65 protein-coding genes (2 of these 65 cut by a window edge) are annotated in these 54,888 nt (G+C 45.4%); 40 read left to right on the forward strand and 25 right to left on the reverse strand.

What is annotated here, in order from left to right; genetic code table 11:
* The 3 genes in view from ACI49J_RS03815 to ACI49J_RS03825 are tightly spaced (at most 35 nt apart) and all read left to right on the forward strand, a layout consistent with a single transcriptional unit that may run on beyond the window.
* On the forward strand, positions 1-106 hold the end of the coding sequence (locus tag ACI49J_RS03815; RefSeq protein WP_240252682.1) for a DUF763 domain-containing protein. Its footprint begins 1,037 nt before the window's first position; only the last 106 of its 1,143 coding nucleotides appear in the window; the start codon falls outside the window, past its left edge; its stop codon occupies positions 104-106.
* Complete coding sequence (locus ACI49J_RS03820; protein ID WP_240252684.1) at positions 84-1,196, forward strand: citrate synthase/methylcitrate synthase; 1,113 nt, start codon at positions 84-86, stop codon at positions 1,194-1,196. The genes ACI49J_RS03815 and ACI49J_RS03820 overlap by 23 nt, the downstream gene beginning before the upstream one ends.
* A 35-nt stretch (positions 1,197-1,231) precedes the next feature.
* On the forward strand, positions 1,232-1,891 hold the full coding sequence (locus tag ACI49J_RS03825) for a DUF47 domain-containing protein (protein ID WP_012021464.1): 660 nt from the start codon (positions 1,232-1,234) through the stop codon (positions 1,889-1,891).
* Between the two features lie 46 nt (positions 1,892-1,937).
* Here ACI49J_RS03825 and ACI49J_RS03830 read toward each other — a convergent pair whose 3' ends face one another.
* Entirely contained in the window at positions 1,938-2,432 is a 495-nt protein-coding gene (locus tag ACI49J_RS03830) for a ribbon-helix-helix domain-containing protein (protein ID WP_240252686.1), read from the reverse strand.
* 1,091 nt (positions 2,433-3,523) lie between these two features.
* On the opposite strand from ACI49J_RS03830, the gene ACI49J_RS03835 reads away from it, so the two are divergent.
* Positions 3,524-3,778 carry a ribbon-helix-helix domain-containing protein gene (locus tag ACI49J_RS03835; RefSeq protein ID WP_240252690.1) on the forward strand — a complete coding sequence of 85 codons (255 nt, stop codon included), beginning with the start codon at positions 3,524-3,526 and terminating at the stop codon, positions 3,776-3,778.
* Entirely contained in the window at positions 3,775-4,734 is a 960-nt protein-coding gene (locus tag ACI49J_RS03840; protein ID WP_240252692.1) for an inorganic phosphate transporter, read from the forward strand. Before ACI49J_RS03835 ends, ACI49J_RS03840 begins: the two co-directional genes overlap by 4 nt.
* Here ACI49J_RS03840 and ACI49J_RS03845 read toward each other — a convergent pair.
* From ACI49J_RS03845 to ACI49J_RS03855, 3 genes are read right to left on the reverse strand one after another with little or no spacing between them, the layout of a single operon-like run.
* Positions 4,682-5,656: a hypothetical protein gene (locus ACI49J_RS03845; protein ID WP_240252694.1), complete on the reverse strand. Its 975-nt coding sequence runs from the start codon at positions 5,654-5,656 to the stop codon at positions 4,682-4,684. The two genes, ACI49J_RS03840 and ACI49J_RS03845, sit on opposite strands and share 53 nt — an antisense overlap.
* Before the next feature lie 51 nt (positions 5,657-5,707).
* Positions 5,708-6,529, reverse strand: a complete 822-nt coding sequence (locus ACI49J_RS03850; protein ID WP_240252696.1) for a DMT family transporter — start codon at positions 6,527-6,529, stop codon at positions 5,708-5,710.
* Between the two features lie 55 nt (positions 6,530-6,584).
* Entirely contained in the window at positions 6,585-7,205 is a 621-nt protein-coding gene (locus ACI49J_RS03855; protein WP_240252698.1) for a hypothetical protein, read from the reverse strand.
* 141 nt (positions 7,206-7,346) lie between these two features.
* On the opposite strand from ACI49J_RS03855, the gene ACI49J_RS03860 reads away from it, so the two are divergent.
* The 3 genes from ACI49J_RS03860 to ACI49J_RS03870 all read left to right on the forward strand — a co-directional run bounded on the left by ACI49J_RS03860 (position 7,347) and on the right by ACI49J_RS03870 (position 9,725).
* Entirely contained in the window at positions 7,347-8,750 is a 1,404-nt protein-coding gene (locus ACI49J_RS03860; protein ID WP_409366464.1) for an MFS transporter, read from the forward strand.
* A 63-nt stretch (positions 8,751-8,813) separates the two neighbouring features.
* Positions 8,814-9,482 (forward strand): HAD family hydrolase, encoded by a 669-nt coding sequence (locus tag ACI49J_RS03865; protein WP_240252701.1) that lies wholly within the window; start codon positions 8,814-8,816, stop codon positions 9,480-9,482.
* Between the two features lie 24 nt (positions 9,483-9,506).
* Positions 9,507-9,725: a sulfurtransferase TusA family protein gene (locus ACI49J_RS03870; protein ID WP_240252702.1), complete on the forward strand. Its 219-nt coding sequence runs from the start codon at positions 9,507-9,509 to the stop codon at positions 9,723-9,725.
* On the opposite strand, the gene ACI49J_RS03875 is transcribed toward ACI49J_RS03870, so the two are convergent.
* A complete protein-coding gene (locus tag ACI49J_RS03875) occupies positions 9,722-10,705 on the reverse strand; it encodes an NAD(P)/FAD-dependent oxidoreductase (RefSeq protein ID WP_240252703.1) in 984 nt (327 codons plus the stop codon). The genes ACI49J_RS03870 and ACI49J_RS03875 overlap by 4 nt on opposite strands.
* A gap of 180 nt (positions 10,706-10,885) precedes the next feature.
* On the opposite strand from ACI49J_RS03875, the gene ACI49J_RS03880 reads away from it, so the two are divergent.
* The 4 genes from ACI49J_RS03880 to ACI49J_RS03895 are packed head-to-tail and all read left to right on the forward strand — an operon-like array spanning position 10,886 to position 13,467.
* The gene (locus ACI49J_RS03880; protein ID WP_240252707.1) at positions 10,886-11,686 is read left to right on the forward strand and encodes a radical SAM protein; all 801 of its coding nucleotides are present in this window, start codon (positions 10,886-10,888) and stop codon (positions 11,684-11,686) included.
* Positions 11,683-12,525 carry a radical SAM protein gene (locus tag ACI49J_RS03885; RefSeq protein ID WP_240252711.1) on the forward strand — a complete coding sequence of 281 codons (843 nt, stop codon included), beginning with the start codon at positions 11,683-11,685 and terminating at the stop codon, positions 12,523-12,525. The genes ACI49J_RS03880 and ACI49J_RS03885 overlap by 4 nt, the downstream gene beginning before the upstream one ends.
* Positions 12,522-13,244 (forward strand): biotin/lipoate A/B protein ligase family protein, encoded by a 723-nt coding sequence (locus ACI49J_RS03890; RefSeq protein ID WP_012021450.1) that lies wholly within the window; start codon positions 12,522-12,524, stop codon positions 13,242-13,244. The genes ACI49J_RS03885 and ACI49J_RS03890 overlap by 4 nt, the downstream gene beginning before the upstream one ends.
* Position 13,245: 1 nt before the next feature.
* Entirely contained in the window at positions 13,246-13,467 is a 222-nt protein-coding gene (locus tag ACI49J_RS03895; RefSeq protein WP_048060106.1) for a hypothetical protein, read from the forward strand.
* Here the strand turns inward: ACI49J_RS03895 and ACI49J_RS03900 are convergent.
* On the reverse strand, positions 13,454-13,900 hold the full coding sequence (locus tag ACI49J_RS03900) for an EVE domain-containing protein (RefSeq protein WP_240252720.1): 447 nt from the start codon (positions 13,898-13,900) through the stop codon (positions 13,454-13,456). The two genes, ACI49J_RS03895 and ACI49J_RS03900, sit on opposite strands and share 14 nt — an antisense overlap.
* A gap of 196 nt (positions 13,901-14,096) precedes the next feature.
* On the opposite strand from ACI49J_RS03900, the gene ACI49J_RS03905 reads away from it, so the two are divergent.
* From ACI49J_RS03905 to ACI49J_RS03915, 3 genes are all read left to right on the forward strand, one after another.
* Positions 14,097-14,597 carry a DUF1286 domain-containing protein gene (locus ACI49J_RS03905; RefSeq protein WP_240252721.1) on the forward strand — a complete coding sequence of 167 codons (501 nt, stop codon included), beginning with the start codon at positions 14,097-14,099 and terminating at the stop codon, positions 14,595-14,597.
* Positions 14,598-14,661: 64 nt separating this feature from the next.
* Positions 14,662-16,227, forward strand: a complete 1,566-nt coding sequence (locus ACI49J_RS03910; protein WP_240252722.1) for an APC family permease — start codon at positions 14,662-14,664, stop codon at positions 16,225-16,227.
* Positions 16,228-16,258: 31 nt separating this feature from the next.
* Positions 16,259-16,813: a DUF1404 domain-containing protein gene (locus tag ACI49J_RS03915; protein WP_240252723.1), complete on the forward strand. Its 555-nt coding sequence runs from the start codon at positions 16,259-16,261 to the stop codon at positions 16,811-16,813.
* A 3-nt stretch (positions 16,814-16,816) separates the two neighbouring features.
* On the opposite strand, the gene ACI49J_RS03920 is transcribed toward ACI49J_RS03915, so the two are convergent.
* Positions 16,817-18,010, reverse strand: coding sequence for a cation:proton antiporter (locus ACI49J_RS03920; protein ID WP_240252726.1), 1,194 nt, complete (start codon positions 18,008-18,010; stop codon positions 16,817-16,819).
* 43 nt (positions 18,011-18,053) lie between these two features.
* On the opposite strand from ACI49J_RS03920, the gene ACI49J_RS03925 reads away from it, so the two are divergent.
* On the forward strand, positions 18,054-19,085 hold the full coding sequence (locus tag ACI49J_RS03925; RefSeq protein ID WP_240252728.1) for a hypothetical protein: 1,032 nt from the start codon (positions 18,054-18,056) through the stop codon (positions 19,083-19,085).
* Here ACI49J_RS03925 and ACI49J_RS03930 read toward each other — a convergent pair.
* Positions 19,060-19,863, reverse strand: a complete 804-nt coding sequence (locus tag ACI49J_RS03930; RefSeq protein ID WP_240252730.1) for a DUF929 domain-containing protein — start codon at positions 19,861-19,863, stop codon at positions 19,060-19,062. The genes ACI49J_RS03925 and ACI49J_RS03930 overlap by 26 nt on opposite strands.
* Before the next feature lie 85 nt (positions 19,864-19,948).
* A complete protein-coding gene (locus ACI49J_RS03935) occupies positions 19,949-20,548 on the reverse strand; it encodes a hypothetical protein (protein ID WP_012021442.1) in 600 nt (199 codons plus the stop codon).
* Positions 20,549-20,673: 125 nt separating this feature from the next.
* Between ACI49J_RS03935 and ACI49J_RS03940 the strand changes: the two genes are divergently transcribed.
* A complete protein-coding gene (locus ACI49J_RS03940) occupies positions 20,674-20,907 on the forward strand; it encodes a hypothetical protein (RefSeq protein WP_240252734.1) in 234 nt (77 codons plus the stop codon).
* Positions 20,908-20,909: 2 nt separating this feature from the next.
* Here ACI49J_RS03940 and ACI49J_RS03945 read toward each other — a convergent pair whose 3' ends face one another.
* Both ACI49J_RS03945 and ACI49J_RS03950 read right to left on the reverse strand, forming a co-directional pair.
* A complete protein-coding gene (locus ACI49J_RS03945; RefSeq protein ID WP_404809757.1) occupies positions 20,910-22,478 on the reverse strand; it encodes a sodium:solute symporter in 1,569 nt (522 codons plus the stop codon).
* Positions 22,479-22,902: 424 nt separating this feature from the next.
* Positions 22,903-23,949 carry a DEAD/DEAH box helicase gene (locus tag ACI49J_RS03950; RefSeq protein WP_240252735.1) on the reverse strand — a complete coding sequence of 349 codons (1,047 nt, stop codon included), beginning with the start codon at positions 23,947-23,949 and terminating at the stop codon, positions 22,903-22,905.
* Between the two features lie 298 nt (positions 23,950-24,247).
* Between ACI49J_RS03950 and ACI49J_RS03955 the strand changes: the two genes are divergently transcribed.
* Positions 24,248-24,787, forward strand: coding sequence for a hypothetical protein (locus tag ACI49J_RS03955; RefSeq protein ID WP_240252736.1), 540 nt, complete (start codon positions 24,248-24,250; stop codon positions 24,785-24,787).
* On the opposite strand, the gene ACI49J_RS03960 is transcribed toward ACI49J_RS03955, so the two are convergent.
* Genes ACI49J_RS03960 through ACI49J_RS03970 form a run of 3 tightly spaced genes read right to left on the reverse strand, consistent with a single transcriptional unit; the run spans position 24,771 to position 27,411 of the window.
* Entirely contained in the window at positions 24,771-25,922 is a 1,152-nt protein-coding gene (locus tag ACI49J_RS03960) for a VWA domain-containing protein (protein WP_240252744.1), read from the reverse strand. The two genes, ACI49J_RS03955 and ACI49J_RS03960, sit on opposite strands and share 17 nt — an antisense overlap.
* On the reverse strand, positions 25,919-26,755 hold the full coding sequence (locus ACI49J_RS03965; protein ID WP_240252746.1) for a metallophosphoesterase: 837 nt from the start codon (positions 26,753-26,755) through the stop codon (positions 25,919-25,921). Before ACI49J_RS03965 ends, ACI49J_RS03960 begins: the two co-directional genes overlap by 4 nt.
* Positions 26,752-27,411, reverse strand: a complete 660-nt coding sequence (locus ACI49J_RS03970) for an FHA domain-containing protein (protein ID WP_240252750.1) — start codon at positions 27,409-27,411, stop codon at positions 26,752-26,754. The genes ACI49J_RS03965 and ACI49J_RS03970 overlap by 4 nt, the downstream gene beginning before the upstream one ends.
* Before the next feature lie 143 nt (positions 27,412-27,554).
* On the opposite strand from ACI49J_RS03970, the gene ACI49J_RS03975 reads away from it, so the two are divergent.
* Positions 27,555-28,163, forward strand: a complete 609-nt coding sequence (locus ACI49J_RS03975) for a zinc ribbon domain-containing protein (protein WP_240252751.1) — start codon at positions 27,555-27,557, stop codon at positions 28,161-28,163.
* Position 28,164: 1 nt separating this feature from the next.
* Here the strand turns inward: ACI49J_RS03975 and ACI49J_RS03980 are convergent, their stop codons facing one another.
* Entirely contained in the window at positions 28,165-28,839 is a 675-nt protein-coding gene (locus tag ACI49J_RS03980; protein ID WP_240252752.1) for a hypothetical protein, read from the reverse strand.
* Positions 28,840-28,881: 42 nt separating this feature from the next.
* Between ACI49J_RS03980 and ACI49J_RS03985 the strand changes: the two genes are divergently transcribed.
* Genes ACI49J_RS03985 through ACI49J_RS03995 form a run of 3 tightly spaced genes read left to right on the forward strand, consistent with a single transcriptional unit; the run spans position 28,882 to position 30,525 of the window.
* The gene (locus ACI49J_RS03985; RefSeq protein ID WP_240252753.1) at positions 28,882-29,838 is read left to right on the forward strand and encodes an adenine nucleotide alpha hydrolase family protein; all 957 of its coding nucleotides are present in this window, start codon (positions 28,882-28,884) and stop codon (positions 29,836-29,838) included.
* Positions 29,822-30,277 carry a DNA primase noncatalytic subunit PriX gene (priX, locus tag ACI49J_RS03990; protein ID WP_240252756.1) on the forward strand — a complete coding sequence of 152 codons (456 nt, stop codon included), beginning with the start codon at positions 29,822-29,824 and terminating at the stop codon, positions 30,275-30,277. The genes ACI49J_RS03985 and priX overlap by 17 nt, the downstream gene beginning before the upstream one ends.
* 38 nt (positions 30,278-30,315) lie before the next feature.
* Positions 30,316-30,525, forward strand: a complete 210-nt coding sequence (locus ACI49J_RS03995) for a dolichyl-diphosphooligosaccharide--protein glycosyltransferase subunit 2 (protein WP_240252758.1) — start codon at positions 30,316-30,318, stop codon at positions 30,523-30,525.
* Here ACI49J_RS03995 and ACI49J_RS04000 read toward each other — a convergent pair.
* On the reverse strand, positions 30,522-30,836 hold the full coding sequence (locus tag ACI49J_RS04000; RefSeq protein ID WP_240252760.1) for a hypothetical protein: 315 nt from the start codon (positions 30,834-30,836) through the stop codon (positions 30,522-30,524). The genes ACI49J_RS03995 and ACI49J_RS04000 overlap by 4 nt on opposite strands.
* Before the next feature lie 32 nt (positions 30,837-30,868).
* Here ACI49J_RS04000 and ACI49J_RS04005 point away from each other — a divergent pair, with 32 nt between their 5' ends.
* Positions 30,869-32,125 carry a M20/M25/M40 family metallo-hydrolase gene (locus tag ACI49J_RS04005; protein WP_240252762.1) on the forward strand — a complete coding sequence of 419 codons (1,257 nt, stop codon included), beginning with the start codon at positions 30,869-30,871 and terminating at the stop codon, positions 32,123-32,125.
* A 65-nt stretch (positions 32,126-32,190) separates the two neighbouring features.
* Positions 32,191-32,838 (forward strand): DNA/RNA nuclease SfsA, encoded by a 648-nt coding sequence (gene sfsA, locus ACI49J_RS04010; RefSeq protein WP_240252763.1) that lies wholly within the window; start codon positions 32,191-32,193, stop codon positions 32,836-32,838.
* Here the strand turns inward: sfsA and ACI49J_RS04015 are convergent.
* Positions 32,806-33,180, reverse strand: coding sequence for a DUF123 domain-containing protein (locus ACI49J_RS04015; RefSeq protein WP_240252765.1), 375 nt, complete (start codon positions 33,178-33,180; stop codon positions 32,806-32,808). The two genes, sfsA and ACI49J_RS04015, sit on opposite strands and share 33 nt — an antisense overlap.
* A 67-nt stretch (positions 33,181-33,247) precedes the next feature.
* Between ACI49J_RS04015 and ACI49J_RS04020 the strand changes: the two genes are divergently transcribed.
* Together ACI49J_RS04020 and ACI49J_RS04025 are read left to right on the forward strand one after the other, a co-directional pair.
* On the forward strand, positions 33,248-33,694 hold the full coding sequence (locus tag ACI49J_RS04020; protein WP_240252766.1) for a glycine cleavage system protein H: 447 nt from the start codon (positions 33,248-33,250) through the stop codon (positions 33,692-33,694).
* A 1-nt stretch (position 33,695) separates the two neighbouring features.
* A complete protein-coding gene (locus ACI49J_RS04025; protein ID WP_240252767.1) occupies positions 33,696-34,790 on the forward strand; it encodes a biotin/lipoate A/B protein ligase family protein in 1,095 nt (364 codons plus the stop codon).
* Between the two features lie 15 nt (positions 34,791-34,805).
* Here the strand turns inward: ACI49J_RS04025 and ACI49J_RS04030 are convergent, their stop codons facing one another.
* Complete coding sequence (locus ACI49J_RS04030) at positions 34,806-35,522, reverse strand: cyclic nucleotide-binding/CBS domain-containing protein (protein ID WP_240252771.1); 717 nt, start codon at positions 35,520-35,522, stop codon at positions 34,806-34,808.
* 204 nt (positions 35,523-35,726) lie between these two features.
* On the opposite strand from ACI49J_RS04030, the gene ACI49J_RS04035 reads away from it, so the two are divergent.
* The 7 genes from ACI49J_RS04035 to ACI49J_RS04065 all read left to right on the forward strand — a co-directional run bounded on the left by ACI49J_RS04035 (position 35,727) and on the right by ACI49J_RS04065 (position 39,686).
* Positions 35,727-36,173: a hypothetical protein gene (locus tag ACI49J_RS04035; protein WP_048060103.1), complete on the forward strand. Its 447-nt coding sequence runs from the start codon at positions 35,727-35,729 to the stop codon at positions 36,171-36,173.
* An 8-nt stretch (positions 36,174-36,181) separates the two neighbouring features.
* A complete protein-coding gene (locus ACI49J_RS04040; RefSeq protein ID WP_240252772.1) occupies positions 36,182-36,595 on the forward strand; it encodes an OsmC family protein in 414 nt (137 codons plus the stop codon).
* Between the two features lie 32 nt (positions 36,596-36,627).
* Positions 36,628-36,960, forward strand: a complete 333-nt coding sequence (locus tag ACI49J_RS04045) for a hypothetical protein (protein ID WP_240252773.1) — start codon at positions 36,628-36,630, stop codon at positions 36,958-36,960.
* Positions 36,961-37,039: 79 nt separating this feature from the next.
* Positions 37,040-37,702 (forward strand): DsbA family protein, encoded by a 663-nt coding sequence (locus tag ACI49J_RS04050; protein ID WP_240252776.1) that lies wholly within the window; start codon positions 37,040-37,042, stop codon positions 37,700-37,702.
* 79 nt (positions 37,703-37,781) lie between these two features.
* The gene (locus tag ACI49J_RS04055) at positions 37,782-38,168 is read left to right on the forward strand and encodes a CBS domain-containing protein (protein ID WP_240252778.1); all 387 of its coding nucleotides are present in this window, start codon (positions 37,782-37,784) and stop codon (positions 38,166-38,168) included.
* Between the two features lie 100 nt (positions 38,169-38,268).
* The gene (locus ACI49J_RS04060) at positions 38,269-38,871 is read left to right on the forward strand and encodes a class I SAM-dependent methyltransferase (protein WP_240252780.1); all 603 of its coding nucleotides are present in this window, start codon (positions 38,269-38,271) and stop codon (positions 38,869-38,871) included.
* 59 nt (positions 38,872-38,930) lie between these two features.
* Positions 38,931-39,686: a CoA transferase subunit A gene (locus tag ACI49J_RS04065; RefSeq protein ID WP_012021416.1), complete on the forward strand. Its 756-nt coding sequence runs from the start codon at positions 38,931-38,933 to the stop codon at positions 39,684-39,686.
* Between the two features lie 5 nt (positions 39,687-39,691).
* On the opposite strand, the gene ACI49J_RS04070 is transcribed toward ACI49J_RS04065, so the two are convergent.
* Positions 39,692-40,420: a CoA-transferase subunit beta gene (locus tag ACI49J_RS04070; protein ID WP_404809756.1), complete on the reverse strand. Its 729-nt coding sequence runs from the start codon at positions 40,418-40,420 to the stop codon at positions 39,692-39,694.
* Positions 40,421-40,449: 29 nt separating this feature from the next.
* On the opposite strand from ACI49J_RS04070, the gene ACI49J_RS04075 reads away from it, so the two are divergent.
* On the forward strand, positions 40,450-40,767 hold the full coding sequence (locus tag ACI49J_RS04075; RefSeq protein ID WP_240252784.1) for a hypothetical protein: 318 nt from the start codon (positions 40,450-40,452) through the stop codon (positions 40,765-40,767).
* Here ACI49J_RS04075 and trm10 read toward each other — a convergent pair.
* Positions 40,727-41,635 (reverse strand): tRNA (adenine(9)-N1)-methyltransferase Trm10, encoded by a 909-nt coding sequence (gene trm10 / locus ACI49J_RS04080; RefSeq protein ID WP_240252786.1) that lies wholly within the window; start codon positions 41,633-41,635, stop codon positions 40,727-40,729. The two genes, ACI49J_RS04075 and trm10, sit on opposite strands and share 41 nt — an antisense overlap.
* Positions 41,636-41,856: 221 nt before the next feature.
* Here trm10 and ACI49J_RS04085 point away from each other — a divergent pair, with 221 nt between their 5' ends.
* Entirely contained in the window at positions 41,857-42,012 is a 156-nt protein-coding gene (locus ACI49J_RS04085) for an AbrB/MazE/SpoVT family DNA-binding domain-containing protein (protein WP_012021412.1), read from the forward strand.
* Positions 42,013-42,151: 139 nt separating this feature from the next.
* Here ACI49J_RS04085 and acnA read toward each other — a convergent pair whose 3' ends face one another.
* From acnA to ACI49J_RS04105, 4 genes are all read right to left on the reverse strand, one after another.
* On the reverse strand, positions 42,152-44,674 hold the full coding sequence (gene acnA / locus ACI49J_RS04090; RefSeq protein WP_240252791.1) for an aconitate hydratase AcnA: 2,523 nt from the start codon (positions 44,672-44,674) through the stop codon (positions 42,152-42,154).
* A 68-nt stretch (positions 44,675-44,742) separates the two neighbouring features.
* Positions 44,743-45,870: an LUD domain-containing protein gene (locus tag ACI49J_RS04095; protein WP_240252792.1), complete on the reverse strand. Its 1,128-nt coding sequence runs from the start codon at positions 45,868-45,870 to the stop codon at positions 44,743-44,745.
* Entirely contained in the window at positions 45,867-46,745 is an 879-nt protein-coding gene (locus ACI49J_RS04100; protein WP_240252793.1) for a (Fe-S)-binding protein, read from the reverse strand. The genes ACI49J_RS04095 and ACI49J_RS04100 overlap by 4 nt, the downstream gene beginning before the upstream one ends.
* A gap of 29 nt (positions 46,746-46,774) precedes the next feature.
* Positions 46,775-47,680 carry a hypothetical protein gene (locus tag ACI49J_RS04105; protein ID WP_240252794.1) on the reverse strand — a complete coding sequence of 302 codons (906 nt, stop codon included), beginning with the start codon at positions 47,678-47,680 and terminating at the stop codon, positions 46,775-46,777.
* A 273-nt stretch (positions 47,681-47,953) separates the two neighbouring features.
* On the opposite strand from ACI49J_RS04105, the gene ACI49J_RS04110 reads away from it, so the two are divergent.
* From ACI49J_RS04110 to ACI49J_RS04130, 5 genes are all read left to right on the forward strand, one after another.
* Positions 47,954-48,811: an FAD-binding protein gene (locus tag ACI49J_RS04110; protein ID WP_240252800.1), complete on the forward strand. Its 858-nt coding sequence runs from the start codon at positions 47,954-47,956 to the stop codon at positions 48,809-48,811.
* 104 nt (positions 48,812-48,915) lie between these two features.
* Positions 48,916-50,232, forward strand: coding sequence for a class II fumarate hydratase (locus ACI49J_RS04115; RefSeq protein ID WP_240252802.1), 1,317 nt, complete (start codon positions 48,916-48,918; stop codon positions 50,230-50,232).
* Positions 50,233-50,394: 162 nt separating this feature from the next.
* On the forward strand, positions 50,395-52,032 hold the full coding sequence (locus ACI49J_RS04120) for a hypothetical protein (RefSeq protein WP_240252804.1): 1,638 nt from the start codon (positions 50,395-50,397) through the stop codon (positions 52,030-52,032).
* A gap of 50 nt (positions 52,033-52,082) precedes the next feature.
* On the forward strand, positions 52,083-53,891 hold the full coding sequence (locus ACI49J_RS04125; RefSeq protein WP_318551984.1) for a thermopsin: 1,809 nt from the start codon (positions 52,083-52,085) through the stop codon (positions 53,889-53,891).
* A gap of 96 nt (positions 53,892-53,987) precedes the next feature.
* Positions 53,988-54,266, forward strand: coding sequence for an ArsR family transcriptional regulator (locus tag ACI49J_RS04130; RefSeq protein WP_240252808.1), 279 nt, complete (start codon positions 53,988-53,990; stop codon positions 54,264-54,266).
* 25 nt (positions 54,267-54,291) lie between these two features.
* Here the strand turns inward: ACI49J_RS04130 and ACI49J_RS04135 are convergent, their stop codons facing one another.
* Positions 54,292-54,888: the 3' portion of an aldose 1-epimerase gene (locus tag ACI49J_RS04135; protein WP_240252810.1), read on the reverse strand. 195 nt of this gene lie beyond the right edge of the window; the window shows 597 of its 792 coding nt (coding positions 196-792); its start codon lies beyond the right edge, outside the window — the gene reads right to left on this strand; it ends in the stop codon at positions 54,292-54,294.

The raw sequence follows: 54,888 nt of genomic DNA on the forward strand, positions 1-54,888 counted from the left end.
TACCCTTGAAGAGTTTGCTATGAAAGCCAAGCTAGAGAAAAAAGATAAAGCCGTTGCATTAAATAAGCTGAGGGAAATGAAACTTGGAGTTAAGGAAGGGACTTGAAGACATTGCAATAAAGGAGACTTCAATAACCTATATCGACGGTGAACTGGGCAGACTTTACTACAGGGGTTACTCCATCTTTGATCTGGCCAGCTTCTCCAATTTCGAGGAAGTCGCATATCTCCTGTGGTATGGTAAATTACCCACTAGACACGAGTTAGACGATTTCAGGTCAAGGTTAGCTGAGGAAAGATCCATCTCTGAGGACATCTCTACCTTCGTTAAAAGAACCGCAAAATTTGGCAACCCCATGGATATACTTAGAACTACCGTTAGCATGATGGGTCTAGAGGACAGAGGTGAGGGTGACCTTATAGGAAAGTCAATAAAAATGACTGCAAAGATTCCAACCATAATTTCTCTCATCCAGAGGACAAAAAGGAACCAAGAGTTCATTGAGCCGGATCCCTCACTTTCCCACTCTGAAAATTTCCTTTACATGATAAGGGGGGAGAGGCCATCCCCCTCAGACACTAGGGTTATGGACGTTTCGTTAATGCTACATATGGACCATGAAATGAACGCCTCAACAATGGCATGCCTGGTTGTAGCCTCTACCCTTTCCGATATCTACTCCTCAGTCGTTGCTGGAATTTCTGCGTTAAAGGGTCCCCTTCACGGTGGAGCTAACTCGGAGGCCTTGAAGCAATTCATGGAGATAGGAACTCCAGATAACGTGGAGAAATACGTGATGAACAAGCTCAGTTCTGGGCAGAGGTTAATGGGATTTGGACACAGGATTTACAAGACCATGGATCCAAGAGCCAAGATACTCAAGGAGTACGCAAATCAGCTCTCTAAGAACGAGGAAATCAAGAGGTTATTTGAGATCGCAAATAGGGTTGAGGAAATTGGTATAAAAATACTGGGTAAGAGGGGAATCTATCCCAATGTGGACTTTTACTCTGGACTTGTGTTTTATGCCATGGGCTTTGACCCGGATCTCTTTCCTACGATATTCGCATCTGCCAGGGTTATAGGATGGACGGCCCACGTGGACGAATACCTGAAGGATAATAAGCTCATAAGGCCCAAGGCCATATACGTGGGGGATCTAGGAAAAAGGTATGTTCCCATAGAAGAAAGGTAATAGTTTTAATATTGAAGGGGGATTAAATATAGGCCATGATAAAGTTCACCATTAACAAAGAGGAGATACTGTTTTCAAAGACCCTTGAAATGACTAAGAACATCAACGAAGCCATTATGAGGTTAAACGAGCTCGTTAGGAAGGTAATAAGGGGAGATAGGGAAGGCGTGATGTCGGAGGTCATCAGAATTAAGGCAATTTACGAGAGAGTGGCCATGGTCAGAGAGGAGATAGTTTCCATGCTTTACGGTGAGGCTTTCCTCCCAGATTTCAAGGAGTCCATGATGATGTTAAATCAAGCACTTTATAACACTATGAAGGCCATCAAGGACTCGGGGAGGGCAATCTCTTCTAGGAAGCCCAATGAAGGATTACTGAAGGCCTTAAGTGACGGCCTCCTAACCTATCTTTCCACGGTAATTGAGGGAGGAGAGAAGCTCACAGAGATGATCTCTTACATGAAAACAGACATGAAGGAGGCGATCAGGATCGGGAAGGAGATTCAGTTGCTAGAAAGGAATGGGGATGATATTAAGGACGTTCTCATACAGAAGCTATACGACTCTGAGGGGATTGCTGACGTTATCAGTGTGCTTCAGTTCAAGGATGTGATCATCTTCATGGACGATATTCTAGATTATATGGAAGAGGCAACATTAAGTATAGAAACCCTATACGCCACCCTGAAGGCCTAAAAAGAGGCTAAAATAGAGAAATATTAATGTTAGAGTATTTCACATGTCACTGCTGAATTATCCTTTTAACAAATTTAGCCTTACGCATTAACATTAATTTATTGATTGATGGTGGAATAACGAGTTCGTCCACAGATATAATGGAGTCGACGTATTTGTCTAAGGTGTCCTGGTCAATGTCTGGCAGTATTAATTTTCCTATATTCCTAAACGAAACTGGTCTACCTGCATTGACTATTTCTGACTTAAACACTGTTATTTCACCAATGTTGGATACAACGAAAACGTTTCTCTTGGTCTCATTGAATCCGTCTATAAAGGCCTTACCTGTACTTTTTATGCTATCCTTAACGTTGTATGTGATCATTTCGGCCTCAGATATTGCGCTCAGGAAGTTTCCAATCGCCTGATTGGTTATTTCTCCAACAGTTTTCCCTGTCTCCCGGGCTAAGTTAACCAGTCTCTCGTAGAGTTTTGAATCAACTCCCCTAATGGTTACTGTCCTATTTTCCCTTTTGTTTGTGTTTGACGAGTCAGACATGTTTTCTAGTTATACGCAGAAGCATTAAAAGTTTTGGGAAGCCTTTGAAACCTCATGCATCTTCATTAAGACTTATATAGAAATGATATCGCTATAGATGATAGAAAATCTGTGCTTAATCTTCTAGAATTTTTATCTAATTAGTAAGAAAAGCTTAAATGGGCAGTTGGTTATATTGGATACATGGTGTTACTATGGCAACGATACAAATAGCGCCTCACGTTAGGGAGATGTTAAATACCCATGGATTCGAGCGTAGAGTCACGTTGCCAATTAAGATGGTCTCCAATATGGATGCCGTTATTAATACGGCACTATCCAAATCGGTAGTTGGTGTGATAGCTGTATTAAATCCAGATACTGGTTCCTGTGATCACATTAAGAACACGATTCAGAGAGTTAGGCCAAACGCTTATACAATGTGCCTCTTTGATGAAGGACATCCCAGTAATATTATCTCAATTTATTACAAATAAATTAGAGATGAGAGTGTAAAAGAGCAAATATCTAAAAATTCTCTGTTCACTCATAAGGCATCCTTTCGGCATATAAAGATCTAGAAAACATCACCATTTAAGAGGCGAAAACTAGAACGTTAAGAAATGTAAAGGAGTAAGGCAAAAGTCTTGTTGTATATTCTGCAATAAAGAACGTTAAAATCTAACCTATTATATGCTAAGCATATATTCACTAGATAAACATGAATCTTGTGTCAAGGATTAGCCGAACTATCCGGGATCTAAAACTCTTCTAAAACCCACCGCACGAGGCCTCAAATAACGAGTTGCATACATATTAACTGTTGATAGAAGTTTTGACTGAAAATAGGAAGTTCTACGCCTGGGGCTGAATTGGTTCCATTGCCATCAAAATAGCTTAAAGACCGCCTAAAACTCACAATTGTAAAAACTTAGAAGTAAAGTTGGTCTTTTTGCTATTTTATGTGGTACCTATCCCTATACTGTATTTATACTGTATAATTTTTTTATGTAGTTCATGTTCACTGTTCAATGATCTTGGGCTTTAACTATTTAAACAATTCAAAAGGCAATGGCCTAGAAAGGTTTATCTATCAATGCTAATACAGAATTATGGCCATGGTTATGAATTTGTCTAAAGGGGAACAGGGAGAAAATGATGGATTTATTATAGAAATAGAGAAAAAGGAGACAAAGACTATCACTTTCAAGCTGGACGTATTGCTTCTTCAGAGAATTGATGAAGTAATTAACCGATTAAACCGTTCATTGAATAATCCCTTCGTGTCCAGGAGTGATTTCATAAGACATGCGTTAGACTATAAACTTCAAAAGCACAGGAATAGAAGTGGAACTGAATTTAAATGAATTTATTAAGTTTAGGTTTATTTCTAGTTGGCTTAGTTTCGTCTTTTGTTGTTGGAGGAAATAATTCCGCCACTTCCCTAGGAATACTTATATCCACTAATTCCATGAGGAGAAAATATTCCTATTTAATTAGCGCTGTAAGCATGTTTCTTGGCGTTTCTGTGGGTGCAATTTCACTTCAAGGTAGCATAAGGGGAGCGGTGACTGGGTTACAGCCCTATCTAAGTATAGCAGTCCTTTCCGTGTTCCTAGCCTCTGTGGTATCCTTTTACTACCTCAATCGAGCTGGTATTCCATCGTCGTTAAGTCAGATGATTTACCCATCGTTAGCGATATTGGTGGTTCTGTCCAAGGAGCTCTCTTTTGACTGGGGAAAATTCTGGTTCACCGTTGTTTCATGGGCCTTCACACCCGTGTTGGCCATAGTTTCTTCACTTGTGCTCTATTATATTTTGGTAAGGATAACAACTAAAGAGAAAAAAATTATAAGAGAAATGAAAATATATAAGTTCCTGATAATCTCGTCCGCCGTGTTTACGTCATTTGTTACAGGTGCTAATGCAATTGGAATAATAACTTCCGAGGGACTACTGTCAGAGCCAGCCTATGTGGTGTTTCCGCTCTACGCTCTTGCTGCGTCCTTGGGGATCTACTTTAGCTCCAGGAAGGCATCACTAGTGGTGGGATTTAGATTGACTAGAATGGGATACTTGAGTGCTACCTCCGCCTTGCTAGGAAGCGATATAATATCCGAGATTTTCACGTTGTTTGGGGTTCCTATCTCCATAACCCAAACTGTAATGGGGGGAATACTAGGGCTCAGTTTCAGAAGTTATGGTCCGGACGTTAAAACCCAACTGAAACAGGTTACCAAGGGATGGCTAACATCTCCCGTGATAGCAATTATTTCGTCTCTTGCTGCCTTTGGTGTTCTGAAGAGTATCCTGGGCTTATGAACCTTGAGGATACCCCATTTTTCAGGGAAAAAGGACCCAGTGCATTCCTGATCAAGTAAAGGTATATCGCTAGGGCAAATGCCCACGGAATTCCTGAAAAGGTTACCATGTCAATTAAAAGGAGTATAGGGATGATCCATTCCCATCCGTAATTATACCTAGCTAGAGAATATGTGGAGCAACTCATGAGGAGAACCGTCATTATGCCTACCGTGAAAGAATGGAGTAGATACAGTCCTCCCATCAAGAGCCCAAAAATTCCTGAAAAGGTCACGGCGCTCATGTTCACTAACGCAGAGATAGCATTGTGATTCAACTTGGCGGTAAAACTCTTTCTCCTAAGAAGGAGGAAGGGATATACAATCGAGACGAGATTAACTAGTGGAGGGAAGAAGTAACTGGCTAGGATAGTCACGATTAACGGAACCTGCTTCTTGCCCAAAAGTGCCCTACCACCCAAGGTTGCAGAGAAAACGCCAACGTTAACTCCCAAGACGTAGAGCAGTAGCGGGACTTCAAGCGTGTAGAAATCATGAAAAAGATTAAACGTCAGCCACGATACGGCCCCAGCTAATGGGGAGATTAGGACAAGGTAATTAATGGGAAATTTCGACCCGTACTTTCTGACATCCCTTACGGCCCACATCATTACTAGGAAGGCCACTCCCATACCAACTCCTATGACTAGTGGCATTAAGGAAAGAAGCAGGATCAAGCTCACAAGATGTCCAACCACGTACTTCCTAGCAGGTGCAAAAAGCCTGAACATCATTCCCACGTAGAAGAGATAGGCACCATCCATCATGAAGATAGGATGAAGGCCACCCCTCAGGAGAATCTGCATCGCTCCTAAGCTCCAATAAGCAACCGCGCTGTAAATGAAGGGAACGTAGACTCCCCAGGGCTCTATGACATTCCTCATTAGGAGAGACTATTCTAGCATAGTTAAAAACCAAGGCCTAAATATTAAGGTCTACCTAGATAGGCTAAGCCAAATGGAACTTCCTAGAATCATAGAAGCGCTCAATATCTGTAGCGGTGTAAGGGTTTGCCCGAGAAGGGGATACGCTAGCAATGTCGTGACCACCGGTTCCAGCGCCGATATAACGGTAGCTATCGCTGAATCCATGAGCTTGATTCCCCTATAGAAGAGGTAATAGGGAATTATAGTCCCAAGAATTGCCATGTAGAGCCCTCCTGCCACTGAACCAACGGATATGGATCTCGAAAAGGGAAGACTCACCACAAGTGAGAGTGGAAGCGACCATACAGACTGCGCGCTCAGGACGTCCCAGCCAGAAAATCCCCTTAACTGAAGAAATTTTGAGTATGATATTAATCCAGCGTATGAAACTCCAGATAGAATTCCCCAAATCAGCTCCACGGGCGTGGGCGTGCCCAGATAATCCAGATAGAGCGCAACAATAACTATGAATGACCCAATAACCTTACGCAGATTTAACTCCTCCTTGAACAGCGCGTATGAGAACAATATCACGAAGAGTGGAGCGGTATATAGCAGGAAAGATGATAGGGGTGCCCCATCTAGAATGATGGTGAATGCATATATCTCGTAAAATGTGCCAGCTATGAGTCCCATAGCTATGGACTCCCATCTGAGTAAGATTTTCCTATTTCCTTGGTAAAATAGTATAAGGCACGAGAAAAGCGTTCTAAATAGGACTATTCCCAGGGAATTGGCCCCAAATCTGTAGGCTTCCTGTACAGCTATTCCAATGGTCCCCCAAAGTACCGAGGCCCCAACAAGGTCGTAGAAAGCCCTGCTTAGTTTCATTTATTGAGTCCTGTTTCACATAAATTAAAAACTAGAGGTTCATGATGCAGAGGCTTCAGATCTTTATAATCAAGTAGTTTACTCCCAAATAAAGCAGGAACAGAGGGAGTATAACCAATTCCGTAACATCCAAGGCTACTTCGAGTATCCACAACGACGCAAGTGAGAATAGTAATGACGACAGAACGAACTTAAGGTGCGGAAGCCTAATTCTCGCGATTTGGTTCTTGAGTAGGGCAGTTAACCCTAGAACTAGGATAGCGGATATTCCTGTTCCCAACAGGGTTGAGGAATAGCTCTGTGGTATTAGTGCTAAGGCAACTAACGCGTCCTCTAATGCCTCAGTTATTGCCACTACCAGAACCACGCCCATTCCTTCCTTCTCCTCGTGATGCTTACGTATACCCTTGAACGATCTCCTAGCACTTCTTATTAGCCTATAACCGAAATATGCCAGTATTACGGCACCAACTACTAGAACGTATTGAATTGGAAGTAACTCGATGAACTTTCCTAGTGTGAATGTGGGTAGTAGAACTACTGAGACACCCAATGCCCCATAAAGGTATGGAATCCACGATTTGTACGCCCCAGCGTATATAGCCGAAACTGCCCCTGCCTCAGATAGCTCCAGGGTTCCCATGGCCAATGCAGCTAAGAATACTCCAACGTCCATAGAATCCAGGTCTTCACAATCAAATTAAAATGTAACTGAGTTAAACCTCAACTATGTAGAATATATAGATCTCCATAGATTACATAATATATATGGGTCATTTATATAAGGTATCTCAGGGTAGAGTAGCACAGAAAAGACATGGAACCTTTCAAGTCTTTGGATAGCGTGAAGCTTAACTTCAATCACATCAAGATCTGGTACACATCTGGGATGGGTTTCTTCACAGATGCCTATGATCTTTTTATTATAGGTGCGATCCTTGACATATTCAACGCCTATCACTTGCCTGGCTTTACCTTAACACCTTTGTATGAAGGTCTCTTGGCATCTTCAGCAATCTTCACTGCAATAATTGGGCAGTTGGTCTTTGGTGTACTAGGGGACCTTATTGGCAGAAAGACTGTTTATGGTGTGGAAGCCTCTTTACTGACTGCTGGTGCGGCTTTATCTGCTTTCGCACCTAATATTCTTTGGCTCATAATTTTCAGATCTATAATGGGAATTGGTATTGGAGGAGATTATCCCATCTCAGCTACCATAATGAGTGAGTATGCAAACGTAAAGGATAGAGGTAAACTTGTGGCCTTGGTCTTTGCAAATCAAGGAATTGGGAGCCTAGTTGCGGTAGCAGTAGGTGCCATTTCAGCATTTACCTTGCCTCCAGATCTTGCCTGGAGGGTAATGGCCTTCGTTGGGGCTATACCGGCAGCTACAGTCATTTATCTGAGAAGAAAGGTCCCAGAAACGCCTAGATACTCAGCACTCAAGGGAGATACAAACAATGTGGAGAAATCTGTTGAGTTTGTAGCTAAGGAGACCCCTAAGACCGAAGTGAGAAGGGTTAGAATACAGAGAAAGAGCGTATCTGAGTTCTTCTCGAAGTACTGGTTACTCTTGCTTGGAACAGCAGGAACTTGGTTTATCCTGGATATAGCCTTCTATGGAACAGGTATTTACTCCGGTCCCATAGTTTCCTCGGTACTTGGGAAGCCGGCATCAGTGGGGCAGGAAATAGTGTACGCAGGCATTCCATTCATGGTAGGTTTCTTTGGTTACTTTACTGCAGTTGCACTAATGGATAAGCTAGGTAGAAAACCCATACAGACCTTAGGTTTCGTAATGATGGCAGTGCTTTATGGAGTGGTAGCGTTGTTGGCTGTAGCCAAGGGGGCTAAATTAGAAGGATTCTTGATTCCTTCTACGCAAGCGTTTGCCCTATACGCTCTTTCATACTTCTTCATTGATTTTGGTCCCAACACTACAACCTTCGTTATTCCGTCTGAGGTATATCCAACGAGTTATAGGACAACTGGACACGGTATTTCAGCAGCAGCTGGGAAGACAGGTGCTGCCATAACTACCTTCTACTTCCCTACACTACTATCCTCACTAGGAATAAAGGGCATATTGGAAATGCTTGCAGTGATAAGCGTCGTGGGTGCAGTTCTCACCTTGATAGCCGTTAAGGAACCTAAACTCAAGAGTCTTGAGGAGGTTTCCCAGGACTCCGTTGTACTTGAGCAATCTCAGGAAACTAAATAAAGATATATAAGCTATATAGTTTAAAGAGGTTATTTTTAAAAGTTTCTTCTTTTTATATATTTTATGGAATTCAGATCGGTTTTCCTTGACGTAGGAGAGACATTGGTAGGATTTAGACCTATGTCCTTCGAAAAGCTAGTGGTCAGGTTGAGAAAGGCTGGTTACCCGGTGACTGCCAAGCAAGTATTCAGGGCAGTTACTAAGGTAATGGGAAAAAGTAATTTTCCAAATCAGGTAGGGTTAAATCCAGTGGGCGTGGGAGAACTTCTATATGAGCTTGGGATATATCCATCGAGCCAAATACTTGGTCAATTGGGTGGAGACTATACCCCGAGTCAGGATTATTTTCTATATGAGGATGCCAAGGAGTTCCTCGAGTACCTAAACTCGAAGGGTGTAGATGTGGTTCTAATTACAAATGCAACTAGAAGAATGCATGACGTAATAGATTCCTTGGGAATCAAAAAGTACGTTAAGGCAGTCATCGCCTCATGCGACGTTGGTGTAGTGAAGCCTCATCCCAGGATTTTCCGATACGCGCTTAACTACGTTGCACAACCAGCCATACACATAGGTGATATATACGAACTGGATTACATTGGGGCTAAAAGGGCTGGTCTCGAATCCCTACTCCTTGACAGGTTTGGATTCTACGAGGACGTAAAGGTAGATAAGGTGAGGAACTTATACGAAGCGATGACCTATCTCGATAAGCAAAAACTCCTTGTTTAATAATTGGTACTTCTCATGTTATTTATGGAACTAGATTTGACCGGCCTATGTTGTGCCGTGCCTCAACTAACCCTTTACTCGGCCCTAAAAAAGCTGAAACCTGGAATGGAGATAAGGATAATTACTGACGACAAAGTTGTCCTCGAGAGGGATATAATTCCTCTCCTGTCAACTAACGACATGGATTACTCGGTTAAACAGGACCAAGATAACTTCGTGGTGATTGCCTTCAAGAGATACTAGAGAGACTCAACCATTTTTATTGCCCTATAAATTCCAACCCTCTTGGCCAGTTCCGCCATGGATCCCCTAACAAACCTCCCCATCAGGTCACCGAAGTACTCTGACCCTATCCTCAAGACTATTCCAGCCTGCTTATAAGCGAACTTAACATTTCCCCCAAGGGCGTTTTCCATGGCTGTCCTTCCCGATTGTACAGCCACCTGTGCAGACATGGGGACAAAGGACTTGGTGGTCATACAGTCTCCAGCACCAAAAACGTCCTCATAATCCATCGATTCTAAATAGTCATTAACGAGCATTCTGCCATTCTTGTTGCTCAGTCCCAAGTTCTCAATAAGTTTTGGCCCTCTAAGACCTGCAGCCATAATGGCCATATCAACCTTTACCAGATCCTTGTTTGTCCTCACTCCCTCTGGGGTCACCTCCTCCACCTTCGTCCCTAGTAGGACGTCCACTCCCATCTCCTTCAATCTACTCTCTGCGAACCTTGAAGACTCTTTACTCATGAAGGAGAGGAGTCTATCCTGTAATTCAATGAGGTGAACTTCCTTACCCATTTCCCTTAAAACCCCTGCCAATTCCACTCCCAAATTTCCTCCTCCAAGAACTGCCACGCTCTTAACTTGGGGCAACTTCGTTCTTATGGCCAACGCATCCTCTAGGTTTTCGAGCTTCTGGACATTTCCCTTAACCCTTGTTGTGTCCTGCTCGTATCCTAAGGAAATTATTAACTTGTCATAACTGAAGTCACCCTCGGATGTCCTAACTACCTTGTTCTTGAAATCAACACCCATGACGTTAGCCTTCACAATACCCTTGGGGTAAGGAATCGTAGCGAGTGAAGGGTTGCCTGTTTCAATTACATCCACAAGCCTATGTGTAAGGAGAAAGTATTCCTTAGAATCAATGACTGTGGCATCCCTGTAAAAGTTAAGTGCAGATAAGCCTGCGAATCCTCCTCCAAGTACAACTACTTTCATTATTACCAAGCCATACCTTATACACCATGATTTAAACCGTTTCTGTGGTATATTAATAACTGTTTTAAGATTGTGATTTTTATCATGATAATATCTTGATGGAGCCAAGGACATGAACGCGAACTCTCGAGTAAAAAGACGCGAGCTGAAACTTATTACCCAGGTCATTCACACAGATTTGTGGAAGTTCTGCTCTCTGCAGGCACATATTATGCAATAACCAAGGGGACTTACTACAGTCAAACTGCTTATGCCTTGATGAAGGGCGGATGTGTTAATCAATGTAAGTTCTGTTCCCAGCCCCTATCCAATAATGCCGATAAGAGCTATTTATCTAGGGTAAAGTGGTACAGCGTCTCGCTTGAGGCTGTTAAGGACAAGTTATCCACGTTCAAGAGGTTTTGTTTACAGACTGTGGTTAAGCCAGGCTTCGAGGATGAGGTGGTCAAGATAGTAAGCGAGGTCCAAACCAGAAAATCAGTCACAACTGTGCCCATATCCACGGAGTACCTGAAGTTACTAAAGGAGAGGGGAGTGGACTACTTGGGCGTTGGAATGGACACAACGGAGGGAAATTGGGAGAACGTGGCGAAACCAGGGAAGTTTAGCGATTATCTGGACTTTGTTAAGCGCGCCATCCAGGTATTTGGAAAAGGGAAGGTTTACGTTCACCTAGTCTATGGTCTGGGGGAAAGAGAGGATGAGTTCGTGGAACTAATGAAACATCTCTACTCCCTGGGAGCTGAGGTGGCACTATTTGCCTTCACCCCTGTCAAGGGGACCCCCATGGAGTCTAGACCTCCACCTAGGTTGGAGGACTACAGGAGGATACAGAGAATCAGGTTCTCACTATCCCATGGTTTCGATGGAGGAGATCTATCCTACCTTACCTCAGGATGCCCATCCTGTGACAGGCCCTTCTATAATGAGGACCCAAGGGGAAAACTATACAACATACCCATCATGGTGAAAAGGGAATGATGGCAGGTTTTATCTCTAAGTCGAAGTTCACAACGATCAGTATCACTGGGGGACAGTGTTCACTTAACTGTTTCTATTGTGGAACCAAGTATATTTCCTCAATGGAAGGGGCAATGTCCCCGGAAATTTTTGAGAAGACGGTGAGAAGACTTCATTCCCGTGGTGTCAAGGGCTTCCTGGTGAGTGGAGGATTTGATCGTGATGGAAAGCTCCCCGTAGCTCCTTTTCTTCCAGTCATGCGAAAGCTCAAGAGGGAACTCAACCTGGTTTTCAACCTTCACCCAGGATTACAGGATAGGGAAACCATTGAGGAGATGAGGGATGTGGTAGACATAGTGGACTTCGAGTTTGCCTACTCCCCTGGTTCCTATCACGCCAAGGGAATTCGGGCCGAGAGGGAGGCTTACGTGAAAACCCTGGAGGACTTCATTGTCCGTGGTCCAGAGTACGTTGTCCCCCATCTGATGCTGGGTCTCCCCAGGGACTCGGAGGAGGACCTGAGACAGGAGATGGAACTGGTCTCCACTTTCAAGCCCTATCTCATGAACTTTCTGGTCGTGATTCCTACCCCTGATACACCCTCTAGAGCCTTAAAGGTGGACCTGAACAAGGTTATCCCGCTCATAGAGTACGGTTCCCGGTTAATGGCAGGAAGGACCAGCATGGGTTGCATGAGGCCATACGTCATAAAGGAAGAGCTAGACAGGGCAGTGTTGTCTAAGGGCCTAGTTCAGAGAATTGCTAATCCCCATCACAGGGTAATTAGAGAATTTAATCTCCCAATTTACGATGCTTGTTGTAGTCTGCCTGAAAAATACCTGGAGGAGTTCAGGACATGAGGTTAGTTGTGGAGGGCGGTGCCCCTGGAGAGAGGCAGATGGCCCTAGACGAGGCCACGCTGTTGCTCCTGAACCAGGGGGTGGTAGACGAGATGATCAGGTTCTGGAATTTCTCTCCCACCACGCTGTCTATAGGTAGGTTCCTATCCGTTCACGACTGGGTTAACATGGACCTTCTTCAGCAGAAGAAAATTCCCCTAATAAGGCGGTTCACGGGAGGTGGTCCCGCCCTTCATGACGAGCTTGGGGAGATTACTTGGAGCGTCGCAGTTAGGTCGCATGAAATGATGGCAGTTTACAGGAGAATAGGTGAGGCTATCGTGATGGCCCTGAAGCAGTTGGGCTTAACTGGGGAGTTCGTTCCCATAAATGACGTAGTGGTGAAGGACAAGAAAGTGGTTGGAATGGCGGGCGCACAGAAGGGTAACGCTGTTCTGGTCCACGGAACATTTATGTTTGCCACCGATCTTTCGCTAATGTCAGTCATCAAGGTTCCCAAACCCAAGGAGTTGGTGAGGGGAACCCCATCATCTAGGGTCTCAAACCTCTCTCTCCTACTTAACAGGAAAGTTTCTAGGGAAGAGGCGCTCAACGCACTGCTCTCCGGTTTCCTCTCAGTCTTCGAGGCGGAGAAGGGGGAACTGACACCCCTGGAAATCGAACTCTCGAAACAGCTCAGCTACAAGTACACCAATGATAAGTGGACCTTCGTGAGGTAGTATGATCTGCGAAAAGATATTCAGGTCTAGGGCAGGGAAAACCATTGTGCTCAGGGTTACAGAAGGCAGGGTAGAGATTACGGGAGACTTCTTCGGGTCAGAGGAGGACCTAGAGAAGTTGGAGAGGGATCTTTCCAATTTGAGGTCTAGCGATGCCAGAATTCTAGGAGTGGACAACGACGAACTGCTAGAGAAGGTAAAGGAGTGTTTCAGTCGTACATAGTCTGTCTAAGGCATTCCTCCATTACTTTCGCATCCGAGTCTAGAATTGGTCTCCCCAGATTGGCCGGTGCGTTCCTGAGGTACTTGGGTAGCTGGACCACATCCTCCACGAACTTGACCTTTCCGATTAGGCTCTTTACGTCACATGCCCCAGTTATCCATACCTCCACCTTTACCCTATGGGGAAAGACTGCTCTGTTTCTCACCTTCTCCTCAGGATACAGTGGAGTCTCGTCATAATACCAATCTGAAATAACTCTACCAATGCCCACTATCTTTCCGCCATACCTTGTGGCATAATACTTGCTCACATAGAAAATGATGTTATCGCCTTTCTTAATATATTTACTTAGGTTCGTTTTATATCCATACACGCCGTCATACTGAATATTATCCCACATATCTTCTTGTATCGGTACTAGCCAAAAGGTCATAATCGTTTTTATAACAATGACCTAAAAAGTCTTTCCTTACAGTTGGTCTACAAATACACTCGTTTTAACTTGGTTTATAGCAAGTAGAGGATAATATTTCAGATAATCATACCCAAAATTGGTAGCTATACAAACAACTTAAAAATCATAATTTCATGATGTTATGCATAAATATTCCCTCACCTTGTTTAGCTAGATGAAGTTAGTCTCTCATTACGTGTTCACAGCCGGTCTACTAACCCTAATCTCCTCTCCATTTCTAAGCTTCTATACCTCCCTTGTCCTTTCCTTCCTTATCTCGTGGGTCTCCAACACCCTCATAGATAGACTAGGCCACGAAATCAGAGGAGGTTACATACGCAGGACCCCTAGGACCCACACTCTCTTCAGAAGCATCCCCTGGGGCTTGATACCAGCTATCCCGCTCGCCATCTTCGAGGGTTATCCAATTCTCCTAGTCCTGGGCGTCCTGGCTGGACCATCTCACCTCCTTCTTGATGTCTTCACCGAGAGGGGGATCTTCGTGAAGCAGGGGAAGAGGTGGACCAGGTTCGCCCTCGCCCACTTCTCCTACGATAATATCTTTGTGAACGGATTAGCTATCCTAGCGGGAGCAATGTTTCTATACCTCGCTCTTCAATCGCAACTTCACTCTCCCATTCCGCTTCATTTACTTGGTCATGTAAATTTTAGCTAAGTGTGATATTCTTGCTTATACTTGGCTGAGTAAAAAATTTAAACCGAGCTGTCCATAAAGAGCCGTGAGCAGTAAAAGAAACGTCTTTATAAGGGAAAGTTCTGGTCTCCTTAAGCAGGTCAATCTTCTTGACGCTGTGATGCTCAACATTGGTAATATGTCAGCTGGCGTCACGCTATTTGAGTCGATCTCCCCTTACATAAACAACTACCCTGGTGGAGTCCTATGGCTCGCGTCAATAATAGGCCTGGTTTTTGCGTTTCCACAGCTCTTGGTTTATACCTACATGACACGAAAGATGGGAAGGACTGGCGGTGATTATGTCTGGATAAGCAGGAACTTGAATGGGGCTATTGGATCCACGATGGCGATAGCGCTCATGCTTGAGTCGGTTGCCTACTTTGCATTAGTGGCCTTCTTCTCGGCGTCCAGCATTAACGCAGTGTTATATACCATTGGCAGTGTGGACAACTCCCCAAGCTTAGTGTCCCTCTCAAACAACGTGTTTGTTAACCCCTATAACGGCGGTCTCACCTTTGAGCAGAAGGCCCTATTCTACGGAATAGCTGCGGCGTTCTTCGTGATCGTCATCCTGCTGAACATTTTCAGATCCAGATGGGGTTACTCCATTGTGACAGGTTTCGGTATAGTATCGCTTTCAACCCTTATCATAGCGATGATCGTGATAGGAGCCTCGGCTGGGAGATTTGGAACAGCCATAACCCCGTTCCTTAACTCTATCAATTCAAGCTTAGTTAGCGTTTATCAATCCTCACCACACACGGCCTTCCCCACGAACTTTAGCATAGTTTCAACAGTGCTACTATTACCGCTTTTCGCCCTATACACATACCCGTGGATGCAAGCTGGACCTGCGGTATCGGCTGAGTTTAAGCAAAGTGATAGGGTTGCCAAGTTCAACCTAGTATTTGCTCTTCTTCTGACAGCTATTCTTGTTACGGGAGGCTTCCTGGAGATGGATCTGGTTGCAGGATATCCCTTCAACTTCGTCGCCTATCCCTATTTCATTTACAACTTCTGGACTGTTGCCATTGCACTGGCAGGAAATCCAGCCCTTCAATGGCTCATTGGAATAGGTGCCATAGCCTGGAACTTCTTCGTTTTAGCCTATGGTATAATAGTGTTCTCCAGGTACGTGTTCGCGCTCTCCTTTGACAGGATTCTTCCAGAGAAGTTCGCGGAGGTAAACAGGTTCGGTTCGCCCGTTTATGCCCATGCCCTCGATTTAACCATAACCCTACTATTCCTCCTTGTTCCAGTGTTCTCACTCAATGCTGCGCTTTCGCTATATGGAGCAACTATCCTTGGCTCAATCTATTTCCTCGTGGCCAGCATAGCAGGTGCAATTTATGGTCTAAGAAACAGGGCCAAGGCGATATCCGTGGCTGGTGTAATCTCGGCCCTCTACTTTGCCTTCCTTACATACGAGGCTGCCACTAACCCACTGTTTGGCTTTACCACATCAACAGGCTCGGTCAACTTGACCACATTGATATTCGTGGTAGGGGTACTCGTAGTTGGCTTCCTGGTTTACCTAGTATCTAACTACAGAAACAAGAAGAAGGGAATAGATATTTCTCTAGTGTTCAAGGAAATTCCTCCAGAGTAGATTTATAAGTTTTTTTAAAAATAAGTTATTCATGAGATTTTCTTCTAATCTGTTATCACCTAGAAACGTCGCTGGAATATTATTGCTCGTATTCGCCCTTAACCCTCTTACAGAACTTGAGGAGTTTAGACTTGAACCCCTTTTCATGGCATCTCATTACGCATTGTTCATAGGTGGGTTCCTACTTACTATGGGGAGGAAGTACTCTCGCCTTCTGGTTGTACCTGCAATATTCCTAGTGGTTTTCTGGCACGTGCCGTATTTCTATGCGTTAGCGGGAGGGTCTGCGATTTATCGAATAATCAATGATCTCAGTCTTCTGCTTGCAGGTATTCTAGCTGGAGGTTCATCAAGTTCCCTTTCCTTTCCCATGAAACTTCTTCTTTTCGTGGGCTGGATGGGAGCTGATAGTGTCCTTTCCGTTATTCTCATAGTGGGTTGGCCACCTTATTCTAACCAAGTTTACCCGTTTTCCCCATTCTCGGTAGGCCAGGAAATAGTAACAGGTCTAACAATGTTTGGTATTATGACCACCGTGTTTGTGGTGGTGCTATTCAGGCTATTGAGATCTACCTTCAACATCTGAGGTTCAGGCTTCAGTTCTCATTATACTCCTGGCACTTCTCTCAAAGGCTATTGCCCCTACCACAGTCGTGATGAGGCTCATGAAGATCACCTCTGAAAGATCTGCCTGGTCAAATATTCCACTTGAGAACGCGATGGAGGAGATCACTAAACCCATTTCTCCTCTAGGTATCATTCCAAGCGATGACGCAAGGGCTTTTTTCCCATCCTTGTTGTAAAGGTAGGCAAAGGGAAATATACCAGTAAACTTCAATGCCATCGCAATTAGCGTAATAATGGTCCCTTGAATGAGAACACCAGGGGAAATGAACGTGAAAACGTCAGTTTGAGCCCCAATGCTGATGAAGAAGAGCGAGCCGAATATTCCTATCATCGTCTTGACCATACCCCTTATCCTCTCTGCCTTCCTACTCTCAGCTATGGCTACCCCTGCTATGAACGCGGCTATAATTGGTGAGAAACCCAGAGTAATCATTATGGTCACGAGGACGAATAGAACCAGGAGTGAAACGTCAACAACTAGCGAATCCGACACAACGGAAATTATTCTAGGTATAATGAAGACTGAAGCCAAGAAGATGATGATCCACGATATAACTACGGTTAAGGTTATCTTGAGCACGTCAAAGAACGACAGTCCACCAGAGGCTATTATGGCCAAGGAAACTGATAGAATAATGAAGGCTACAACGTCATCTATGGCAGCAGCTGACAGCGTTATCTTTACGTACCGCTCATTTTCCAGCTTTTCACCCTCTATGATTGAGGCCACAGCTGCAAGACTTGTTGCAGCACTTGCGGCACCCATTAAGATCGCCACATTGAACGAAACAAACCTAGACATGTACAGGAAAACACCCACGAAGGGCAGAACGGCACCGAACGTGGCAGCTAGGGATGCAAGAGTCCCTGAAGTTCTTAGCGACTTGAATCCGTGCTCCAATCCAGAGGCAAATATAAGCAAGATTACTGAGAATTCGGAGAACAGGATAAGATAGGTATTTATGGTGAATATCTGATAACCGGTCACTGCATTCAGAAACGAACCTAGCGCGAAGGGGCTAAGAATGAGCCCCGTTAACAGTTCCATGATCAAGGGAGGAATCCTCGCCTTGCTGGAGCCCACCTTCAGTGCTTGGGCAACTGTCACTAGAATGAATATCTCCAGCAGTGCCAAGTACACTTGATCAGAATTCATGCCAAGCCATTGACTTTTATAGCTATGAACATTAATCTAGTTTATGTCAATTTTCAGGAAGAGAGAGGAGAAGAATATTCTTCATGTTGACCATCTTAATCCTGTCATGAAGAAGGCCATAAAGACACTCGTAGATTCCGGAATTCCTGAAGTGGCGAGGCTTTATGGCTTTAGATATCTATTCCCCAGGATTGGAGAACCAATCTTTGTTCCGTACGGCAGACTCGACGATGAGTTTAAGGATACACACGAGGCGTTTGAGAGAATTCTAGAAGAGGTCAACGCAATAAAGGATGAAGGGATGAAGACTTACAGGGCCTGGTACCCAACTGCAGAGGAGATAGATCACTTTAGGTTCACGTTTTATTCCATGACAAAGGAAGGGGGTATGAGGGTAGGAATCGCAGCTAACCCTCTAGCATCGCTGGAGCAGGACGCGTTCAGGATTGGGGAGGTTGTGGAGGAGATCTCAGGGAAAAGAGTTTTACTTCTTACCCCTGCACTTGCAGGCCAATCAGCGAACACAAACTCCGCACTGGCGAAGGCCTCATCTGTTCAGATTCTTGATTTCGTGTCATCAAGGGAAAGCGAGATAGTGGATGCCTTCATTTGGTTAAACAAGAACTTCCATGACAAGTATGATAAGGATAAGGAATATGACGCGGACCTGGGAAGAACATATATGACTAGGCTCTTCTCGGTCATAAAGTCCATGATAAACTCCAAGGTAACTAACTCTCCGAGTGCGGATGTTGTGATATTGCCACTCTTCGTCTATCCCAAGAGCAAGATTGTGGGCAATATTTCCATTATGGAAGCTTGGAACAGCAATGAAGCCTTTTCTCAGCTCTTAAGGCAAGCTCAATATCATGAGATCGAGGTAGGCCCAATTCTTTACAATGCGGAGACCATAAATGCTCTGGTCGAAAGGTATGCCTTTAACGCAGAAAAGTTGATAGTCTTGACGGACCAAAAAACTCCGTCCCTGGAAAGGCTAGACTACTTGACATGGGTAAAGAGATTTAAGGTGGAGAAAGAGACAGACTTCGTTAAGATCCTGAGGCCTGCTGTATGATCTGCAAGATCTGTTGTGCTGTAGACTCAATTGGAGAGGGAACGTGACCGCTTTCTATTTCGTTAAGAAGCTGGGTCGAGTTGCTGTTTATACTTACCACCTCGCTTGGAGGCAACGACTTAGGGTATCCCAACATTATCCATGTTCCCCCAGGTCCCGATATTATTAGGGTTGTAACTAGGTGAGGTTCACTGCTTCCCATGGCTATAGGAACCTGATTCCCGTTGTAAACCACCTGAGTCTCGCTTAACTGATATTGTTCCACTAGATTAACTACCCAGCTAGGCGTCATGTTCTCCAACTCATTCAGCCCTACCTGAACCCTATCAGCGTTGTTAAGGGGTTGTCCAGAGGGAGTAGCATTCAGATATTGATTGTAAATGTAATAGAAGTGGAATTGTACATTAGAACTTGGAGTGAATCCCTGGAACAGCAGGCCTGGAATTGGTGCACCATTTGCTAAGTCTGGTTCTGCCACGGAGTAGTGAGGAATCACCGTGAGATTTCCGTAGTTGCTTAAGGCGACGTACAAGGGCCACGACAATGTGGCACCGTATGGACAGCCGTACCAACTAATGAAATATACCTGCGTCGTCCCATTTGGAGCATAATCTGTGGACGAAACCTTAACCAGGTTAGTGAAGGCACTTTGGGCAGAGGTAGAGACGCTGGTCCTAAAGCTTAGCCCTATGAAAAGAGCTATAACTAACAGCAGGGCGATGAACGGTATGTAAATAAGCCTGCTCTCCTTCTCGTTCTTCTTTTTTCCCTTGGCCATTGCCATGATTTAACCAGGTCTAGATTTAAACCTTTTTCAAAATTCTTACAATACCTTTTGAAGATACGGTCTAGAATTTCACAGATTAACTAGTTCTTTTTAGGCAAATCCTCCCACTCTTGATCTGGGTTATCTCATCGCATTCAGTCTTAGTGACATTAACTAGCTTCTCCAGCACCTTCCTAATACCCTGATCCATTCCAATTATCTTGAACGCGCTCACCAGAAACCAAAGGTTTCCCCTAGTTTCTGCTATCATCAGTCTTGGTTCAATTTCTGCCAACTTCTCAATCACGTTGTACATGTTCCCCATTCCAGTAACTCTGAACTCCTTGAACACTGTGTTCCCAGCAACGTCTTCGAAGTCAAGTCCATCTGCATAAATTGTAACCAATGACCCCGTCTTCAGGACTGCAGTGAACTCCCTTGGTTCAATTTCAATTCCATATTTTGCCATGTAGTTGAGCCATCTTTCCCTCTTTCTTCCCCTGAGTCTCGTCCTAATTAATCCTGAAATGCTCATGGACGCGATAAGATCAGATGCAGTGGCAGTAATGAAATCCTGGTCGCGAAATATGGAGGGCCCAGAACATTTAGAGTCTGTGATTCTCCCGGAACATACGTAGGAAAGCTCAGGAAGTGGAGGGAAAAGTACGTCCTCAGGAATCTCTACTTTAAGTTCCACATAGATATTGTTGTAAAACTAGTTTATTTGGTTACGATTAAGGCATTTCAGGGTCCTGTTGTGAGTCCCTACCTGTGAGAGAACGATAATTGTAAATATTTTACCCCGATCATAAGAATCAGAGCATGAGCTTTAGGGATCAGATTCTCCTCTATCTATATTTCCATGGAGAGGCCAGGCTAGGAAGGTTGATGAAAGAATTCAGAGTAGATGAGGACGATCTACTCAGCGTATTAAGACCCATGGAGCTGGAAGGTCTTATCTCCAAAAAGTTTAAGGGTGTCCTAAAGAAGGAGACCTTTTACACTCTTACAGAAAAAGGAATTCTTGAAGCAAGAAAAATAGATGATTCTCTTTAAGTTTACATCTCCTTGGTGATCTCCTCTTCCTTTATCTTCTGGGAAGGTCTCCATCCCATTCCGTATGCTATTCCTGATCCTATCAACGTCACCGCTAGATTGATCAGTAGTGCAAGGATCGCTATATAGAGTGGACCTAGGGGCGTGGTGTAAAGGCTAGTCTTTATTACTCCGAACTTCGCGTTAGCCTCAATAACGAGGCTTAGGGCTGACAGAATTCCAGCTGCCCACCCTACAAGAGTGGCCTTTCCATTAAGATTCCTGGTGTAGAGTCCTAGGAACACCGAGGGTAAAGTTTGCGTTATCAGGATTCCGCCCAGTAACTGGAGCTGGATTGCGTAGGTAGCGGGGACCGCAAACACGAACCCCAAGGCCACGAACTTGAAGACTGTAGAGATAACCTTAGCTAGGGTCGCCTCAGTCTTAGGCTCTAGGGACTTGAACTCCTTGATCACGTTCCTCACCAGAAGGTTAGCTACTCCTATGGCCATGATTGCTGCTGGGACGAGTCCTCCTATGAAAATTGCTAGGTAAGCCAGCCCCACAAACCAGTCGGGCATAGTATATGCAATGAGTGAAGGAACCACGAAAGTGCCAGCACCTAACTTAATTACTGCATTAAGGGCACTTGGAACTGCATATACCAAGATCCCGAAGAGTGCCAGTAAAGCCAAACCAATACCATAAATTGGTAATAGTGAAGTACCTAGCTTCAGTTTCCCCTTGTCCTCTGAGCTAAGTGAACCATTTATGGCATGTGGGTATAGGTAAAGTGCAAGTGCTGATCCAAGGGATAATGAGAAGTACGCAGGGATGAGTTTAGGAGACAGTGCGCCGTAATTTATGGGACCCTTAGCGTGATTCAGAGCTTGATTTACCGTTGCAGATTGGATAGCCGCATTGTGAAATGCACTTGCGAATCCTCCATAACTTAGCGGGACTATAATGATTACAGCAAGAACTGTAATCCAGATCAGTATGTCCTTAAAGACTCCAGTAATTGCTGCCCCTCTTAGACCGCTAGTGAAGGTAAATGAGGCTAAGATGACGAACGCAATTATCAGGGCAATGTCAGACACCGTCTTAGAAACTACCCCAGTTAAGCCCGCAAGCATGGCTGCAAGCACAGCCTGCATGCCCACTATCTGTAGTGCAATGTATGGCAGCTCAGCAACTACGCCAGTTAGTGCAACCGCTATGGCGAGCCATCTGCTGTCGAACCTATCCTTAACGAAATCGGAGGCCGTCACATATCCCTTGTTTCTGGAAACTGTCCATAATCTAGGCATGGTTAAAAGGGCAACTCCGAATCCCCATGCCACGTAAGGCACAGCGAAGAAGTATAACGAACCTACGGCCAGCATACTTGACGGTACAGCTATGAAGGTGTAGGCAGTGAACAGATCTGCCCCCATCAAGAACCACACTAATAACCAGCCAAGTCTTCTTCCTCCAAGCCCCCATTCGTCAATTTTGGAGAGATCTCCTCTCCTCCATCTAGATGCCCAAAAACCCAGAAAGGCAAAAATTGCAAATAAAACCACGAAAACACCAAGGGTAACTCCGTCTATATTCCCGAATGCCAACTCTCTCACCTACCTCCGTTCTCCTTTACTGCAAGCACTACTCCTGCGAATAGAATAGTCGAAACTATAAGTAGAATTATTTGATATGAGTAGAAAGTGGTTAAACCTCCTATTGATGGTATGGTGTTATTAAAAACTGGATATAATGAATATATAATTATATCAATCAAGAACGCAATACCCATTGCCAAATAATATTTGTTCATACGTTATCTCATATACTACATCGTAATCGCCCTTATAAATTTTATAATTTAAGCGGAAACTATCATTGTCAATCTTATTGCAAAACAAACTATATCTCTAATCATAGAAGACATATTTATTCTTTGTCGAGAATACTTTAACTAGAAAAAGATCCAATTTATTAAATGGTAGAAATATAAATCAATTAAGGCTCTCATTTCTCTCATTGAGAGATGATAGTTGATTTGATAACGCTTCTAATCCTCTGGACCATTTCCTCTTCTCTCCTCGTGTAGTATGATACTGCCCTCCCTTTCCTTCCCATCCTTCCAGTTCTTCCTACTCTATGGATATATGTTTCAACATCCCTAGGCAAGTCAAAGTTAACTACCTGCTCCACATCTATTACATCTATCCCCCTAGCTGCTAGGTCTGTGGATATTAGGATGTCACTATCACCTCTCTTAAAGCTCATGAGGTTTCTCCTCCTTGAGCCCTGAGACATATCGCCATGAAGTAGTGATGTGCTCACCCTATCTGAGATATTGTCGTACAATGCCTCTGCTCTAGCCTTTGTGTTGGTGAATACTATAGCCTTTCCATTTACATCCTTGAGCAGTTTAGTTACTTTCTCGTGCCAGTTATCGCGGACCGGATAAAATTCGTGATCTATTTCAACCGGTTTATATTCATCAACCTTGAGAAATCTAGCATTGGGGGAGAACTCCTCAGCTAATTCCTTGACCTCTGGAGGTACTGTTGCAGAGAAGAAGCCGAAATTCTCAGCACTGGTCTTGGAGAGTATCATTCTCACGTCGTCTATGAACCCCATATCGAGCATTCTATCAACCTCGTCCACGATGGCCAGCTTAAACCTGGAGAGGTCAAGAGTACCCCTGCCCCACAAATCAAGGATCCTTCCGGGAGTTCCAACTATGATGTCACTGTTGGACTCTCGCTCCTGTCTGTCATAACCTACTCCACCTATGACTACCCCAACGGAGGTCCTTTTGTATTTTCCAAGTCTTTTGGCCTCGTATGCAACTTGCTCAGCCAGCTCCCTCGTAGGAACTAGAATGAGTGCGTTGTGGTATCTCTCCAGGACTGGTATCAGGTAAGACGCGGTCTTTCCTGATCCTGTTTTTGCCTGTACTATTACGCTCTCCCCATTCATGAAGACGGGGATGGCTATCTCTTGTACCTTAGTAGGACGCTGGTAATTTATGTCAGCCAGTGCCCTTTTGAGTTGATCGCTTAACTGATCAAACATGAGGCGAAGGTAAATTTCTGAGTTAATAAATTCACTTGAAAAATCTAAACGTTCTAAATCTTTTAGAAAACTCCTAGGTTGACGTGACCTTAAAAAGTTTTTAGATTTACAGGTAAAAAGATAATTATAGTTTTCATTGATGTAAAACTCATGATACGTTATGCTATATCCTGTTAATCTTATTTTGAATCTATTTCATGGATATGTTTAAGCATTTGTATTTCCCACTTGATATTTTAGACAGATTTAAGTGAAATTTAATAACTAACAAATTAACTACTTTGTATAACTTATACACATGAGACTTTTCGGAGTAAAGGTTGATTCTTTACTATCTCCTCAGACGAGGTACTTGGCCACCACGAAGCAATTCATTCCAGAATACGGAGAGGAGAAACCAAAGATAGTTGCTCTGGATGTGGATGGTCGAGTACTAAGAGAGCTTATTCTACTCAGGGAACCCATCCTTCCAGGGAGAAGGATTCAGTCTGGGTATAAACTTGAGGTCTCTTCCTCAAGTGATGGAAGGCTCGCAAGCTTATCTGGGATGTTCACACTCACTCTGGTACCTAGGGTTCTAAAGGGAGATAAATGGTTAAGGGGAGAGTTACTTGTACTTGGAAGGAAGATAAATCCTGAAAGAATCTTGATTTTTCACGACATACCCGTACTGGGTAACTCAGGGAAAGAGGTAATAGCTCAACTACAGAAATTCCTGGAAGAGTGGGGAATTCACACCAGGAAATTGCCAACAATAGTGAGGAACGTAAGGACCTTCGAAAAGGTTAAGGCCAGAGTTATTGACATAGACTTTCTAATGGCTAACTTTCTCCCCTGAGCTTTCTTGTGACTTCGCTCGAGACTTCCTTCGACAGCTTCCTGGTCTGCTCTGTGGCATTTCCTGACCTCTTTGTGGTCTCTAGGCTATCTGATAACCTTCGCGTGGTCTCCATGAGTTCTATCTTTCTTGTTTGACCAGCTATTTCCTCCATCCTCTTAAGTGTCCTGGTTGCCTCCACCAGGTTACCAGCCTGTACTTCACTGGATATCTTCTGGAGATTGTTGAAGTACTCGTACTCTAGAAGAACATCCTTGTTCACTCCACTCACGAAGGTAGCCTGACTATCTGCTGGTTTTATGTTAACTACGCTCAGAAGTGCTTGCTTTCTCCCGTCTACTGGCTCCTCATAGTTTGCCTTAACTGTCATAAAGTTTCCACTGTAGTTAGGAGGAACTACGGCTTCGCCAAGTATCTTGACTACTCCCTCAACCGCGTTCAATTGTACTGGAGGACCAGAATAGTTTAGCAGTTTCACATTGGACTCAGCGACTATATCCACTGTAACGTTCTTAGCAGCTATCTTCGTTTTTGCTGCTTTAGGAAGTTTCTCTGGAATTTCCATGGCATCATTCACGTGATAGAAGACTCCACCTGATCTATCAGCTAGAGACTTGAGTATGGTTTCGTTGTAATCATCACCGAGTCCAAAGGATATGGTCTGAACGCCATTGGGTATGACTATCCTCTTGTAGGTCTCAACGTTGGTGTCATCAGTGGGATTTCCGTCCGTTAATAGGATCACATAACTTGGAATTCCGTGCTTGTTGTGAAGATTGAACGCGGTGAGAAGAGCGGTAAAGAAGACTGTTTGACCGCCAGCTGATAGGCTCGAAATCTCTGCCGTAAGATCTTCTGGATCCACGAACTCTCTCACGATGTTAACCCTACTGGAAAAGGTAATGAACGACACCTTATTGCCCTGTGGTATCCTTTTAAGTAGCTCTATTGCCCCCTTCTTAGCGCTTTCAATCTTAAGACCGTCCATGGATCCACTGGTGTCCAGGAGAACAATATAGTGAAATCCTGTGGCTGTGGATATCTTCTCTGGGACTAGCAGAATTTTGAAAGCCATTTTTAGATCGCTGTTAAAAGAGTACTTGTGGCTTACCTCTACCTTCATGGAAAGTGTCATGATTTATCACCTTTCAGAAGGAATTCCTCGTCCAAGTAAACCATGTTGAACTTGTCTCCATCTTGAAGTAAAATCCCAGCCCTCATCTTGTGGTATCTACTGGAAAACACTGTAATAACCCTTTCATCTATCTCGGATCTGAAACCGTCAGCTACCTCATGTCCCCTGATTATTCCCTTGAGTGAGTTCTCTTTAAGAAACTCAAGTGTTACGTCCTTTCCGTAGAAGAAGGTTCCCTCACCTCTTATATTGGGAACGAAGCCGTCCAGTTCCTCTCTAGGATCATTCCATAACATCTCAAATGCTATCTCGTCCTCTGGTATTATGTCAGGTTTCTTAAGTTCCTCAATCTGTTGCACGCTTTTTAAGTTTCTAGCGATTCCTCCATGGACGCATAGGTAGTTATTCACAATGGCAGCGTACGGCATTTCCGAGAACAGATCCACAAATTCTTTGTAGTTTTCATCTCCTAGTTTCTCCCTCACTTCTGCCCTAAATCCATAATATTCATTTGTAAGGGGGCTCTCATGATTGCCCCTTAGAACAATCACCTTGTCCTTGTTTTCCACGAAATGGGAGAGAATTATTTCCAGGTTCTCGAGCCCGTAAGGTTCACGGTCTACGTAATCGCCCAGGAAGACTATGGCGTCATAATCCGAGAAATTTTCGAAAACGTATCTCGTAACCATGAAAGCTCCATGGGTATCCCCAACAAAAACTGCCCTAGGTCTATCCCCAACCCTCAAGAGAGGTTTCATCGACGAGAATATCTCTCTAGATTTTCTTACCAGTTCGAGGAGACTATCCCTCCTCTCTTGAGGCCATGAACTCATTCTCTCACAATCTTTATAATGGTGCTATTGCCCAGTTTTACTACCGCATTTTTGGGAAGCTGAACCTTCCCCTTTACCGTCTGAAACACCTTTCCGTCATAGATGTACGTACCGTTGGTGCTATTTAGGTCTTCTATGTAAAGCGTATCTCCTTCCTTAGATAGAATGGCATGCCTCCTTGAAATCTCGCTATCAGGGATCATCAATACGTTTTCAGGACTTCTTCCTAAGGAAATATTTTCAAACACGTCAAAGTCTAGCGGAACCTTCGTCTTATTCAGGGCCGAGACTGGAGTCGCAATGAACTGAATATAGTATTTGCCCTCTTGGCTACTGGGTTGTGGTTGGGTAACTTGAGCTTGTTGGGTTGTACTTGCCTGCTCTTGAGGAGTTGGACTGGCGGGAGCTGAACTTTGTACTACCTGCGCCTCTGCTGATTGCACTGATTGTTCTTGGATTGGTTGCTCCTGGGCCTGGACCTGTGTCTCGGTAGGCTGAACCGCTTGTTGTGGCTGTTGTACCTGTTGTTCAGCTGGCTGTTCTTGTGAAGTAGATTGTGCTCCTACCGACTCGTCAGGTCTCTTTAGTCCACAGGTGGTACAATACATTGCATCGTCAGGATTCTCTGTTCCGCATCCCGTGCATTTCCATGTCATGGTAATATTGTAGATCAAGAAACCTATTAAGTATTTTCGCTTATGGAGAAGTTCTAACGTTTTGATTTCTCCATGGAAATAGCTTGTCTTCACCAAGAAATATCATCAAAAAGTTTTTAGTTTGACTAAATTTCTCATAAGTCATGCAGAAGACAATCCAGGGAGTATATGTAAACCCTCAGCAAATTGCCTATCAATTAGAGAACTGGTTTAGGTCCAAGAAACACTATCAGACGCAGGTTCTAGGGATGGGCGCAAGCTATGTGGTTCAGGCCAAGAAAGTTGGTTTTCTGAGAACGATAATCGGTGCGGATAGGGCCTTCACTGTGAGGCTGGTGGGCGGTCAAGGTTTTCTTAATGTGGACGTGGGATTAGCTGATTGGTTAAAGGCGGCAGACGTGACGGAGGATGTTATAGCCGCACTTGTATTCACTCCGCTCGCAGTAGTGGAGGGAATAGAAGAGCTATACGACCTAAAGCTAGAGAAGGATATCATAAAAGAGGTTGAGAATTTGGCATTTTCCATGTCTCAGGGACTCGGGAGTCCCATGTATCAGCCCTATTCTCAGCCAAACCCATATCAATATCCGCAACAGAATCAGCCTTCACAGTATCCACAACCTACTCCATATCAATCTCAGCCTCCTAACCAGCCGTCCTATCAACCCCAACAGAAGTACTGTCCATCTTGTGGAGCGCCCAATCCTGGCACGGCTAGATATTGTATGAGCTGCGGAACTCAGTTATTCTAAACTAGATTTTCTTTGTTATTTTTTGTAAAAAGTCCAGGTCTCCAGGGGAGGACAAGAGCACGCTTTTTGCCCCTATTCCCTTTAGCTCCTCTATCACCATGTTAACGCTCTCGGCATCAAAGGTTGGTTGAGTTAATGTCTTCAGTATCTCCTTGTTCTTTTCAGTTCTCACTATGATGTAGGGGATGATCCTCTCTAGGGGTAGTCCTTCCAAGGAGCTAATTCCCCCAAAATAGAGCCCTAGAAAGAAGTCCGCGGGCAAGTCTAACCTAGAAAATATCTCTTCCTTGGTCTTCCTTAAACTCAACATCCCGCCAGCCTTGACCCCATAGCTCCTTGAAATCTCAATGGCCCTATCTGTTGAAACTTGGTCTACTTCCCTTCCAAATCTTGGCCTATCTCCACGTGTGAAGGCAATATCGAAGTTGAATGCCTTGGCGGTTATGGATAATGATCTGACGAACAGTTCATTGACGTCGGCTAGCCTCTGGTTAATTATAATCCTCTTACCCTCGCTCGCCTCCCTAGCTAGCACTCCCACCGCCACTGGAATCACAGAAGGGTCTCCTAGGGGAGCATCTGGAATATCAAAACCGTCAAAACTGTCCAAGGAAGATATCTCCCTCTTTAGTTTGTCTATCTTTCGCCTGGGATGCAGTTCTGCTAAGATCTCCATTCCGCACTCTATTTAATAATCTCTTTAAAAACATTTATACGTGTGTACTGCAAGAAGTGCGGTTCTAAGGCCATAATTAAGATAACCTCAGCTAATCTTACCCTCTGTTCCTCCCACTTCACGGAGTGGTTAGAGGGCAGGGTTGAAAGGACCATTAGGGATTACGGCATGATTCGTGGTGGGGAGAGGGTAGCGGTGGCAGTCTCAGGGGGTAAAGATAGTACAACGTTGCTCCATGTCCTTGCGAAGCTATCTGGGAAGATGGGTTTCGAGGTTGTGGGGATAAACATAGACCTCGGGATAGACAGAGGCACCAAATACTCGTCACTGAGCACAGAGTTTGCAGTCAAGAACTTTGAGAAACTAGGGGTCAAGTACAAGGTAGTCTCTCTTAAGGAAAAACACGGATTCACTATCGATGAAGCTAAGGTAAAGATCAAGAGACCTGTGTGTAGCACTTGTGGGCTTGTGAAGAGATACGTCCTAGAGGAAGCGGCCCAAGAGCTGGGAGCAGATGTTCTGGCCACTGGGCATAACTTGAATGATATGGCCGTATTCGTTCTATCAGGCTATCACTCAGGAGATTTAAGTAATCTGGCTAGGCTGAGGGCGGTTTCACCTGCTGAGAATGGGTACATCAGAAAGATAAAACCACTTTTCCTGGTGTCAGAAAAGGAGACCACCACTTATGCCTTGATCAACGGTATCCCCTTCATCATGGACTCCTGCCCCAATAATCCAAGGGTTGGAGGCCCTACCTCAGATAAACTAAGGCGGATAATAGAGAACGCCGAGGATGAGATACCTGGCTTCATGTTAAGGTTAGTCGAGAACTTTGAGACCAAGATAAGGCCCTTCTTCGAGGATCTTCCCAAGTTTAACTTGGGTAAGTGCAAAATCTGCGGTAGACCTACTAACAGCGATAGGGAAATTTGTTCCTTCTGTGCAGTCAAGATCAAAATGACTGGGGGCGAGAGCCAAATTGTCAAGGGAAACTAAGTTCACGATCCTGCTACACTATCCCGATGGAAGTCCTGCAGGCAAGTCAGAGTACGAGGAAGGTATCTCCAGGGTTTACGATGAGGCTGGACAGTTCCTCTTTGAGGTGGATGGAATTTTCCCGCCCAGGCCCAGAACGACTTCGATGGACTGGATCGAAAAGGTACTCGAGAAAGGCCTAGCCGACTGCAGGAAGAGGTTTATCCTTTACGTGGGCTCCAGATATCTTGTTAACGTTAAGAAATTACCCGAGGATGATGCAGTGGAGAAATTGAAGGAATTCTATTACAAGAGCGGAGGAAAGATATATGAGACCTGGATTAGATCCGTGGTTAGGGGAGTCAAGAGTAAGGGATTAATGCCTCCCTCCCTGAAGTCCCTTGAATTGAAGGATCGCGAACTCTATCGGGCAATTAAGTCTGTTTTAGAAAGAAAATAGTATTAAAACTTTATAACGTACTATCTAAAAATAGAGGTATGGCATCAGAAAAGAGATGGGATACATTTACTTGGTTTGCTGTTGTGACCCCACTAGTGGGCTTTTTCATCATGACCCTAATCCTGTCTGCATACCTCAACCAGTTCGGTCCATGGAGGTCAGTTGTCCCTGTGATACTGGGTTTTGGGATCTTCTTCCTGCTTGTGGGGATCTTTCTGAGAACCAAGTTTGGGAGAATGGCTCTCTAACCTAACCTCTCCTCTGCCTTTTCCAGGAAATTGTCCACATAGCTCTTTTCCCCGAAAATCACTAGGTCATCAACCTCCTTTTGATAGTACCTCTCAACTACCCTGAGCACATGTTCAGTGGTTCCAGGGAAGACATCAACCACTTCACCTCCCTGCAATTTGTCGTCTTCGTAAATTGCGACCGCCATATTCTTGTACACGTTTACCCTGAAAGTTGAGATCACCTTCCCGTCCTCTACCTTCTTGTATACGTAAACTAAGAGGAGAGGTTCAGTCATAGAGTGCCTGGTATACTCGGCGTACTTTATCATGGCTTATTTAATGGAACTGTCATTTAAAAAACATGAACTCCATTCAAGATCTCATCGAGTTCGCCAGGATAGACACGACCTCAGCCAAGGGGAAAGGAGAGGAGGGAGCGAAGTTCATAAGGGATTACATGCAGGAGCACGGAATTGAGGCAAGGATAATCAGGCATAAATCTAGGAATCCCTATGTCTATGGGGAAATCGACGTTGGCGCCAGTAAGACATTGCTAATCTACAACCATTACGATGTACAACCAGCCGAGCCACTCGACAAGTGGAACAGCGATCCCTTCAATCCCGTTATTAAGGACGGTAAGCTAGTGGGACGAGGCGTGGGAGATGATAAGGGCTCGCTCATGGCTAGACTGCAAGCGTTAATCGAGATGGGGAAGCCTCCGATCAATATCAAGTTCATTTATGAGGGGGAAGAGGAGATAGGTAGCCCCAACATAGATTCATTTCTAGCCGAACACAGGGAATTACTAGCCTCAGATTACGTTCTCTGGGAAGGCGCAGGAAGAGGATCCAGTGGCGCACCCGAGATAGTCCTTGGAGTAAAGGGTCTACTATACGTTGAAATCTCGGTAAGAACACAAAAGGACCTTCACTCCATGTATGCCCCTGTGGCCAAGAACCCGGCTTGGGAGTTAGTTTACTTGTTGTCTTCCCTAAGGAGTGGTGGTAAGGTTAACCTTCCTGGTTTCTATGACAAGGTCAGATGGCTCACGGAAGAGGAAAGGAGATATCTTAAGGGAAATAAGAGGTCCATGGAGGACGCACTGGGACAGGAACTCCCAGACGACTTTCAGAGAAGACTGGTAGAGGAACCAACATGTAACATTGCGGGGCTATACTCGGGATACACCGGTGAGGGATCTAAGACGGTGATTCCATCCTATGCCATGGCAAAACTCGATTTTAGACTTGTACCAGATCAGGACCCTGACGAAATCCTGAAAATACTTCAGGACCATCTAAAGGGAGTGGATATCAAGGTCTGGGGTAAGGTAAGGCCCTATAGAACCTTAATCAATAGTAAGATTGCTAAATCGCTGATTGATTCCGCCAAGGAGGTATACGGCGTTGATCCTGAGGTCATACCCAACAGTTACGGTACTGGGCCCATGGAGTCCTTCGCAAGGATTTTGCAGAATAATCAAATAGCCGACGGAGTAGGAGTGGAGCATCCAGGTTCAAATATCCACTCCTTTAACGAGAACATATACGTAGATGATTATATGAAAGCTAAGGAGTGGATGAAGAGTTTCGTGAGGCACTTAGCTCAGCCTTAGTTTTTAGGTCATCACTCCTTACTCGGCAAACTCATCATCATTATTAGGATGGTGCCCAGGGTAAAATGTTCACTGTGTTCACTGTGGATGGGAGAATCTGGGAGGAGAGGGTTGAGTCCAGGCCAAATAGGTTCATGGTAAGGATGGAGTCTGGCAACACATGTCACCTTCACGATCCAGGTAGACTCAAGGAGCTGATATACCCTGGCAACAGAGTACTAGTAAGGGAGACTAAGGGAGCAAAGACGTCGTGCTCGGTCCTCGCTGGCTGGGATAGTGAGTGGGTGATAATTGATAGCAGATTTCATCCAGCCATTGCCAAGAGATTTCTTCCACCAGACGCGAAGGGCGAAGTTAGGGCTGGTGAGAGTAGGCTCGACTTCCACTTCGATGACACCTGGGTTGAGGTGAAGGGATGTTCCCTGGTTCGGAATGGGATCGCCCTATTTCCTGACGCACCCACTAAAAGAGGGGAGAAACATCTCAGAGAGCTGATTAGGTTGAGGCAGGAGGGTCATGGCTCAATGCTCATGGTCCTAGTCATGAGGCCTGCAACGTGTTTCCTTCCCAACGAGGAAACCGATCCTAGATTTTCTGAGGCCTTCTGGGAGGCTATGGATAGTGGAGTTAACCTTGTGGTGAAGTCGTTCAAGCTTGAGGGTAGGGACATAGTTTACGTTTCAGACCTGGGATTGTGCCAGACGCGAAAGTAAGGTTTTAATCTCAACCCTGAACAGGTGGCCCTCATGTTTCCTGCAGTCTGACGACCCGAACCCCTTCACTGGGTCAGTGAGGATATTGGCAATATCTTCCTCAGTTAGCGGGAGAACCAGTGCCCCAAGGGGTTTACATAAGTCCTTAAGGTAGTCTACGTGCCATCTCCTCTTTGCTAGGCTATCGCTAAGATGTCTTCCAACTCTTTTCCCGCAGTTGACCCCGCAAGATCCAACGTAGGCGTAAGTCCCCCTCGTAATACTGAATACCCTCCCCGAAGTCCTTATTTCCCCATTTTCACAATCGAAGAGAATTGCGTATCCCTTCCTGTTCCATTTCATTTATTTCATCTATTCTATTGGAAAGATTTTTAGTTTAGTATACTCTTATTAGGAAACCAGTGATAAAATGGTCGTGGAATCGAATTGTGAGATTCCGGAAAACCTTCTATATTACATCGATGGGAAAAACACCGTGTGGGCCAAGCAGGAATCTGCTGATACCATTCTTGTCGGGATAACTGACATAGCCCAAACCATGGCCGGTAAGGTAGTAAAGGTCAGAATAAAGAAAAAGGGTACTAAGGTCGAGAAGGGAAAGCCAGTCGCTACCATGGAGAGCGGTAAGTGGGCAGGCCCAGTTCCAGCTCCTGTTTCAGGTGAAATTGTTGATGTCAACGGGGAAGTGGAGAAGAGCCCAGTCCTAGTGAACAGAGACCCCTACGGAAACGGTTGGCTTGTTAGGATGAAGGTGGCTAACCCAGAGGAATTGAAACAGCTCTACACCGGGGCACAAGCAGTTCAAAAACTAAAGGAACTTGTTGCAGCAGAGAAAATATCCTGCAAGAGGCTGTGAAATGTCGTGGAGGTTTGTTTCCCTCCCTCCACAAGACGGCTATCACATGGTAACTTCCTTCGTCTCAGTTGCTGAGTACGTTACAAGGGGAGGAAAAAACACATTTCTAGTTTTTTCTGTTAAGGAACCATTCGTTAACGTTGGAGTTCATCAGGAGGTTTGGCTGGAGGTAGATCTAGATTACACCTTGAAGAACAAGATACCAGTAGTGAGAAGAGACTTGGGCGGAGGTACTGTGGTCATAACTCAGGGGGAACACGACTATTTTATCGTGTTGAGGCAAGAGGAGGCTCCCTCGGATCCTAAGGCTCTTTACGAGAAGTTTCTTACGCCCGTAGTTAACGTGCTCAGGGACTACGGTTTAAACGCTTCTCTAAGGGACCAGGACATAGTGGTCAATGGGAGAAAGATTAGCGGGAATGGAGCCATGACTCACGGTAAGGCTGTGGTCATTGCTGGAAATATTCTCATGAGGGCTGACACACAACTGATGAGCAAGTGCATTAAGGTCCCCTCTGAGAAATTCAGGGATAAAATGGCGAAGGATATGTCGGAATGGATAACATCCCTGGAACGAGAGCTTGGATATGTTCCACCTAGGGAGGAACTAGACAAGAAACTGAAGCAAAGTTTCGAGGCTCATTTGGGAATCAAGTTTGAGGATTCCATGTTAACTCCAGAGGAGATTGAAAGATGGGAGCAATTGGCGAGTGAGAAGAGGAACGAGGAGTGGATTTACTATAAGGACAGGAGGCACCCCGATCTGAGGACCGATAGGTGCGTTAAGATCTCCTCCGCCGTAGCCATATGTCACCTGGATTATAAGGCTAGAAAACTAGTCAGGATAACTGCGAAGTTCGTGGAGAAGAGATTACAGGAGGTCTCCATTTCAGGTGATTTCTTCGTAATGTCGCCCAGGGACTTTATAGAGAAGCTTGAGGACAGGCTTAGCGGGACCTCGCCTGATAATATACCGCAGATGATTGATAAGGCCTTCTCCGAGTTGAAGCCAGTGATCTTTGGATTTAACGCGGACGACCTAAAGAAAGCGTTCGAAGAGATACTGAATAAGCCAGAGGTTCAAGAGGTCATATAACGGGAAAAACTAGATCTAGATTGAAATCACAGCTAGTATTTCCCTTTCCTCTACGCTACCCAAGAGAGCTCTGGAATCGACCACAGGCAAGAAACCCACGTTTTCCTGAACCATTATCTTTCTAGCGATCTCTAGGGAGGAGTCGGGGGTAGTCCTGAAAACGGGCCTCTTCATTATCCCTGAGACTGGGGAGTTCACTTTACCCTCAAGGATGGCCCTACCCACATCGCGGATTGACACAATCCCGGAAGGCAGATTATCCTCCACCACTATGGCGTGTCTTTCCCAATTGTCCTTCATGGCCTTGATGATCTCTAACACCGTGGTCTCAGGGGCAGAGATGAGAGGGTCTACCTTCATTACATCGCCAACATTAACCCCTTCACTCACGGTGAGGACCCGAAGGAGGTCCCTCTCTGTGACTATTCCAACTACCTCTTCATCCCTAGCGACTAGCAGTGAGCCCACTCCCTTCTTTGTCATTATTTTGCTGGCCTGTTTCGCGTCAGCTTCAGGGGAGATCATGAGGAGGTCCCTGTTCATTACCTCCTCCACTACCTTGTTACCGTTATCCCATCCATACACTAAATCCCTAATAGTCACTATCCCTTGCGCATTTCCGACAATGAGTCTCCTTATATTCCTCTCGAGCATTAACGTCAGGGCTTCCTTCAAGGAGCTCCTAGGATCGACTCTAACCAGCTTCCCCGTCATTACGTCGCTTATCTTCATGGAATCACGGCTTTGTTATCTTGACTGAGGAACACCTGGAAAGACACTCTGATATATTCGTGAACTTCCATTCTCCCTTTGGCTTGAAGCACTCCTCTACACATGGGTCTGAAACCTGAGCTTGCATATTTTCCACCGATATCATTTTCAGACAAAAGGAAAAAACCTTTACGGGAGAAAGTCTACTCTCTCTCGAGTGAAATTTTGATTGAGAAAGTAGGAAACCTTGAACTGGAAGTCGAGGCAATTGTGGAGATAGATGGCAATGAGTATAAGGTAGTTAACGTCCCATCAGCTGACGAATACAGGGGATTTCCTCCCTCTTGGGAGTTCGTCAAGTCAAATATGCTTACGTGGAGACCATATTTTAAGGGGAAGATGGTCGATTTCAATGGCCAACAGATCCCAGCGGTGGGCCAGTATTTGCTCAACATGGATGAGGAAATGTACAAGTTTCTCATGGATATTTACGTCATGTTCAAGGTCAATAAGCCGTCAATTGAGACAAACATCAGCGTTGTAATAAGTAAGCAGATAGATGATATAGAGAGGCAACTGGGAAGACCCCTGTCGGAGCAGGAAAGGACTAGACTTTACGTGAGGTTTGCAACGGAAGCTGCAATATTCAGGGATCTTGGCCTGATCAATTAGGTGGTTAAATGATAACTTTCACAGCTGAGGCCAAGCTAGAAGGAGAGACTGCGGTGGTTAGCGTTAAGGACTTGGAACTGAAGATCGGTCTCATGGGATCGGAGAACCCGACCCCAGAGGAGTTAATGCTCGGGGCAGCGTTATCCTGTATGATACTTACGATTTACTATATTTCAAGGGAAATGGGGGTCAAGCTTCAGGGAGTGGAGGGTTACATTGAGGGAAACCTGGATCCCAAGGGCTTTCAGGGTGACCCGAGTGTACCCCCAGGCCTCCTTCAAGTTAAGTACGACCTCACAGTCTTCTCAGATGATGAAAGGATAGGCAAGGTCATGGAGCTGTCCATGAGAAGGTGTCCCTTGAAGGACACTCTCATGAGAAGCGTTGACGTCGACGTGACCTGGAAAATCAGAAAGACTTAAAGCCTCATTTATTTAACTTTTTTCGATAAATAATGGCAGAAGAGCTCATGAAACCTGGGGAGAAGCAACTGGAGGAGATCAGGGGGTATCTTTTTGATCTGCTGGATAATCTGAACGACATTTCCGTGAAACATGAGAAGCTACTTGCATCTAAGGGTATAATGCCCAAGCTCGCTGTCCTTCTGGGAATGATAACCATGCAAAGGTATCAGATAGAGCTAGTAATGAAGTACTATTGGAAACAGTTGGAAGAGACAATAAACAGCATGTCCCAGTTACAAGAACTACAGGGGGAATTAAAGGACGTCTTACAGGACGTTCAAAAGATCAAGGAGTTGGCCTCTTTAGCAGGACTTCAGATCTAAATTGATTTTTTGTTTTTTTCTCTAAATTAGTACGATCGTTTTAAAAGCGTGGGGAAATAAGGGTAAAAGAGGTAACTTGATGCAGATAACGTTCTTCCATGACGTGTTGTGCCCCTTCTGCTACGTCACCAACAAGAGGTTAAAGAAAGTCCTCTCTGAGTACAAGGACGTGCATGTGAAGCATAAGGCGTTCATGATAATATCCTCCCTTGACGATCTCATTGCTGCGGCACCAACTCCTGAGGATGCGAGGGAACTGTTCAAGAACGAGTTCTCGATTCTAACTAGGTACTTCCCCGATTATGATCCTAAGAAGGTAATCGAGAAAGGCAAGATAGGTCACATCTGGTCAATGCCACCACTTATGGCCTGCAAGGCGGCTGAATTCCAACGGGGAGACGAGGGCCACTGGGAATATTTCACTTTAGCTCAAGAAAAGTTCTTTATGGAAGGGGAGAACGTCAACGATGACGAGGTCCTGCTCTCCATAGCTGAGCAGATAGGCCTTGACATGGACAGGTTCAAGAAGGATTTCAAGTCAAAGGAGGCTAAGCTCGCCGTGATACAGGATGAGGAAGAAGCTAAGGCCATGGGGATTAAGGGAGTTCCTGCCCTTCTGATCAACGAGAAGTGGCTCATTAGGGGCGTTCAAACAGAGGAATACCTTAAGCAGGTAATAGATGATGTATTACACTACGGTGAACCCAAGAAGATAGAACTGAAGGCCTACTGGGAGCAGTGAGCCCTCAACAAGCGTGGCAACTAGTTAGCTTCTGGGCCGTTCAACAAAGCTTATTTCCATGCTGGACTAATAATTACCTATGAAGAGAGTTAAGGACGTAATGAGCTCTCCAGTGTTTCAGGTTGAGGCGAATACAACGCTTCAGGAGACCTGTAAACTAATGCTGGAGAAAGGAGTAGGTTCCGTGATCGTGACAGATAACGGCGAACCAAAGGGAATATTCACAGATAGGGATGCGGTGAGGGCGATAGCCAATGGCGCCTCCGCGATGGATGAATTGAGGACCGTGGCAACAATGCATGACCTTGTTACGGTGAACGAGGAAGTTGACATTATACAGGCTGCGAAGCTGATGGCTGAAAAGAAAATCAGACATTTGCCAGTTACCAACAGTAACGGTGAGATTGTCGGCATGATTTCGGTTACTGACCTTTCGGCAGAGTTAAAGGAGATGCAAGCCCAATAGGGCAGGCCACTGTCTCTATCGTTGTTAACTTAACGTTTTCAACTCTCCATCTAATTAGTTTAGATGAAAATATTTATTGGTTGAAACATATCCCTTAAGTGTGAAGCTAGCTATCCTCATGGACGATAAGGATGATATTGCTCCCCTATGGAGGTCCATATCCATAGTAACCGTGGACGGTACAGTTGAAAGAGTTAGTGCTAGTCTAGGAAGATCCTCTGCTCTCCCGTATGCAGATCTGGTTATGGGTCGCGATATGCTCAGGGGGGAGATCAGTCTCCTATCCTCAGTTTATCCCATTGTTGTGAATGGAGACAGAATAGTGAGATTCGATCAAATAGCTGGGAAATTCCCAGAATTGTTACCTGGGGGAAAAACTCTGGGAGTCGGGTGGTGCGATGAGAGTCACGTTGCTTGCTTGTCAGGGTCTAGGTCTGGAAACGTAGTGAACGGCCTTTATCCCTTTCCCTTTCGTGACGGCGTTTTTGACAATGTAATCGCATATGAAATATTAGACTATGATGTAATAAGGGAGTCCCATAGGGTTGTGAAAAGGGGAGGAAAGCTCTTCCTTGTGTTCAGGGATAAGGTCTTTGGGGGCGTGAAACCTTCGGAGGCCCTTAAATTTCTCGTGAAGTTTAACGTAATATCTCTTGCTCTTAGGGATGGTTTCTGGATCGTGGAGAGCAAGAAGATCAGATAGTTCGCGAGTCCCGACTCACTCTAGAAAAGTTAATTACGATAAATATCTAGTTTTTTGTTATGTCCAAGCTGGTTTCCCTAGAGAAGGCCATGTCCCTTGTTAGGATAGGCGATACGATTACCATGAGCGGAATTTCTATTCACAGAAATCCCATGGCGTTCGTCAACATCCTTGTGGAGTACGAGTATGAGGAACTTGAGTTCGTCGATAGAGAGCCTGGGGTAGCGCTAGAGGTATTGTTGAAGCATAACGTAGTTAACAGGGTCAGGGTTGCCATGTCTACCCTCGAATGGTTCGGTATGTTACCAACTTTCAGGAAGAAGGTGGAAAAGGGTGAGATTGAGCTCCTTGAGGATACTTGCGGGGCCTTCATAGCCGGGATCAGGGCAGGTGCTAGTGGGCTTCCCTTCATGCCCGTTAAGGGAGTGATTGGGAGTGATCTAGTCAAGATCCATGAGGAAGCTGGTACTTGGAGGGTTTCAAAGGATCCCTTCACTGGAGAGGAGATTCTTCTGGTAAAAGCCATTGTGCCAGACGTTGCGATAATACATGTTAACAGGGCAGACGAGAATGGGAACGCAGAGATACTAGGTCCACTATACGAGGACGAATACAAGGCCAAGGCAGCTAAGAAGGTTATTATCACAGCGGAAGAGATAGTCGATGAAAGCTACTTTTATGGGAGGAGACCTACGATAAATTCCATTTATGTTGACGCAGTGGTGCATACTCCAAGGGGAGCGGAGCCAACTAGCATGTATCCCCTCTACGACGCCGATTACGAGGCGATAATGAAACTGATAGGTGAGGCTTGACGAGATTAGAATTCCAAGGCAGACCTTAGGTTTTGTGGGTCTAGCATGTCAAGGTATTCCATTTCATCGTGATACAATGTTACTATTCTGAGGGATTCTATTTCCACCGGAAAGCCAGTATTCTGTATAATCTGTTGCTCTGATGACCACGGCGGTACAGCTATTACTACCCATTTTCCTTTCTCCCTATCAAATTTCATTACCGCGAGATTGGTTACAAGAAACACCTTGTTTTTGGAGTACTTGGCCGTTCCCGTTACGAAATCAACCTTGCTAACTAGGGTATTTTTGGAGTGCTTCAAGTTCCAAAGAATCAGTTTATTGGCCAGGGGCATAAGATAGGCTGTAGCTGCCCCTCCTGGAAGCTTCACGGAAGGCCTCCTATAATCTCCTATGGCAGTCAAGTTCACGTTAGTCTCCTGATCTATCTGGGCTGGGCCAAGGAACATAACGTCAAGTTCACCCTTCTGTGCTAGATCAAAGGAATCTGCCGTAATCATCACAGGGGCTCCGTCCAAGAAGAAGGGGTCACCCGTGGACGGAGATACCTGGATCGTCTTAGGATTGTCAGCCTCTGCCACCCCAATTATTCTTATTTCCTTGTTCATCATGTCCCTCGCAAGAAATGCCGCTAACAACGCAGGAATAGAGTTTAGACCTACGTAAACAGTTTCCTCATAGCCAATGAGTTCGGCCATGGCCTTTATGACGTAGTCTATCTTCATGGGGGAAATTTCTTTAACCGTGGTTATAAGATGTTTGTATGTTCTCAGTTTACAAATATCGCGACTATTTCGTTGCAGGGGTAAACCACGTCGTCCCAGACTACTTCCAGGATGTGATTTTCATCAAACAACAGGGAAGTAGGTGGGACGTGATAAGTGCAGAGAGGTTCAGGCCTCAGGATCCAGATCTAACGGCAATCAGGGATGCGGTCAAGTACGCCACGCATAGGGACGACCTCAAAAAGGCAGTGATTGAGCTTAGATCCAAGGGAATAACGCTCGAGGAGGTAAGGAACTTTCCCTTCCCCAGATCACTTATCGAGGGGAAGAAGAAGATCCAGGCTGAGTTCGACTAATGATCTTTTTGACTCTCTCCCTAAGCTTGTCTCCAGCCCTGAGCCATTGCGCGTTTCCCTCTAAGTCGCCGTTTAGGGTGGTGTCACGCAGAAGTCGAGCGAACTTATCCGCGTTGGACTGCTCAGCCAGTATGCTTTCCTCTAAACTTTGGCCTTCCCTCACCCTAAGCACGATGGAGACTATCCTGTTTAACCTATCTGGAACCCCAACCCTAGATCCACGGAGTACGATCTTCACCCTAGGTTGGTGATATCCTGCAATCTCCGTCAACTCCCGCGTAGCATATTTCCATCCAGAGTCGTCCACAATTCCTCCCAAGATGAATGTATCGGCACTCCTCAGAGTATCCTCGGTTGCCTCTCTCTCACCATAGGGGTCTAGCACGATTGCGTTGAAGGGTTCAACGTTTCTTCTGACCTTGTTAAAGAACGACACCTCCATGAGCATCTCTTCTAATTCCTGCGTGGTGTGATTTAGAGAGAGGTTGTAATCCCAAAGATACTTTCTGAGAGTGGAGATCACCATAAGGATCTGGCTCACCAACTTTCTCTTTTCGTCTTGAGAGTGCCTATCCCAAAGCGAGAAGTCTATCATAAAGAGCGGGGAGCTTGGAAACTGGAAGGGGAACTTATCTCCCTGGGGATGGGGCGTGTCTGTGGCAATTTCAGTTCCCTTTCCTCCCAGGAAAGAGATACCGTATTCCTCAACTATCTTTCTTCCGTAAAAAATTCCGCGCCTTATTCCCCAGTTGTAAAGGACCAGTTTTAGAGCGGTATGCTGAAGAAATGGCCTTCTCAAACCCCTAACGTATAGAGTATCTATCCCAGAGTCCTGCAGTTGCTTACCTAAGGCTCTTCCAAGTATCAAGTATATCTATGGAGATTTAAGGAGTTTTCCTTAAAATTCTGGTGATTACGCTTCACGAGAATTTTCAGGCCATAAACAACTTTGAAGCCACCGAGATAAAGAAAATCTAACGAAGATTCAAATAGAACTTTTCACCAAATTTTTTTATACTGCCTGTCACCTCCGTTGAAAGTATATAGAAAATATTATTAATGCTGAGTAAGTAATGGATATGGATAAAAATGGCAGTAGAAGATATAGTTAAAGTTAGTAGAAACTATCAAGTTACTATACCAGCTAGAATCAGGCAGAAGTTCCAGATAAAGGAGGGAGACCTGGTTAGAGTAGTGTTCGATGAAAATGAAAACTCTGTGAAAATTTTGCCAATGAAGCAGTAAAGTCAACCTATTTAAGTTACACTCGTTTTTGCCTTTTCCCTTTTCTCCATGTGGGTTAGTATACGGAAGAAAAACAGCCTACTAGAGTCATGCAGACTGAGCCGGTCTAGTTAATGCATAGTTGCGGTTCCTGGGAGGACTAATCCTGCACAAGTCTCTTGAAGACGTAGTTGAGTATGTTCCCATGCTTCACGTATTCCAGCTCTGTTCTGGTGTCAATTCTAGCTATTCCCTTTATCGTCCTCTCTGACTCTCCTCTAACCTTTATGGTCACTGTGGTTCTCGGTTTCATTTCATCCAGTTCCACATCAACAACCTCGTTCCCCTTAAGGTTGAGGGACTTCCAATCCGCCTCAATCGGTATGACACCCATGGCCACTAGGTTACTTCTGTGTATCCTTTCAAAACTTTCCGCGATCACTGCCCTAACTCCAAGGAGCGCAGTGACCTTGGCTGCCCAATCCCTAGAACTACCTGTCCCGTATTGCTTTCCGGCAAATATTACCAGAGGTACTCCCTCGCTCTTGTACCTCATCGCAACCCTGTAAATGGTGTCCACAGTACCGTCTGGGTAATGCACTGTAAATCCTCCCTCCTTGTTCACAAGAAGGTTCTTGACCTTAGGATTCGCGAATCCACCCCTCAACATAACCTCGTGGTTTCCTCTCCTGGCACCATATGTGTTAAGTTCCTTTGCTCCCCTCTCCTCAAGGTATTTCGCTGCGTCTGAATCCTTGGCAATGGGACCAGCTGGGGATATATGATCCGTGGTCACCTTATCTCCCAGAACCATCAGTATCCTCGCGTTCCTTATTTCATTGAATTCGGAGCTCTCCTTGAACCAGGGAGGCTCAACTATGTACGTTGACTTGGGATCCCAGGCAAAGGTTAAACCACCCTCAACAGGTAACAGTTTCCAGTTCTCATCTCCCTCGAATATTCTCCCCTTCTGCTCACTGTAGAACTTTGGGTTTAAGGCCAGTGTAATGTAAGAGGAAATCTCCTTCATTGTGGGCCAGATGTCCCTTAGGAAAACTGGCCTCCCATTGGGGTCCACGCCCACAGGCTCAGTCTCGAAGTTGATGTTTATTCTTCCTGCGAGGGCATAGGCTACCACCAGGATCGGGGAAGCTAGATAAGTTCCCTTCAGCAGGGGATTTATTCTGCCCTCGAAATTCCTGTTTCCGCTTATAACTGCATAGCCCTCGATTCCCTGTTTTAGGTCCTCCTCTACGTCACTGGGTAGGGGCCCAGCGTTACCAATGCAGGTAGTGCACCCAAATCCCACTACGTGGAAACCTAAGGCTTCTAGATACGGAGTTAGACCAGCCTCGTTCAAGTATTTCACCACGATGGGGGATCCAGGGGCCATACTGGTCTTGACGTAGTTCATGGACCTAAGGCCCATGGCAACGGCCTTCCTCGCGAGTATCCCTGCACCCAACATCACTGTGGGATTTGACGTGTTGGTACAACTCGTGATTGAGGCCAACACCACGCTACCGTCGGCAATCTTTTTCCCTCTCTTGTTTCCGGTTTTAATCTCGGCCATCTTCTTGAGGGGAACTCTTTCGTCAGGGTTTCTGGGCCCTGCTAGGGATGGCTCCACATCAGAGAGGTCAATGTTAACTACCTCACTATAGTTAGGCTCTATCCCGTAGAAGATGCCCTGCGCCTTAGCATATTCTCCCACGATTTCAGCGTCCCTGTCCGTGGCCCTCAGGTAGTTTAAGGTCGCCTCGTCTATGGGGAAGTAACCAACGGTGGCGCCGTACTCAGGAGCCATGTTTCCGATGGTGGCCCTGTCGGGCACCGACAAGTGGGATAGGGCAGGACCGAAGAACTCTACAAACTTCCCAACTACCCCCTTACGCCTAAGCGTTTCTGTTACGTATAGGACTACGTCTGTAGGAGTTACCCCTTCCCTCACTTCTCCGGTGAGTCTAACGCCAACTACCTCTGGTACTGTCATGTAGTATGGTTCTCCGAGCATGACAGCTTCTGCCTCAAGCCCTCCAACTCCCCAGGCTAGAACCCCAATACCGTCTGCCATGGTTGTATGGGAGTCTGTCCCAATCACTATCTCTGGGAACGCAGTGAGAACGCCGTTATGTTCCCTAAGGTCCACAACCTTGCTCAGGAACTCTAGGTTTACCTGGTGGATTATCCCATTTCCTGGAGGGACTATCCTAAGGTTGCTGAAAGCTCCCTGGGCCCACTTCAGGAATTTATATCTCTCCTTATTTCTCTCAAACTCTGTCTTCATGTTAAGGGACAGGGAGTACTCCGTCCCGAAGTAGTCTACCTGCACGGAATGGTCTATAACTAGGTCCGAGGGTAACCTTGGATTAACGCGAGATGGATCCTTGCCTCTTCTCTGTAGCTCTGACCTCATTGCAGCAAGATCCACCAGAAGAGGAACTCCTGTATAGTCCTGCATTATGACCCTAGTGGGAGAAAACGCGAAGTCCTTACCAGTTTTCCATCCAGCTATAACTTCAAGGTCCTCCTCTGTGATTTTCTCGCCGTCAAGGTTTCTGAGTACGTTCTCTATCAGGATCTTAATAGAGTAAGGATACTTTTCAACGTTAAACCCCATCTCCTTGAGCTGAGATAGAGGGTAGTAGTAAGCGTTTCCTATCTTAGATTTCTCGATTTTCATGCAAGTTAGTAGCGTTGCAACAATAAGAGATTTTTCTATGGGAAAGGATTAGTAATAAAACTTAAAAGTTAGCTCCATGCCCGAGCCTTTATCTTCTCTAGAACCCTCGGTATGTTTATCTTCATGGGACAAACCTCCTTGCATCCCCCAGAGTGTGTGCAGAGTAGCGAGGGTTTAGGATCGCCGAACACGACATATGACCACATGGAGCCCATGGGACCCGAGTAGGGAGGAACGCCCCATTTTCCATCTATTGCCCTATACACGGGGCAGTGTAGATGACATCTACCACACCTAATACAGAGTAAGGCCTCTTTTAGGTCAGGATCTTTGGACGCCTTCACTCTCCCGTTATCCACCAGGACAAGGTGGAACTCCTTGGGCCCATGTGCTGGGCTAACCCTCTTCATCTCAATATCACCTGTGGAACTGGGTCCAGAGGTCAGGTTAACATAGGTGGGCGGATATAATCCCGCATATGCAGCTTGGACCATGGCCTCCATCATAGCATGTGGGAGGGTAGGTACGATTTTCTCGAAACCGGCCACTGCAATATGAAGAGGAGGAGACACCGTGGTAAACCTTATGTTTCCCTCGTTTTCCACGAGGATGATTGACCCAGTATCGGCAGCTATCGCGTTTGCTCCCGTTATTCCCACCTCAGCGTTGACGAACTTGTCCCTCAAGAACTCCCTCACCCTTGCCACGATCTGCTCGTGAGTTGAATTGGGCGGAAGATCACCGAGCGCCTCTCTAACCAGTTCCTCAGCCCTCTCCTTTGACATGTGAACCGCAGGGGCTATGATGTGAGAGGGTGGCTCGTTGGCGAGCTGTATCAGGAACTCGCCTAGGTCAGTTTCCCACACCTCCTTTCCTAGGCTCTTGAGATGTTCCCTTAATCCAACTTCGAAGGCCACCATGGACTTGCCCATGACAACCCTCTTCCTATCCCCAATTATCTTGGAGATGACCTCTCTCGCCTCCCTAGAATCCCCAACGACGTGTGGAACCCCACCAATTCTCTTTATAGACTCGACCGTCTGTTCCACGTACATCTCGAGATTGTTCAGGACCTCAAGCTTGGCCTTCCTCAGTTCCTTTGCAAGATCTAGTATGTAGGGATACTTCTCTAAGACATTGTAAACTCTGGGAACGTTGTTCCTTATCGTCCTTTCAATGGCGATTTCCCAGGTCATAGTATCACCTCAGCAAGGTCCTTTACCTCTCCCTTAAAGTGAGGTGAGAGTGTAACGTAACAGATTGGACACATAACCAGGAGCCTGTTAGACAGTCTGTTCAGGTCCTGAGCTCTCTTCTCCGCTATGGATTCACTTAGATCCCTGTTGATTAGCGCTATGGGACCACCACAGCACGTGGAGGTCTCCCTCCCAGTTACAAGGAAGTCTTCGTTTAACTTGATCCCAGACTTAGACATGAGCTCCCTATACCTATCCCTAAGGTTGAGGAACCTGGAGTAGAGGCATGAGTCGTGGATCGTGAACTCTCCATCTATTTTCCTATTCACATCCACTAGCTGGAGATAGTTCACGACCTCTACATCAAAGGGGATGAACTCGCCATATCTGGTCAAGGCGTTGTGCGTGTGGGGATCAACAGTGATGACTCTCTTTACCCCCCTTTCCTTCAGCATCGACGCTACCTTCTTGGCGTGATCTGCGAAATCCTCGAGCAGACCTGACTCTAATAGGAGGGCGCCACTATAGGGCTCATCCTCGTACAGGTACCCAGGGTTGATTCCCCTTCTCTTGAGGGCATTCACGATATTGTTTAAGATCGTGTACGCCCTCTCCATCTCCTCCTTGGGAGGTTTAACAAGCTTTGCGAAGGATGACAGTCCCTTGAGGGCCCCGGTGAGGGCACCTGCCATGGAAGAAAATTTACTTAACGTAGGGACTACTGGTTCAATCTGATACATACATGACGTGAAAATTATGGTCTCCCCACCGTGGGGAAGGTCTCTGGCCCAGCCTGAACAAACTCTCTTGTCCACGGGGAAGGGCATTCCATACTTATCTAGGCTTTGCTTGAGAAAGGATCTGAGGCTCTCCATAAATCATAGTAGTTGAACTGGTAAATATGTCAGGCTTTAGTTTCCTTGCTTAGTCTTCCCTTGGTTCTGGTGACTTCCCTGTAACTCATGACCATGCTCATCACACCTAACACTCCAACCACAGTAACGACCAGAAGGAATCCCACATCTATGGCATTGAGGTTAGGTATCGAGATACCGGTGGATACTGCCCAGTTATCAATACTAGGAAAGAGCACGATCAGCAGACCCACCAATGAGAAAGTGAATCCGCCGTAGTATAGAACCCTTCCTGCAGTTTTACTACCTACGTATTTGATATCGTCCTCAGTGAGCCTTTTCACCTTCATTAGATTTGCGAATAGCGCCCCAAAGATTATCTGCATGGTCATGGTGCCTAGACCAAACATCACTCCAGGTAAGGGGGCAAATAGCACGCTTGGCATTCTGGGTGCAAGTACGAAGGTAATGATGGAGGCATATGCTCCAAAACCGAACCCTGCAATTAATCCGTGTACAATGGTCATCTTTATTGGTGGGTCTTTCAATTCGTTCCTCTCTGCCATGGGATCGTGATGCTCACTACCCAGCAACTTGTCTATGGGTAGGTGAATGTACCTTCCCTTAAGGATGTAGGATCCGGCTATGGCCATAACTATTCCCACGATAATGTATACTGGTCCGTCAAGGTTATACCTGTTGTAAATTTCAGCTAACCCCAAGAATCCTAGAGTGGTCAGGAGCGCTCTCTGAACGGTAAAGCCCAGGGAGAACAGGAACCCTGCCTTCATACCTCCCTTGGTGCTGTACTTTCCCACTGCGTAACTGAAGGTTATGGGCCAAGTATGCTCATCAGGGGTCGCTCCATGCATCAGACCTAGAATAAAAGAGATAACTAGAATTTCGGTGATAGTAAGGTTCTGTGGAGGGTTTAGGATAAGTTCAATCAGATTCATTTCCATCAGATATTAGGGTAACCCTAAAGAATATAAATCTTTCCTTTTTGTCTAGAGAACTCTTAGGAGATGACATGGGAAAGCCCATGGAAATTTCAGTATGTACTAATCTCTGATCAAGACAGAGTACCATGTTGATGAGACAAATGTTCAGGGGATCGGTTTACAATTAGTTTCCCATGACAGGAAGATTCTGAGATACTGCTTTAGGAGACTCTAGGAGTTCAAAAATGCGGTTTCCCTTTTAAGGAATACGCGAAGAAAGTGATTAGTATGGAAATCAACAATGACATGGAACTTCTGGAAATCCTTAGAAGCGCTAGGGCCGAGGGTAAAACGGTATCTGTAATAGGAACCGGAACCCATTCTCATAAGACGGCTGACGTAGTTGTGTCCACATTAAAGATGGCAGACTTTGAGATAAAGGGACAGGAGGTAATTGCTCAGGCTGGGTCCTCTGTTACCAAGATAAGGGAGGAAGCTATGTCCTCTGATCTTCTTTTCCCGTCACTGTATGACGGTACCGTAGGGGGATTGCTTGCCCTGAATGAGGCATATCCAATTTCAACCGGATACGGAACTCCCTACATGTTCACACAATGGGCTAAGATAGTAACGCCTGTGGGAATCTTAAAGTGGAAGGGGTTGATTGGTTCAAAGGGTCTTCTTGGGGGGTTTACGGAGGCCTCGATGAAACTCTATCCCCGCCCATACAAGGTTGTTACGTTCACTAAGAGGGTTGAAACCGAGGAACTTATCAAGTTGTATAGCCAAGCAGTGGGGATGAAACCCCTCGCGTTCCTGGTCGAGTATGATAATGGGTACAGGTTACACGTGTCTTTAGCGGAGGGTGAACTTGAGGGTCTAGAGTCCTATGAGGGAGTTCCCGTTGTTGAGGAGAGCGATAAGGGGAGCTACATGGTGAAGACAGAGGATCTGAGCTCCTTCATGAAACTCATGGAAGCGGTCAAACCAATTTACGCATATTATATACACGGAGTCAAGTGGAGCAAGGTTTATACATCGGAGGAGAGCGAGCTCCACGGATGGGAGTATTTCCCTACTGCGGATGTACCTAGTATTGTGAAGAAGTTAAAGAGGATTCTGGATCACTGGAATATCCTGGTTTAATGTTCCTTCTAGTCAACAAGAGTCGGCTTGGAAACTATCAATCCCTACCTTGCCTTTCTCATGAGCTGAGGAAAACCTATATGTTCATTTGACCTTTCTATCCCATGAAATACACAGAAAGTGCTCCCAAACTTTTCATGAACACAGGAACAAAGTTTCACAGATCTCTAATTTTTGCTATGGGTGTTGTAAAGTATTCGTGTGCCAGGGCTAATGCTACCTTGGGAATTCTGGATCAGCAGATAGGAAAGGCCATTGAACAGGCATCCATGGAACTCATGGAGGGTAAACTCGATGATAAGATTGTCCTTGACGTATTTCAGACTGGTTCTGGAACAGGACTTAACATGAACGTCAACGAGGTCCTAGCCGAGAGGGCTTCTCAAATTTCGGGCCTCAAGGTCCATCCCAACGACCACGTAAATATGAGTCAATCCTCCAACGACACTGTCCCCACGGCTATCAGGATCGGCGCAGTGAAGCAAGTTCAGGACAAGTTGATTCCAGCCCTAGAGGGAATAATCAGCTCTCTCAGAGAGACTGGAGATAAGTACTCGTCTGTGATAAAGTCAGGTAGGACACATTTAAGGGATGCGATGCCTGTCACCCTTGGCCAAGAACTTCACGCGTATGCCGATGCCCTATCTCACGATCTTAACATGCTTAAAACTGTTCTTGAGTACGTTAAGGAGATTCCCCTTGGAGGGACTGCGGTAGGCACCGGTGTAAACTCCCATCCCAAGTTCAGGGAAACAGTTATCACGGTTATCAATCAGGTTACAGGGCTAGGATTCACCTTGGCCAACCCATTCAGGGGCCTAAGATTTCTCACAGACCTCCTAACCCTAAGCGGGATCATGAGAACAATCGCTGTAGAACTTTACAGGATGGCCCAGGACTTTAGGTTAATGTTCTCAGGACCCATGACGGCCATAGGCGAGATAGACCTTCCCACACAGGAGGAAATTGCTGGGAGTAGCATTATGCCGGGCAAGACGAATCCGGTTACTGCAGAGGCCTCAATGTTAATCGCTGCCCAGGTGGTGGGCCTAGATCAAGCCAACCAGTTTGCGTCTAACCTTGGAGAATTCGAGCTAGCAATGGGAGTTCCCTTGATAGGGCAAAATGTCGTGACCCAAGTTGATCTCCTTTCCGAAGGTCTAAACAAGTTCTCCTCCCTGTTAGTAAAGGGCATGGTTCCCAATCAGGAAAAGATGAAGAGATACGCTGAGAGTAGCCCGGCTCTAGTTACTGTGATCTCCCCTATTGTGGGATATGATAAGGCGTCTCAAATAGGGAAAATGCTAAATCGTGGGATGTCGATCAGGGAGGCCCTAAAGGAACTAGGATTTAGTGATAAACAAATAGATGATATTCTGGATCTCAGTAAACTTGTCAAGCCTGGGATACAAACTAAGTAGGAGAATAAAATAATTTTTATTTTTCTTGAATAGAATAAAAATTAGATATTTCTCTACCATTTTCACTACTAAAATCAATTATTCTCGCGTTTCAGTTAAGTGGAACGTACAGCTATCAGAACAGTCTTAAATAGAGGAATGTTGAATTCCTCTTGGATAAAGATGAAAAAACTCCTAATCCCTGCACTAGCCCTTTTAATGTTGGGACTATTTGCATCAATTTTTGCAGTATCCACAATATCAAGTTCTGTTCAGAGTAACCTGACTGTAGCTTACCAGAGATACGACAGCGTCTACGACGTAGGGCTTTCACTTCACGGAATTCGCGGGCTTCAAGATCTAAATGGTACAGTTTATTATTACGTATCTAACGTAACCTACACTTCCACCTACTCAGGCGAAAGCGTTAAGGTAGAGGGCAGTTCAACGCTATACCAGCTCAATCTCGGTAGCGTAAAGAATTACAAGGGCAATATCAGTGTTAGTCTCTCCCAAACCGGGACCCTGACAATGACGTCAGAAATACCTCAGCTCATTAGACTAATAGTGAACACCTCTGGAATGACGGAATTGGTTTGGGCTGGATTCGCAGGCTCCAATACCTCTATCACCACACAGGCCTACGTGAACGAAACAGGCACTCTTACCCTAGTCTTTAGTAATGGAACATCCCTAGTTAACGTCACACTACCGCTCGCCGTGGGTAACTATGAGTTCAGCGAGAGTCTGAACTTGGTCCAGGTAACCCCTACCGCAATAGCTCACTCCACCAGGGAAGTCGAGGTTCAGCAAAACTTCCCAAGGAGGTATGCACCAGAGGAAGATGAGCTACAGGTAAGTAATGGAAGCGTAAATGCCACAACCAATTACAACACCACCCTAGCCTACTTTAACGGTTCATTGGTTCCAGCCCTGGTTTGGAAGGGTGAAGGATTTGCCCTAATGGATCTAGGGTTTGGCAAGTTCGGCGTGTCGGGAAACTCCTATTACCAATTCTCCACAATCGAGTTCTTTGGAGTGAACGGTACAGTACTAGGCTACGTCCACAACAGTTACCTTTCCAAGGAAGGGAGCAGGCACGGGATTGTGTCTAACTCTTTCTCAAGCTTAGTTGCTGGAGAACTAAAAATGGTTACAGGCCACGTGACTCCGCCTAAAGCTGAGACGGAGGCCGAGGTAGAGGTTCATGGCATGCCAGTGGTGGTTGTGATAACTTCCAATGATTCCGCTGAGTCTACCGCCTACGTTAATCTAACTCATCCAGTATACGTAGTGGAACATGGTCATGGTCATGGCGCTCACCTGGTCGAGGTATCAATCAACGGCACGTATGAGTTCTTTGTGATTACTCCCAGCGGAAAAACCATTAATGTAACCGTAGTCAGGCCAGAGAACGTTACTGAAACAATAATAAACATGACTGGTCATCAGTATCCAGCCCAGAAGATAGTGGTAAATGCCAATGGAAGTATATTGTTTAACGTCACTTTGTTGAAGAACGAGAGCGTTGTGGTCTACAAGGAGGTTAATGGAACTCTAGTTGCCTTGAACTCCACCAACTACTTCGTGGTGAACGGTAAGCTCGTGGTCTATGACGATCCGTCAAATACGTACTATGCAGTTTACGGGGCATCACCTACCACCACATCCAGCACATCTACAACATCCAGCACATCCACGTCCACTACGTCTCCGTCCTCAACTTCTCCAAGCTCAGGAAACACGCCGCTATATATCGGGATCGTTGTAGTTGTAATAATCGTTGTGGCAGCAATAGCAATCTTTATGAGGAGAAAATAACGAGCGACAAGTGAAGGAAAGACTTTTATTTTTTCAACAAATTTTCAGTCGTGAAATGGCTATTATTTACAATACTGCTAGCAATATCACTTTTTCCCATGAACTTGTATGAGTCTAACACCTCTACCACCCTTAGCGCAGGTCAATATGAGTATTTCCCGCTCAACGTTAACACAACAGAGATACTTTCCTACTCCTGGAATTCAACAGGTAGTGTTGCAGTGATGGTAATGAACCAGACCCAACTTCAAGAATTTCTCAATGGTACAGGAAGCCCCTACAAGGGGTTGGTTATCCTGAATTCATCGTTCAGCAATCAAGTTCTGCTAACTCCTGGTAAGTATTACTTTGTGCTTTACGCCTACCTACAACAGGTAACCCTGCAGTACAGCCTGAAATTGGTCCCAGCTCAGGTGTCCTATACCCTTCCGGTGGGGTATCAGGAAAATTATCAGTTGAACCTAAGCTATCCCTTCCATCTTTACCTCTATCTAGTTTCCAATAACTCGTTCTCTGTTAAGGTCTCCTCAGGCAACGTCACTTACTTCAGTGCAGGTCCCTCCAGGGATACTCCTCTTACTTTCGTAAATCGTACGTTAACCCTGAGCCCAGGCAACTATTCCATTACTGTGGTTAATCCTGGATCCTCAACGATAGCCGTTTATTCCTCAGTGTTGTACACCCCCACTTATCCGGATCCCTTATCCTTGAATAGGACAGATTATCCCATGGGAGTAGCAAGTTATGGCCTATTTAACAGGTCAGGGGTACCAGTCCCGTACGTGATCAAGGCATCCTCCATAGTGGGGTTTGCTAATATTTCCTCTATCTTTGCTTATAATCAGACTGCCGAGAAACTGAATGTCTCCCCCTATTCGGCGAGTTTACAGTTAAATGCCCCGCTGGTCGTGATAAACGGAAAGCAGAACCAGACTTACTGGGTACAGAACGTAATAGTTTTCATGACTAATGAGTCGACCCTATGCTACGAGTCCTCCGTCTTAAACGTGACTAACGCGAATGCCACCTTAACAAACATCTCTATACAAGGGAGAGGCGGAGTGTATCCGCCCTTCAATAATGGAATATATTATACCTATAGGACTAAAGGAGTGCAGTACAAGACGCCCCTATCTCTCTTAATCTCCATAAATGTATCGGTGATAAAGAAACTTGGAGTAAGGATAGGCTTCGATTACAAGGTGCTTGAGAACGGTTCGGTGGTTAACGGTAGCTGGAACCAGGTTGACTCCCCTCTCATTCTAGACTCGGGAGTGTCACAGGCCTATCTTTACGTGGATGGATATAACTCCCCATCTACCCTGAATTTCTATGATGCTGAACTAGTTTTTGGAGGTGGAGGAAACGGAGAGGTGGCATATTTCCAGAACCTTTCGGCTACCCTTGCCATCTTCTACTATAACGGATCGCTTCATCCCTTCCCAAGCGTGTATAGCTTCGGCGCAGATACTGCCGAGGGCACGAGCGACTTACATGTGTCATTTATGAATGGTCTGGTTTCCGTTTCTAAGGGTCAGGATAACCCAGTCTTTCTCGCGAACCAGTTTAACGCGTCCATACCGGTATTGCGAGTTGTCGTTAATCATGTCCAAAACAAGAGCTCTGTGTCGAACGTTACCACTACTACAACTTACACGAACACATCAACTTCCACCAGTTCCAATGTTACCAAGAATACTGTACCTCCATCAAGTAACACTAGCCAGACTTCTAGTGCCTCTACGAAGAAGGGTGGTCTTCCGCCCTACCTTCTACCCGGGCTAGTGATTGCCGTAATCGTCGTGATAGTAATATGGGTGCTCATTAACAGGTTCAGAAAGCCCGACCTGAATATATGAGCTCATAATCCTTTTCCTCTACACCTTTCGACAAATTTTCTGGGTAATACCGGTTACTAAACTAGGTTTTTTACTATGTTTTTGATTAGTTGATTAATGAACATAAGGCAACTGAGGATATTGACCCTTTTACTTGAGGGGGAACTAAGCACATCAGAGATCGAGGAATATACTGGAATAAGCGGATCACGTTTGAAGAAAGAGTTGGATGCACTCATGAGGCGGGATCTAATTGAACAGAAGGCCATAATAGGCGGAGAACTCATCCTCAGTATAACACAAAACGGAATAGAGGAGTTAATGAGGGAATATCCAGTGCTCAAGGATCTACTAGAGGAAATGGAGCAGGTCCTTTGCCTGAGATTTGGTTGTTGAGTACAAATATGAGTCACAGAATGGCTTAGCCTTCCTCCACGAGGGAGACCTGTATTTCAATCTCAAACTCCCTTCTCTCTCCACTGGCCAGGGTAATTAGGCCTATCCCGTTATTGAAGGCGTCAGGGGCTCCGCTCATGGGTTCAACGGCTACTGCACCAGGAATTCCAGTGTATAGTTGAACGAAATCCATTCCAGGCCTGGAGATCCTCACCCTTGAGTAATTAGATGAAAGGATCACATCGCCTGGTAAATAGAAGCAGTCGTCATAATCTCCTTGCGTAATGGTGAAATCTATCATCTCTCCCGTAGGTATCTTCTCCCTCATGACGCATCTCTTGCCTTTACTAGGAGAGATCCTCCAGTCCCCCTTCACGATAAAGTAGGGATGTGTCCCTACAACTAGGGGAGCCTCATCCCCTTCATTTTTCACCGAGATTGTACACCTTAACTCGTCCCCTAGAGAGTAGTTCACTTCCACGTTTAACCTAGAGGGATAACCCTGATCCCAGAGTTCCGTGCCCAGTCTCACTTCCCTTTCATTCTTAAAAAGGATCTGAAACGTCTTGTCCATCACTAAACCGTGAATGGCATTTCCCTCCCTGTTCAGCGGAAGGTTGTA

The organism is Metallosphaera sp. D4-4 (assembly GCF_046245145.1).
GTDB classification, from domain to species: Archaea; Thermoproteota; Thermoprotei_A; order Sulfolobales; family Sulfolobaceae; genus Metallosphaera; species Metallosphaera sedula.

Bases quoted from the DNA above. Each gene is read 5' to 3' on its own strand.
- ACI49J_RS04055 (WP_240252778.1), top strand. From the start codon at position 37,782: ATGAAGAGAGTTAAGGACGTAATGAGCTCTCCAGTGTTTCAGGTTGAG.
- ACI49J_RS04115 (WP_240252802.1), top strand. From the start codon at position 48,916: ATGAAATACACAGAAAGTGCTCCCAAACTTTTCATGAACACAGGAACA.
- ACI49J_RS03950 (WP_240252735.1), bottom strand. From the start codon at position 23,949: ATGTTTGATCAGTTAAGCGATCAACTCAAAAGGGCACTGGCTGACATA.
- ACI49J_RS03905 (WP_240252721.1), top strand. From the start codon at position 14,097: ATGAAGTTAGTCTCTCATTACGTGTTCACAGCCGGTCTACTAACCCTA.
- acnA (WP_240252791.1), bottom strand. From the start codon at position 44,674: ATGAAAATCGAGAAATCTAAGATAGGAAACGCTTACTACTACCCTCTA.
- ACI49J_RS03860 (WP_409366464.1), top strand. From the start codon at position 7,347: ATGGAACCTTTCAAGTCTTTGGATAGCGTGAAGCTTAACTTCAATCAC.
- ACI49J_RS04100 (WP_240252793.1), bottom strand. From the start codon at position 46,745: ATGGAGAGCCTCAGATCCTTTCTCAAGCAAAGCCTAGATAAGTATGGA.
- ACI49J_RS04130 (WP_240252808.1), top strand. From the start codon at position 53,988: ATGAACATAAGGCAACTGAGGATATTGACCCTTTTACTTGAGGGGGAA.
- ACI49J_RS03925 (WP_240252728.1), top strand. From the start codon at position 18,054: ATGTCAATTTTCAGGAAGAGAGAGGAGAAGAATATTCTTCATGTTGAC.
- ACI49J_RS03865 (WP_240252701.1), top strand. From the start codon at position 8,814: ATGGAATTCAGATCGGTTTTCCTTGACGTAGGAGAGACATTGGTAGGA.
- ACI49J_RS04110 (WP_240252800.1), top strand. From the start codon at position 47,954: ATGGAAATCAACAATGACATGGAACTTCTGGAAATCCTTAGAAGCGCT.
- ACI49J_RS03830 (WP_240252686.1), bottom strand. From the start codon at position 2,432: ATGTCTGACTCGTCAAACACAAACAAAAGGGAAAATAGGACAGTAACC.
- ACI49J_RS03995 (WP_240252758.1), top strand. From the start codon at position 30,316: ATGGCATCAGAAAAGAGATGGGATACATTTACTTGGTTTGCTGTTGTG.
- ACI49J_RS03895 (WP_048060106.1), top strand. From the start codon at position 13,246: ATGATCTGCGAAAAGATATTCAGGTCTAGGGCAGGGAAAACCATTGTG.
- ACI49J_RS04020 (WP_240252766.1), top strand. From the start codon at position 33,248: ATGGTCGTGGAATCGAATTGTGAGATTCCGGAAAACCTTCTATATTAC.
- ACI49J_RS04105 (WP_240252794.1), bottom strand. From the start codon at position 47,680: ATGAATCTGATTGAACTTATCCTAAACCCTCCACAGAACCTTACTATC.
- ACI49J_RS04065 (WP_012021416.1), top strand. From the start codon at position 38,931: ATGTCCAAGCTGGTTTCCCTAGAGAAGGCCATGTCCCTTGTTAGGATA.
- ACI49J_RS03890 (WP_012021450.1), top strand. From the start codon at position 12,522: ATGAGGTTAGTTGTGGAGGGCGGTGCCCCTGGAGAGAGGCAGATGGCC.
- ACI49J_RS03930 (WP_240252730.1), bottom strand. From the start codon at position 19,863: ATGGCCAAGGGAAAAAAGAAGAACGAGAAGGAGAGCAGGCTTATTTAC.
- ACI49J_RS04050 (WP_240252776.1), top strand. From the start codon at position 37,040: ATGCAGATAACGTTCTTCCATGACGTGTTGTGCCCCTTCTGCTACGTC.
- ACI49J_RS03920 (WP_240252726.1), bottom strand. From the start codon at position 18,010: ATGAATTCTGATCAAGTGTACTTGGCACTGCTGGAGATATTCATTCTA.
- ACI49J_RS03980 (WP_240252752.1), bottom strand. From the start codon at position 28,839: ATGGAGATCTTAGCAGAACTGCATCCCAGGCGAAAGATAGACAAACTA.
- ACI49J_RS03965 (WP_240252746.1), bottom strand. From the start codon at position 26,755: ATGAGTTCATGGCCTCAAGAGAGGAGGGATAGTCTCCTCGAACTGGTA.
- ACI49J_RS04095 (WP_240252792.1), bottom strand. From the start codon at position 45,870: ATGACCTGGGAAATCGCCATTGAAAGGACGATAAGGAACAACGTTCCC.
- ACI49J_RS04075 (WP_240252784.1), top strand. From the start codon at position 40,450: ATGTTCTCAGTTTACAAATATCGCGACTATTTCGTTGCAGGGGTAAAC.
- ACI49J_RS03855 (WP_240252698.1), bottom strand. From the start codon at position 7,205: ATGGACGTTGGAGTATTCTTAGCTGCATTGGCCATGGGAACCCTGGAG.
- ACI49J_RS03975 (WP_240252751.1), top strand. From the start codon at position 27,555: ATGCAGAAGACAATCCAGGGAGTATATGTAAACCCTCAGCAAATTGCC.
- ACI49J_RS03915 (WP_240252723.1), top strand. From the start codon at position 16,259: ATGAGATTTTCTTCTAATCTGTTATCACCTAGAAACGTCGCTGGAATA.
- ACI49J_RS04085 (WP_012021412.1), top strand. From the start codon at position 41,857: ATGGCAGTAGAAGATATAGTTAAAGTTAGTAGAAACTATCAAGTTACT.
- ACI49J_RS04005 (WP_240252762.1), top strand. From the start codon at position 30,869: ATGAACTCCATTCAAGATCTCATCGAGTTCGCCAGGATAGACACGACC.
- ACI49J_RS04025 (WP_240252767.1), top strand. From the start codon at position 33,696: ATGTCGTGGAGGTTTGTTTCCCTCCCTCCACAAGACGGCTATCACATG.
- ACI49J_RS03825 (WP_012021464.1), top strand. From the start codon at position 1,232: ATGATAAAGTTCACCATTAACAAAGAGGAGATACTGTTTTCAAAGACC.
- ACI49J_RS04120 (WP_240252804.1), top strand. From the start codon at position 50,395: ATGAAAAAACTCCTAATCCCTGCACTAGCCCTTTTAATGTTGGGACTA.
- ACI49J_RS03870 (WP_240252702.1), top strand. From the start codon at position 9,507: ATGGAACTAGATTTGACCGGCCTATGTTGTGCCGTGCCTCAACTAACC.
- ACI49J_RS04040 (WP_240252772.1), top strand. From the start codon at position 36,182: ATGATAACTTTCACAGCTGAGGCCAAGCTAGAAGGAGAGACTGCGGTG.
- ACI49J_RS04045 (WP_240252773.1), top strand. From the start codon at position 36,628: ATGGCAGAAGAGCTCATGAAACCTGGGGAGAAGCAACTGGAGGAGATC.
- ACI49J_RS03885 (WP_240252711.1), top strand. From the start codon at position 11,683: ATGATGGCAGGTTTTATCTCTAAGTCGAAGTTCACAACGATCAGTATC.
- sfsA (WP_240252763.1), top strand. From the start codon at position 32,191: ATGTTCACTGTGTTCACTGTGGATGGGAGAATCTGGGAGGAGAGGGTT.
- ACI49J_RS03840 (WP_240252692.1), top strand. From the start codon at position 3,775: ATGAATTTATTAAGTTTAGGTTTATTTCTAGTTGGCTTAGTTTCGTCT.
- ACI49J_RS03940 (WP_240252734.1), top strand. From the start codon at position 20,674: ATGAGCTTTAGGGATCAGATTCTCCTCTATCTATATTTCCATGGAGAG.
- ACI49J_RS03875 (WP_240252703.1), bottom strand. From the start codon at position 10,705: ATGAAAGTAGTTGTACTTGGAGGAGGATTCGCAGGCTTATCTGCACTT.
- ACI49J_RS03960 (WP_240252744.1), bottom strand. From the start codon at position 25,922: ATGACACTTTCCATGAAGGTAGAGGTAAGCCACAAGTACTCTTTTAAC.
- ACI49J_RS03970 (WP_240252750.1), bottom strand. From the start codon at position 27,411: ATGACATGGAAATGCACGGGATGCGGAACAGAGAATCCTGACGATGCA.
- ACI49J_RS03900 (WP_240252720.1), bottom strand. From the start codon at position 13,900: ATGACCTTTTGGCTAGTACCGATACAAGAAGATATGTGGGATAATATT.
- ACI49J_RS03845 (WP_240252694.1), bottom strand. From the start codon at position 5,656: ATGAGGAATGTCATAGAGCCCTGGGGAGTCTACGTTCCCTTCATTTAC.
- ACI49J_RS04015 (WP_240252765.1), bottom strand. From the start codon at position 33,180: ATGAAATGGAACAGGAAGGGATACGCAATTCTCTTCGATTGTGAAAAT.
- ACI49J_RS04030 (WP_240252771.1), bottom strand. From the start codon at position 35,522: ATGAAGATAAGCGACGTAATGACGGGGAAGCTGGTTAGAGTCGATCCT.
- ACI49J_RS04000 (WP_240252760.1), bottom strand. From the start codon at position 30,836: ATGATAAAGTACGCCGAGTATACCAGGCACTCTATGACTGAACCTCTC.
- ACI49J_RS03835 (WP_240252690.1), top strand. From the start codon at position 3,524: ATGGCCATGGTTATGAATTTGTCTAAAGGGGAACAGGGAGAAAATGAT.
- ACI49J_RS03955 (WP_240252736.1), top strand. From the start codon at position 24,248: ATGAGACTTTTCGGAGTAAAGGTTGATTCTTTACTATCTCCTCAGACG.
- ACI49J_RS03850 (WP_240252696.1), bottom strand. From the start codon at position 6,529: ATGAAACTAAGCAGGGCTTTCTACGACCTTGTTGGGGCCTCGGTACTT.